Origin of the sequence: Streptomyces sp. NPDC001902 (genome assembly GCF_042891295.1) — a bacterium.
Taxonomy (GTDB): domain Bacteria; phylum Actinomycetota; class Actinomycetes; order Streptomycetales; family Streptomycetaceae; genus Actinacidiphila.
In genome coordinates this window covers 1-53842 of the sequence record NZ_JBIATA010000027.1, presented here as the reverse complement: position 1 = coordinate 53842, position 53842 = coordinate 1, and the positions used below count along the sequence as shown (strand labels likewise).

The 53842-nt window shown below is 73.2% G+C and carries 61 protein-coding genes and 1 tRNA gene (1 of these 62 cut by a window edge); 39 read left to right on the top strand and 23 right to left on the bottom strand.

Annotated features, from left to right (window positions below; genetic code table 11):
* The 4 genes in view from ACFYYN_RS33815 to ACFYYN_RS33800 are tightly spaced (at most 11 nt apart) and all read left to right on the top strand, a layout consistent with a single transcriptional unit that may run on beyond the window.
* Window positions 1–80, top strand: partial view of a methylated-DNA--[protein]-cysteine S-methyltransferase gene (locus ACFYYN_RS33815; protein ID WP_500548752.1) — the 3' portion only. The gene continues 436 nt to the left of window position 1, outside the view; the window shows 80 of its 516 coding nt (coding positions 437–516); its start codon lies off the left edge, out of view; its stop codon occupies window positions 78–80.
* A gap of 11 nt (window positions 81–91) precedes the next feature.
* Window positions 92–829, top strand: a complete 738-nt coding sequence (locus tag ACFYYN_RS33810; protein ID WP_500548751.1) for a 2OG-Fe(II) oxygenase — start codon at window positions 92–94, stop codon at window positions 827–829.
* Entirely contained in the window at window positions 826–1662 is an 837-nt protein-coding gene (locus tag ACFYYN_RS33805) for a hypothetical protein (protein WP_500548750.1), read from the top strand. Before ACFYYN_RS33810 ends, ACFYYN_RS33805 begins: the two co-directional genes overlap by 4 nt.
* Entirely contained in the window at window positions 1659–2345 is a 687-nt protein-coding gene (locus ACFYYN_RS33800) for an alpha-ketoglutarate-dependent dioxygenase AlkB family protein (protein ID WP_500329607.1), read from the top strand. The genes ACFYYN_RS33805 and ACFYYN_RS33800 overlap by 4 nt, the downstream gene beginning before the upstream one ends.
* Here the strand turns inward: ACFYYN_RS33800 and ACFYYN_RS33795 are convergent.
* Window positions 2299–3513 carry an MFS transporter gene (locus ACFYYN_RS33795; protein WP_500548749.1) on the bottom strand — a complete coding sequence of 405 codons (1215 nt, stop codon included), beginning with the start codon at window positions 3511–3513 and terminating at the stop codon, window positions 2299–2301. The two genes, ACFYYN_RS33800 and ACFYYN_RS33795, sit on opposite strands and share 47 nt — an antisense overlap.
* A 74-nt stretch (window positions 3514–3587) precedes the next feature.
* On the opposite strand from ACFYYN_RS33795, the gene ACFYYN_RS33790 reads away from it, so the two are divergent.
* The 3 genes from ACFYYN_RS33790 to ddaH all read left to right on the top strand — a co-directional run bounded on the left by ACFYYN_RS33790 (window position 3588) and on the right by ddaH (window position 6039).
* Entirely contained in the window at window positions 3588–4559 is a 972-nt protein-coding gene (locus ACFYYN_RS33790) for a transcriptional regulator (protein WP_500548748.1), read from the top strand.
* 17 nt (window positions 4560–4576) lie between these two features.
* Entirely contained in the window at window positions 4577–5080 is a 504-nt protein-coding gene (locus tag ACFYYN_RS33785; protein ID WP_500548747.1) for an Lrp/AsnC family transcriptional regulator, read from the top strand.
* 122 nt (window positions 5081–5202) lie between these two features.
* Window positions 5203–6039: a dimethylargininase gene (ddaH, locus tag ACFYYN_RS33780; protein WP_500548746.1), complete on the top strand. Its 837-nt coding sequence runs from the start codon at window positions 5203–5205 to the stop codon at window positions 6037–6039.
* 22 nt (window positions 6040–6061) lie between these two features.
* On the opposite strand, the gene ACFYYN_RS33775 is transcribed toward ddaH, so the two are convergent.
* Window positions 6062–6481 carry a PaaI family thioesterase gene (locus ACFYYN_RS33775; protein WP_500548745.1) on the bottom strand — a complete coding sequence of 140 codons (420 nt, stop codon included), beginning with the start codon at window positions 6479–6481 and terminating at the stop codon, window positions 6062–6064.
* Window positions 6482–6516: 35 nt separating this feature from the next.
* Window positions 6517–8106 (bottom strand): MFS transporter, encoded by a 1590-nt coding sequence (locus tag ACFYYN_RS33770; RefSeq protein ID WP_500359295.1) that lies wholly within the window; start codon window positions 8104–8106, stop codon window positions 6517–6519.
* A 101-nt stretch (window positions 8107–8207) separates the two neighbouring features.
* Between ACFYYN_RS33770 and ACFYYN_RS33765 the strand changes: the two genes are divergently transcribed.
* Window positions 8208–8693, top strand: a complete 486-nt coding sequence (locus ACFYYN_RS33765) for a winged helix-turn-helix transcriptional regulator (protein ID WP_500439565.1) — start codon at window positions 8208–8210, stop codon at window positions 8691–8693.
* Window positions 8694–8732: 39 nt separating this feature from the next.
* On the opposite strand, the gene ACFYYN_RS33760 is transcribed toward ACFYYN_RS33765, so the two are convergent.
* The gene (locus ACFYYN_RS33760; RefSeq protein ID WP_500548744.1) at window positions 8733–9701 is read right to left on the bottom strand and encodes an SDR family NAD(P)-dependent oxidoreductase; all 969 of its coding nucleotides are present in this window, start codon (window positions 9699–9701) and stop codon (window positions 8733–8735) included.
* 46 nt (window positions 9702–9747) lie between these two features.
* Window positions 9748–10776: a LacI family DNA-binding transcriptional regulator gene (locus ACFYYN_RS33755; protein WP_500548743.1), complete on the bottom strand. Its 1029-nt coding sequence runs from the start codon at window positions 10774–10776 to the stop codon at window positions 9748–9750.
* Window positions 10777–11221: 445 nt separating this feature from the next.
* Between ACFYYN_RS33755 and ACFYYN_RS33750 the strand changes: the two genes are divergently transcribed.
* The 3 genes from ACFYYN_RS33750 (at window position 11222) to ACFYYN_RS33740 (ending at window position 14929) form a co-directional block, all read left to right on the top strand.
* Window positions 11222–12466, top strand: a complete 1245-nt coding sequence (locus ACFYYN_RS33750) for a glycoside hydrolase 5 family protein (RefSeq protein WP_500548742.1) — start codon at window positions 11222–11224, stop codon at window positions 12464–12466.
* 133 nt (window positions 12467–12599) lie between these two features.
* Window positions 12600–14003, top strand: a complete 1404-nt coding sequence (sthA, locus tag ACFYYN_RS33745; protein WP_499509511.1) for a Si-specific NAD(P)(+) transhydrogenase — start codon at window positions 12600–12602, stop codon at window positions 14001–14003.
* Window positions 14004–14152: 149 nt separating this feature from the next.
* Window positions 14153–14929, top strand: a complete 777-nt coding sequence (locus ACFYYN_RS33740; protein WP_500548741.1) for a class I SAM-dependent DNA methyltransferase — start codon at window positions 14153–14155, stop codon at window positions 14927–14929.
* Window positions 14930–15317: 388 nt separating this feature from the next.
* Here the strand turns inward: ACFYYN_RS33740 and ACFYYN_RS33735 are convergent, their stop codons facing one another.
* Window positions 15318–15578, bottom strand: coding sequence for an acyl carrier protein (locus ACFYYN_RS33735; protein ID WP_500548740.1), 261 nt, complete (start codon window positions 15576–15578; stop codon window positions 15318–15320).
* A 372-nt stretch (window positions 15579–15950) separates the two neighbouring features.
* Between ACFYYN_RS33735 and ACFYYN_RS33730 the strand changes: the two genes are divergently transcribed.
* Together ACFYYN_RS33730 and ACFYYN_RS33725 are read left to right on the top strand one after the other, a co-directional pair.
* Window positions 15951–16808, top strand: a complete 858-nt coding sequence (locus ACFYYN_RS33730; RefSeq protein ID WP_500548739.1) for an alpha/beta hydrolase family protein — start codon at window positions 15951–15953, stop codon at window positions 16806–16808.
* The gene (locus ACFYYN_RS33725) at window positions 16706–17167 is read left to right on the top strand and encodes a hypothetical protein (protein ID WP_500548738.1); all 462 of its coding nucleotides are present in this window, start codon (window positions 16706–16708) and stop codon (window positions 17165–17167) included. Before ACFYYN_RS33730 ends, ACFYYN_RS33725 begins: the two co-directional genes overlap by 103 nt.
* 45 nt (window positions 17168–17212) lie before the next feature.
* On the opposite strand, the gene ACFYYN_RS33720 is transcribed toward ACFYYN_RS33725, so the two are convergent.
* A complete protein-coding gene (locus tag ACFYYN_RS33720; RefSeq protein WP_500548737.1) occupies window positions 17213–18145 on the bottom strand; it encodes a 2-dehydropantoate 2-reductase in 933 nt (310 codons plus the stop codon).
* Window positions 18146–18213: 68 nt separating this feature from the next.
* On the opposite strand from ACFYYN_RS33720, the gene ACFYYN_RS33715 reads away from it, so the two are divergent.
* Window positions 18214–18846 carry a CGNR zinc finger domain-containing protein gene (locus ACFYYN_RS33715; protein ID WP_500548736.1) on the top strand — a complete coding sequence of 211 codons (633 nt, stop codon included), beginning with the start codon at window positions 18214–18216 and terminating at the stop codon, window positions 18844–18846.
* A 9-nt stretch (window positions 18847–18855) separates the two neighbouring features.
* Here the strand turns inward: ACFYYN_RS33715 and ACFYYN_RS33710 are convergent, their stop codons facing one another.
* The 3 genes from ACFYYN_RS33710 to ACFYYN_RS33700 all read right to left on the bottom strand — a co-directional run bounded on the left by ACFYYN_RS33710 (window position 18856) and on the right by ACFYYN_RS33700 (window position 21746).
* Window positions 18856–19755, bottom strand: a complete 900-nt coding sequence (locus ACFYYN_RS33710; RefSeq protein ID WP_500548735.1) for a LysR family transcriptional regulator — start codon at window positions 19753–19755, stop codon at window positions 18856–18858.
* Window positions 19756–19893: 138 nt separating this feature from the next.
* Complete coding sequence (locus ACFYYN_RS33705) at window positions 19894–20853, bottom strand: NAD(P)-dependent oxidoreductase (protein ID WP_500548734.1); 960 nt, start codon at window positions 20851–20853, stop codon at window positions 19894–19896.
* Window positions 20854–21284: 431 nt separating this feature from the next.
* On the bottom strand, window positions 21285–21746 hold the full coding sequence (locus ACFYYN_RS33700; RefSeq protein ID WP_499509520.1) for an ATP-binding protein: 462 nt from the start codon (window positions 21744–21746) through the stop codon (window positions 21285–21287).
* A 174-nt stretch (window positions 21747–21920) separates the two neighbouring features.
* On the opposite strand from ACFYYN_RS33700, the gene ACFYYN_RS33695 reads away from it, so the two are divergent.
* The gene (locus tag ACFYYN_RS33695) at window positions 21921–22157 is read left to right on the top strand and encodes a DUF397 domain-containing protein (RefSeq protein WP_500329635.1); all 237 of its coding nucleotides are present in this window, start codon (window positions 21921–21923) and stop codon (window positions 22155–22157) included.
* Window positions 22158–22246: 89 nt separating this feature from the next.
* Window positions 22247–23155 (top strand): Sco1979 family transcriptional regulator, encoded by a 909-nt coding sequence (locus ACFYYN_RS33690; protein ID WP_499509522.1) that lies wholly within the window; start codon window positions 22247–22249, stop codon window positions 23153–23155.
* Between the two features lie 53 nt (window positions 23156–23208).
* On the opposite strand, the gene ACFYYN_RS33685 is transcribed toward ACFYYN_RS33690, so the two are convergent.
* Window positions 23209–24024 (bottom strand): SAM-dependent methyltransferase, encoded by an 816-nt coding sequence (locus ACFYYN_RS33685; protein WP_500329637.1) that lies wholly within the window; start codon window positions 24022–24024, stop codon window positions 23209–23211.
* A gap of 239 nt (window positions 24025–24263) precedes the next feature.
* On the opposite strand from ACFYYN_RS33685, the gene ACFYYN_RS33680 reads away from it, so the two are divergent.
* Complete coding sequence (locus tag ACFYYN_RS33680) at window positions 24264–24551, top strand: DUF1905 domain-containing protein (protein WP_500548733.1); 288 nt, start codon at window positions 24264–24266, stop codon at window positions 24549–24551.
* A gap of 140 nt (window positions 24552–24691) precedes the next feature.
* On the top strand, window positions 24692–25075 hold the full coding sequence (locus tag ACFYYN_RS33675) for a VOC family protein (RefSeq protein ID WP_500329641.1): 384 nt from the start codon (window positions 24692–24694) through the stop codon (window positions 25073–25075).
* A gap of 388 nt (window positions 25076–25463) precedes the next feature.
* On the opposite strand, the gene ACFYYN_RS33670 is transcribed toward ACFYYN_RS33675, so the two are convergent.
* A tRNA-Trp gene (locus ACFYYN_RS33670) sits at window positions 25464–25538 on the bottom strand.
* Window positions 25539–25606: 68 nt separating this feature from the next.
* A complete protein-coding gene (locus tag ACFYYN_RS33665) occupies window positions 25607–25819 on the bottom strand; it encodes a nuclear transport factor 2 family protein (RefSeq protein WP_500548806.1) in 213 nt (70 codons plus the stop codon).
* A gap of 270 nt (window positions 25820–26089) precedes the next feature.
* Between ACFYYN_RS33665 and ACFYYN_RS33660 the strand changes: the two genes are divergently transcribed.
* Window positions 26090–26848: a DUF6928 family protein gene (locus ACFYYN_RS33660; RefSeq protein WP_500548732.1), complete on the top strand. Its 759-nt coding sequence runs from the start codon at window positions 26090–26092 to the stop codon at window positions 26846–26848.
* Window positions 26849–27022: 174 nt separating this feature from the next.
* The gene (locus tag ACFYYN_RS33655; RefSeq protein WP_500548731.1) at window positions 27023–27274 is read left to right on the top strand and encodes a hypothetical protein; all 252 of its coding nucleotides are present in this window, start codon (window positions 27023–27025) and stop codon (window positions 27272–27274) included.
* Window positions 27275–27588: 314 nt separating this feature from the next.
* Here the strand turns inward: ACFYYN_RS33655 and ACFYYN_RS33650 are convergent, their stop codons facing one another.
* Window positions 27589–27894: a hypothetical protein gene (locus tag ACFYYN_RS33650; RefSeq protein ID WP_500548730.1), complete on the bottom strand. Its 306-nt coding sequence runs from the start codon at window positions 27892–27894 to the stop codon at window positions 27589–27591.
* Window positions 27895–28247: 353 nt separating this feature from the next.
* Window positions 28248–28772, bottom strand: a complete 525-nt coding sequence (locus tag ACFYYN_RS33645) for a hypothetical protein (RefSeq protein ID WP_500548729.1) — start codon at window positions 28770–28772, stop codon at window positions 28248–28250.
* Window positions 28773–29158: 386 nt separating this feature from the next.
* On the opposite strand from ACFYYN_RS33645, the gene ACFYYN_RS33640 reads away from it, so the two are divergent.
* From ACFYYN_RS33640 to ACFYYN_RS33605, 8 genes are all read left to right on the top strand, one after another.
* Window positions 29159–29806: a hypothetical protein gene (locus tag ACFYYN_RS33640; protein WP_500548728.1), complete on the top strand. Its 648-nt coding sequence runs from the start codon at window positions 29159–29161 to the stop codon at window positions 29804–29806.
* A 753-nt stretch (window positions 29807–30559) separates the two neighbouring features.
* Window positions 30560–30838, top strand: coding sequence for a DUF6510 family protein (locus ACFYYN_RS33635; protein ID WP_499509531.1), 279 nt, complete (start codon window positions 30560–30562; stop codon window positions 30836–30838).
* Window positions 30839–30917: 79 nt separating this feature from the next.
* Window positions 30918–31352: a nuclear transport factor 2 family protein gene (locus ACFYYN_RS33630; RefSeq protein ID WP_500548727.1), complete on the top strand. Its 435-nt coding sequence runs from the start codon at window positions 30918–30920 to the stop codon at window positions 31350–31352.
* Window positions 31353–31428: 76 nt separating this feature from the next.
* Entirely contained in the window at window positions 31429–32625 is a 1197-nt protein-coding gene (locus ACFYYN_RS33625) for a PP2C family protein-serine/threonine phosphatase (protein WP_500548726.1), read from the top strand.
* A 207-nt stretch (window positions 32626–32832) separates the two neighbouring features.
* Window positions 32833–33486 carry a VanZ family protein gene (locus tag ACFYYN_RS33620; RefSeq protein WP_500548725.1) on the top strand — a complete coding sequence of 218 codons (654 nt, stop codon included), beginning with the start codon at window positions 32833–32835 and terminating at the stop codon, window positions 33484–33486.
* A 172-nt stretch (window positions 33487–33658) separates the two neighbouring features.
* Window positions 33659–33925 (top strand): DUF6400 family protein, encoded by a 267-nt coding sequence (locus ACFYYN_RS33615; RefSeq protein ID WP_500548724.1) that lies wholly within the window; start codon window positions 33659–33661, stop codon window positions 33923–33925.
* Complete coding sequence (locus ACFYYN_RS33610; protein WP_500324247.1) at window positions 33912–34142, top strand: hypothetical protein; 231 nt, start codon at window positions 33912–33914, stop codon at window positions 34140–34142. Before ACFYYN_RS33615 ends, ACFYYN_RS33610 begins: the two co-directional genes overlap by 14 nt.
* Before the next feature lie 115 nt (window positions 34143–34257).
* Entirely contained in the window at window positions 34258–35379 is a 1122-nt protein-coding gene (locus ACFYYN_RS33605) for a baeRF3 domain-containing protein (protein ID WP_500548723.1), read from the top strand.
* Between the two features lie 85 nt (window positions 35380–35464).
* Here the strand turns inward: ACFYYN_RS33605 and ACFYYN_RS33600 are convergent, their stop codons facing one another.
* A complete protein-coding gene (locus ACFYYN_RS33600; protein WP_500324103.1) occupies window positions 35465–35908 on the bottom strand; it encodes an SRPBCC family protein in 444 nt (147 codons plus the stop codon).
* 214 nt (window positions 35909–36122) lie between these two features.
* On the opposite strand from ACFYYN_RS33600, the gene ACFYYN_RS33595 reads away from it, so the two are divergent.
* A complete protein-coding gene (locus ACFYYN_RS33595; RefSeq protein WP_500548722.1) occupies window positions 36123–37631 on the top strand; it encodes a S1 family peptidase in 1509 nt (502 codons plus the stop codon).
* Between the two features lie 40 nt (window positions 37632–37671).
* Window positions 37672–38403: a class I SAM-dependent methyltransferase gene (locus ACFYYN_RS33590; protein ID WP_500548721.1), complete on the top strand. Its 732-nt coding sequence runs from the start codon at window positions 37672–37674 to the stop codon at window positions 38401–38403.
* Here the strand turns inward: ACFYYN_RS33590 and ACFYYN_RS33585 are convergent.
* Entirely contained in the window at window positions 38370–39296 is a 927-nt protein-coding gene (locus tag ACFYYN_RS33585) for a DMT family transporter (protein ID WP_500548720.1), read from the bottom strand. The genes ACFYYN_RS33590 and ACFYYN_RS33585 overlap by 34 nt on opposite strands.
* Window positions 39297–39368: 72 nt before the next feature.
* On the opposite strand from ACFYYN_RS33585, the gene ACFYYN_RS33580 reads away from it, so the two are divergent.
* Window positions 39369–40289 carry a LysR family transcriptional regulator gene (locus ACFYYN_RS33580; RefSeq protein WP_500548719.1) on the top strand — a complete coding sequence of 307 codons (921 nt, stop codon included), beginning with the start codon at window positions 39369–39371 and terminating at the stop codon, window positions 40287–40289.
* Window positions 40290–40342: 53 nt separating this feature from the next.
* Window positions 40343–40858, top strand: a complete 516-nt coding sequence (locus ACFYYN_RS33575) for a mycothiol transferase (protein ID WP_500324098.1) — start codon at window positions 40343–40345, stop codon at window positions 40856–40858.
* An 18-nt stretch (window positions 40859–40876) separates the two neighbouring features.
* Here the strand turns inward: ACFYYN_RS33575 and ACFYYN_RS33570 are convergent, their stop codons facing one another.
* The 3 genes from ACFYYN_RS33570 to ACFYYN_RS33560 form a co-directional block, all read right to left on the bottom strand.
* Window positions 40877–41455, bottom strand: a complete 579-nt coding sequence (locus tag ACFYYN_RS33570; RefSeq protein WP_500548718.1) for a dihydrofolate reductase family protein — start codon at window positions 41453–41455, stop codon at window positions 40877–40879.
* A 68-nt stretch (window positions 41456–41523) separates the two neighbouring features.
* On the bottom strand, window positions 41524–43026 hold the full coding sequence (locus ACFYYN_RS33565; protein ID WP_500548717.1) for an MFS transporter: 1503 nt from the start codon (window positions 43024–43026) through the stop codon (window positions 41524–41526).
* 74 nt (window positions 43027–43100) lie between these two features.
* Window positions 43101–44072 carry an aldo/keto reductase gene (locus ACFYYN_RS33560; protein ID WP_500548716.1) on the bottom strand — a complete coding sequence of 324 codons (972 nt, stop codon included), beginning with the start codon at window positions 44070–44072 and terminating at the stop codon, window positions 43101–43103.
* A gap of 275 nt (window positions 44073–44347) precedes the next feature.
* Here ACFYYN_RS33560 and ACFYYN_RS33555 point away from each other — a divergent pair, with 275 nt between their 5' ends.
* From ACFYYN_RS33555 to ACFYYN_RS33545, 3 genes are all read left to right on the top strand, one after another.
* Window positions 44348–45007, top strand: a complete 660-nt coding sequence (locus tag ACFYYN_RS33555) for a peptidoglycan-binding domain-containing protein (RefSeq protein WP_500548715.1) — start codon at window positions 44348–44350, stop codon at window positions 45005–45007.
* A gap of 76 nt (window positions 45008–45083) precedes the next feature.
* Window positions 45084–46367, top strand: coding sequence for a PP2C family protein-serine/threonine phosphatase (locus ACFYYN_RS33550; protein WP_500548714.1), 1284 nt, complete (start codon window positions 45084–45086; stop codon window positions 46365–46367).
* Window positions 46368–46473: 106 nt separating this feature from the next.
* Entirely contained in the window at window positions 46474–48669 is a 2196-nt protein-coding gene (locus ACFYYN_RS33545; protein ID WP_500548713.1) for an FUSC family protein, read from the top strand.
* Here ACFYYN_RS33545 and ACFYYN_RS33540 read toward each other — a convergent pair.
* Complete coding sequence (locus ACFYYN_RS33540; protein WP_500548712.1) at window positions 48629–49141, bottom strand: HD domain-containing protein; 513 nt, start codon at window positions 49139–49141, stop codon at window positions 48629–48631. The genes ACFYYN_RS33545 and ACFYYN_RS33540 overlap by 41 nt on opposite strands.
* 41 nt (window positions 49142–49182) lie before the next feature.
* Window positions 49183–49878 carry a type 1 glutamine amidotransferase domain-containing protein gene (locus tag ACFYYN_RS33535; protein ID WP_500548711.1) on the bottom strand — a complete coding sequence of 232 codons (696 nt, stop codon included), beginning with the start codon at window positions 49876–49878 and terminating at the stop codon, window positions 49183–49185.
* A gap of 106 nt (window positions 49879–49984) precedes the next feature.
* Between ACFYYN_RS33535 and ACFYYN_RS33530 the strand changes: the two genes are divergently transcribed.
* Window positions 49985–50947, top strand: coding sequence for a LysR family transcriptional regulator (locus ACFYYN_RS33530; RefSeq protein WP_500548710.1), 963 nt, complete (start codon window positions 49985–49987; stop codon window positions 50945–50947).
* A 64-nt stretch (window positions 50948–51011) separates the two neighbouring features.
* A complete protein-coding gene (locus tag ACFYYN_RS33525) occupies window positions 51012–51947 on the top strand; it encodes a MerR family transcriptional regulator (protein ID WP_500548709.1) in 936 nt (311 codons plus the stop codon).
* 19 nt (window positions 51948–51966) lie between these two features.
* On the opposite strand, the gene ACFYYN_RS33520 is transcribed toward ACFYYN_RS33525, so the two are convergent.
* Window positions 51967–52536: a PadR family transcriptional regulator gene (locus ACFYYN_RS33520; protein ID WP_500548708.1), complete on the bottom strand. Its 570-nt coding sequence runs from the start codon at window positions 52534–52536 to the stop codon at window positions 51967–51969.
* A gap of 140 nt (window positions 52537–52676) precedes the next feature.
* On the opposite strand from ACFYYN_RS33520, the gene ACFYYN_RS33515 reads away from it, so the two are divergent.
* On the top strand, window positions 52677–53099 hold the full coding sequence (locus ACFYYN_RS33515; protein ID WP_500324086.1) for a nuclear transport factor 2 family protein: 423 nt from the start codon (window positions 52677–52679) through the stop codon (window positions 53097–53099).
* Window positions 53100–53237: 138 nt separating this feature from the next.
* Entirely contained in the window at window positions 53238–53774 is a 537-nt protein-coding gene (locus tag ACFYYN_RS33510) for a TetR-like C-terminal domain-containing protein (protein WP_500548707.1), read from the top strand.
* Window positions 53775–53842: the final 68 nt, after the last annotated feature.

Below are 53842 nucleotides of genomic sequence, written 5' to 3'. Positions count from 1 at the left end.
GCGCGATCACCGGCTACGCGGGCGGGGTGGAGCGCAAGCGGCTGCTGCTGGACCTCGAGGCCGGACGCGGTACGGCGTGAGGACGACGGCCATGACCACCACCGCCGCACCGCCCACGACACCCCTGCCCGAGCGGGTCGACGCCATGGACTGGCTCGCGCTCGCCGCCGGACTCGACGCCCACGGGAGCGCCCTGACGGCCCGTCCGGTCCTCTCCCCCGCAGAGTGCCGGGCCGTCGCCGCGCTCTACGACGAGACCGGGCGGTTCCGCTCGACCGTCGACATGGCACGGCACCGCTTCGGCTCGGGCCAGTACCGCTACTTCGCGTACCCCGTCCCGGAGCCGGTGCGGGCCTTGAGGGCGGCCTTCTACCCGCGGCTGCTGCCGATCGCCCGCGACTGGGCGGCCCGGCTCGGGCAGCCCGCGCCCTGGCCGGACACCCTCGACGCGCGGCTGGCCGTGTGCCACGCCGCCGGCCAGACGCGGCCGACCCCGATCCTGCTGCGCTACGGCGCGGGCGACTGGAACGCGCTCCACCGCGACCTGTACGGGGACCTCGTCTTCCGGCTCCAGGTCGTGATCGGGCTCGACGCCCCCGGCGAGGACTACACCGGCGGCGAGTTCCTGATGACGGAGCAGCGGCCGCGGGCACAGACCCGGGGCTCGTCCACCACCCTCCCCCAGGGCCACGCGCTGGTCTTCACCACCCGTGACCGGCCCGTACGCTCGGCCCGCGGCTGGTCCGCCGGCCCGATGCGGCACGGGGTGAGCACCGTACGCGCCGGCCGCCGCCACACCCTGGGCCTGGTCTTCCACGACGCGGCGTGACCACGTACGTGCTGACCGGCCCGGACGGGCTGCCGTACCGCAGCGCTGTCCCGGGGACGCTCAGCGGGCTCCGGCGCGGCCGGCTGTACGGCCGCCTCGACTGCCCGGCCGCCCTGCGAGCGACCGCCCGCGGCGGATACGTGCGGGAGCGGGTGTTCTTCGCGGACGAGGCGACGGCGGTCGCCGCGGGCCACCGGCCCTGCGCCCGCTGCCTGCCCGGACGGTACCGACAATGGAAGGCGACACCGACGGAGCGGAACGCCATGACCTACCCCGATGCACCCGCCTCGGCACCGGCCTCCCCGCTGGTCACGCCCGAGGGGCTCGCCGTGCTCGACGGCGTGCCGGTGCCGCGGCCGCACACCGGCTCGGAGCTCACCGCCCTGCTCGGCCTGCTCGGTGACGCCCGCCCCCGCCCGTGCGCCGTCGCCGTCGGTCACAGCCGGGACGCCGCCTCCCGTACCGCCGCAGGGGCCTTCGCCGCGGCGTGGCGCGCGTCGGGCGGCACCGTGGTGACCGTCGTGGACTGGCCCGAACGGGCCGCGTCCTGGTTGCGGGCCGCCGGGCGGCTGACCGCGCCGGCGCCGGACGCCTGGGTGGTGGCCGCGGCGCCCGCCGGGTGGGCGCAGCTGGCCCGGCGTCTGCGGCACAGCACACCGTGGGACCCGGCCCGTACCTACGGCTTCGCCTCCCTCGGCGACGCGCGCGTGGTGGCCGCCGCGGGCGCGGAGACCCTCCAGGGCCTGCGCGGCGCGGCCGCCGACGGCGGGACCTGGCGCGTGGACCGGGGCTGGGTGACCGCGGCCGCCCCGGGGACGGGCGGCGCCCGGTGAGCGCGCTCATCCCGCGCCCCCGGCTGCAGGTGGCACCGGGCGCGGTGCACGTGCCGGGCTGGCTCACCCTGGACCAGCAGCGGGAGCTGGTCGTCGCGTGCCGTGCCTGGGCCATGGGCCCGGTCCCGATCCGGCACACCCGCCTCCCCCGCGGCGGGGTGATGTCGGTGCGCACGGTGTGCATCGGCTGGCACTGGCAGCCCTACCGCTACACCCGTACCGCGGACGACGTGAACGGCGCCCGGGTGGCCCCCTTCCCCGACTGGCTGGTGGACCTCGGCCGCCGCGCCCTGGTCGAGGCGTACGAGGACCCCGCGGCGGGTGACGGCTACACCCCGGACACCGCGCTGATCAACTTCTACGACGGCGACGCCAAGCTCGGCATGCACCAGGACAAGGACGAGCGCAGCGCCGCCCCCGTCGTATCGCTGACCATCGGCGACACCTGTGTGTTCCGCTTCGGCAACACCGAGAACCGCAACCGCCCCTACACGGACCTGGAGCTGGCCTCCGGCGACCTGTTCGTCTTCGGCGGCCCGTCCCGCTTCGCCTACCACGCCGTGCCGAAGGTCCACCCGGGCACGGGTGACCCGGCCACCGGTCTCGCCTCCGGCCGGCTGAACATCACGATGCGGGTCACGGGACTGGACGACGGGACGCAGGGGCGGGCGCGGCGGCGGTGACGGCGTCCGCGGGGCCCGGGCGCAGGCCCGGGGCCAGCGCCAAGGTGACGGCGACGGAGACCGCGGCCATGACCGTCATCGCGGTGGCCGGGGAGGTGTGCTGGGCGACCGCACCGGCGAGCGCGGCGCCGAGGCCCTGGCAGGCGAGCATGCCCGAGGAGTGCAGTCCGAGGGCGTGACCGCTCAGTTCGTCCGGGGTGAGGGCCATCAGACGCTCCTGCAGCAGCAGGCTCGCCGCGTAGCCGACGGAGGCGACGGCGACGACGGCCGCCGCCAGGGGCAGGCCCGGGTGCAGCGCGAAGAGCAGGTAGGGGGCCGCGAGCAGCAGTCGCAGCGCGGCGCCCGCACGTTCGCGCCACCACGGCGGGACGAACCGGCCGGCCGTCGTGTCGCCGGCGAGCATGCCGCAGGCCGCGGCGGCCAGCAGCAGCCCGGCGTGGTCGGGCGCGTAGGGCACGAAGAGCGACTCGCAGCCGACGATCAGGCCGTTGGGCACCCAGAGCGCGAGGTACACGTAGCGGCGGGGCCGGGCGGACCACAGCAGTACGTTGGTCCGCCAGGTCTCGGCCGCCGAGGGGCGGCCGCCCGCGCGCGGGGGCCTGGGGCGCAGTCCGGTCAGGGCGGCGGCCGCGGCCGCGAGGTAGAGCGCCGCGCCGGCGAGCAAGACCCCGCGGGGGGAGAGTGCGGCCAGCAGCAGGCCGCCGGCGGCGAAGCCGCAGATCTGCATGGTGCCGGTCGCCATGTTCAGCACGGAACGGCCCAGCAGGAAGCCGCCCTTGGGCAGGATCTCGTGGAGCAGTCCGTAGCGCACTCCGCCGCCCAGTGACGCCACCAGGCCCTCGACGGGCAGGATGACGAAGACGGCCCACATCGGCAGACCTGGGACGGCCAGAACGGCGGTGCCCAGGGCGAAGAACAGGGCGACCGCCGTGAGCGCGGCACGCGGCGGCAGCCGGTCGGCCGCCGACAGCAGCGTCGTCGCGCCCACCACCTGCGCGAGGGACGGGCCGAACATGGCGACGGCGGACAGCAGCGGCGAGCCCGTGGCGTCGTAGACCAGGGTGCTCAGGGCCAGCCCGCTCACCGTCTGCGCCGCGACCTGTCCGGTGGAGACCACGAACAACGGGGTGAACTCCCGTGTGCGGAAGAGTTCTTGGTAAGTGCGCATGGACCTGAGTCTCGGCGGCGGCGCACAGGGCGGTTAATGTTTCGCGCAGACGCGAAAGGTGAGGAGGGCGGCGCATGGGCTGGTGGCTGGTCGACGCGGAGACGCTGGTGGCGAGCCGTTTCGTCGTCTCCCCACTGGCCGAGACCATCGCGGCCCTGAAGCTGCTCGACCGGGGCACGGCCGCGCACCCCGGGGAGCGCGCCTGGCTCGACGTTCATTTGGCGGCGTACCGCGAGCGGCTGGCCGCCGACCCGGTGACCGGGCTGCTGGTGCGCGCCGCCCTGGGGCGCACCTGGAACGCGGACTTCCTGACGCCCACGCCCAGCGGCGAGGGCAGTCCGGGATTCGAGGAGGAGCTGAGGCGGATCCGGGAGACCTCGCCGGAGGCCGCCCGTGAGCATCTGGCGGTGTCGCTGGGCGGACCGCTCCCCGAACGGCTGCGCCGCGCGGACCTGCCGGAGCGTGCGGCGGACGTCGTCGCCTGGGTGTGGACGCACACGGTGCTGCCGGACTGGCCGCGCCGCCGGCGGGTCATCGAGGCCGACATCGTGGCGCGTACCGCCCAGTTGGGCCGCGGCGGCTGGGCGGAGGCGCTGGACGACATGCGCCGGGGGATGCGCTGGCTCGGTGAAGGCCGGTTGCAGATCAACACGCGGGAGTACCCGCCGCGCGACCTGTCGGGCGCCCGGCTGATGTTCGTGCCCGTCACCCCGCGCACCGGGTGGGTGTCCTGGGACGAGCACGTACGGTACGCGGTGGTGTACCCGTGCTCGGGGGCGCTGGCCGAGGCGGGGCGGCAGCGGGTCCCCGAGGCGCTGGGCGCGCTGCTCGGTCCGGCGCGGGCCGCGGTCCTGGTGCTGCTCGCGACGCCGATGAGCACGACGCAGCTGGTGGCCCTGACCGGTCAGGGACTGGGCTCGGTGGGGCGTCATCTGAGAGTGCTGCTCGACGCCCGTCTGGTGCGGCGGCGGCGCGCGGGGCGTTCCGTGCTCTACTACCGGACGGAGACCGGCGACGCCCTGGTCGCGGCCCAGCAGGACGGCTGAGGGAAGGAGCACCGGGCATGGTCCACAGACCCGTGCCGTTCGACGAGCTCGACCGCAAGATCGTCGCGGCCCTGATCCTGAACGCCAGGACGAGCTTCGCGGAGATCGGCGCGGACATCGGCCTGTCGGCGACGGCCGTCAAGCGGCGGGTGGACCGGCTGCGCGAGTCCGGGATCATCACGGGTTTCACCGCCACCGTCCGGCCCGCCGCGCTGGGCTGGCGCACGGAGGCGTACGTGGAGGTGTACTGCGAGGGCGCGGCGCCGCCCCGGCGGCTGGCCGAGGTGGTCAGGAACCACCCGGAGATCACGGCGGCCACGACGGTGACGGGCGGCGCGGACGCCCTGCTGCACGTCCGGGCCACCGACGTCGAGCACTTCGAGGAGGTCCTGGAGCGGATCAGGACCGAGCCCTTCATCCGGAAGACGATCAGCTACATGGTGCTGTCGCACCTGCTGCCGGAGAGCCCGGAGGCGGGGGCGGGGCGGTCCGCCGCGGAAAGCGCAACGGACCTGCGCTGACGGGCCCTTCGACGCAGCATCGCTGCGCCTGTGCGCAGCGTCCCGATCTTGTCGCCCGCGGGCTGCGCTTCCTACCGTTGAGCCATCCCCTGGCCGTCCCGCAGGAAGCGGAGGAGTTCGCCGTGCCCGAGAACCGTGTGGCCCGCCCCCGGCGTTACCTGGTCTGCCCGCCCGACCACTTCGACGTGCGCTACGCGATCAACCCCTGGATGCGGGAGGGCGTGCGGGTCGACACCGCGCTCGCCCGGGAGCAGTGGGCCGCGCTGGTGCGGGCCTACCGGGAGCACGGCCACACGGTGGAGTGCGTCGGGCCGGTCGCGGGGCTGCCCGACATGGTGTTCGCCGCCAACTCGGCGCTGGTGGTGGAGGGGCGGGTGTTCGGCTCCTCCTTCCACGCGCCCGAGCGGCGCCCGGAGGCCGACGAGTACGCGGCCTGGTTCAAGGCGGCGGGTTTCGAGGTGCACCGCCCGGAGTCGGTCTGCGAGGGCGAGGGCGACCTGGTGCCGGTCGGCGGGTTCGTCCTGGCGGGTACGGGCTTCCGCACGGTCCGGGCGGCGCACCACGAGGTGCAGGAGTTCTTCGGCGTGCCGACGATCGGCCTGCAGTTGACGGACCCGCGCTTCTACCACCTGGACACCGCGCTGTTCGTCCTGGACGACGGGGCGGGCGGCGGCGAGGCGAACATCGCGTACTACCCGGAGGCCTTCTCCCCGGGCAGCCGTGAGGTGCTGCGCCGGATGTTCCCGGACGCGGTCGTCGCCACCGCGGACGACGCGCTGGCGTTCGGCCTCAACTCGGTGTCGGACGGGCGGCACGTGTTCGTGGCGCCCGCGGCGGCGGGGCTGGTCGAGCAGCTCGCCGGGCGGGGCTACGTGCCCGTCCCCGTCGACCTCACGGAGTTCCACAAGGCCGGCGGGGGCATCAAGTGCTGCACGCAGGAGCTCCGCCCGGCGGTCTGACGTCGCCGGTCCCTGCCCGGGGTCACTGACCGGGCAGGGACCGGTTGAACAGCCGCACCTGCCCACGGGCGACGGTCCGGCCCTCGGCGTCCGTGATCACCACCAGCCACAGCTGCAGGCTCCGGCCCTGCTGCAGGGGTGTGCCGCGGACCTCGAGGCGGCCCTTGACGTACGGGAGCAGGAAGTCGGTCTGGTTGCTCACGCCGACGGCGAACCGGCCCTCGGGGCGCACCGCGTGGGAGGCGCCGACGCTCGCCACGCTCTCGATGACGGTGGTGTGGAGGCCGCCGTGGGTGATCCCCCACGGGGTGTGGTGGTCCTCGGTGACCTCCAGGTGGGCGGTGACCTCCTGCGCACTGATCGCGTCGAAGCGCAGCCCTACGGCGCGCAGGAAGGCTCCGGCGGCCTCCGGGTCGAGGGCGGGGTCGGTCGTCTCCGTCATCGTGGCTCTCCTGTTCGTCCTGGACGTGCGCGGGGTCAGTGGGCCTGCGGAGCGGGACGGTTGGCGATGAGCACGAGGGCCGCGACGGCGGCGACCGCCAGGCCGACGCCCGGGATGAGCACGGCCAGGTGCAGGGCTCCGGTGAAGGCGTCGCCGACGGCCGAGGTGACGGTGTCGCGGAGCGCCGCCGGCAGCGTGGAGCCCTGGTCTCCGGTGCCGACGGCCTGGGTCACCTGGTCGGCGATGCCGGACGGGACGCCCCGGTCGGCGAGTTCGCCGGGCAGCCGGGAGGCGAGGCCGCTGGTCAGCACGGTGCCCGTGACGGTCGCCCCGAGCGTGCCGCCGACCTGGCGGAAGAGGTTGACGGTACCGCTGGCCATGCCGCCGTCGGTGTGCGGCACGCTGATGACGGCCACGGCCGTGCTCGGCGGCAGGACCAGGCCCGCACCGGCCCCGAACATCGCCATCAGCACCGCGAGCACGGGTATGGACGCGGTGGGGGTCTGGGCGGTCATCAGCAGCGCGCCGGCCGCGGCGAGCGCCGCGCCCGCGCCGAGGGTGGCCTTGAAGCCGATCCGGCGTGCGATCCCCGCGGCGACGTAGCTGACCAGCACGTAGGAACCCATGATCGGCAGCAGCAGGAGTCCGGCGTCGAGGATGGACTCGTGCCGGATCCGCTCGAAGTACAGCACCTGGGCGAAGGCGGTGGCCACGAAGGCGTACTGGGCGATCATCGCGACGACGTTGGCCGTGGCGAAGGAGCGGCCGCGGAAGAGCCCGAGCTTCAGCATGGGCGTACGGGTGCGCGCCTCGTGCACGACGAAGACGACGAGCGCCGCGGCCGCGACGGCGAAGGCCGTGATCGCCTTGGCCGTGCCGAAGCCGGTGTGGCCGCCCTCGATCAGGCCGTAGTTCAGCGCGCCGATGGACGCGACCGCGAGCACCAGGCCCGGCGGGTCGAGGTGGCGTCCGGCCTGCCGGCTCTCGGTGACGAAACGGGGCGTGAGGACCAGCACCAGGACGGCGAGGACCACGTTGACCAGGAACACCGCGTGCCAGGACCAGTGCTCCAGGATCAGCCCGGCGGCCACGGGGCCGAAGGCGAGGCCGATGCCGGACACGGCGACCCAGATGCCGACGGCCCGGGTGCGAGCGTGCGGCTCGGCGAACATGTGCGTCACCAGGGACAGGCTGTTCGGCAGGATCGCGGCGCCGCCGAGGCCCATGAGGGCCTGGCCGGCGATAACGCCCGCGGCGCCGGAGGCCAGCGAGGTGACCAGGCTGCCCGCGCCGAGCAGCAGCATGCCGAGGGCGAACACGCGACGACGGCCGAAGCGGTCGCCGACGGTGCCGGCGGCGAGCACGAAGCTGGCGACCATCATCGAGTAGATGCCGGCGATCCACACGAACGCCGCACCCGACACCCGGAGGTCCTGTTGGAGCGGGGCGAGGACCGCGACGGTCTGGGTGATGTTCACGAACATCGCCATCTGGCCGAGGCTCGCGACGACGAAGCCGATCCAGCGCTTCCTCGACTCCCCCGCGTCCGGTGTCCTCGCGGTGGTCCTTGCTGTGGTCGCACCCACGGTCACGGCCTTGGCCGCGGCGGCGCTCGTGCTCGTCATGAACGGTTCCCTCCTGAGCTGAGTCCGCATTTCGAACCTAGCTGCGCAGCGAACGCTACCAGCCCTGAGTTCTTTCTGCGAACTCAGGTAGGATCCAGACCATGGAATACCTCGACCAGGACGTCTCCAACTGCTCCGTCGGCCGCGCCATCGGCCTCGTGGGCGACTCCTGGGTGCTGCTGGTCCTTCGCGAGGTCACCCGCGGGGTCAGGCGTTTCAGCGACATCCAGGAGCACCTGGGCGTGTCCCGCTCGGTGCTGACCGACCGGCTGAACGGCCTGGTCACCCAGGGGCTGCTCGAGCAGCGCGCGTACCGGGAGCCCGGCGCCCGGAGCCGCTCCGAGTACGTGCTCACCGAGAAGGGCCGCGACCTGTACCCGCTGATCACCGCCCTGCGGCAATGGGGCGACAAGTACCTCGCCGACCCCGAGGGGCCCTCCCTCCTGACCACCCACCACGGCTGCGGCGCGCCCGTCCGGGCCCGGCTGGTCTGCGACGAGGGCCATGTGGTCGACGCCCCGGAAGAGGTCGACCGCCGCCCCGGCCCCAGCGCCCGGCCCCGCCCCACCGCGGGCGCGACGGCCTGAGACCGGCCGCGCGGCGCCCGGGGCGGGGGGCGGGGGCGTTCAGGCGCCCGCGGCGAACGCGTCGACGCCGGTCAGCTCCGCGGACAGCCGCCACAGGCGCGCGGCCTGCTCGGGGTCGGTGGCGTGGTCGCGCACCCCTCCGGTGAGCCCGTCCGCGTCCTCGGTCAGGCGTTCCGCCACGTCGCAGTCCTCGCAGTAGAGACCGCCCCTGCCGGCGAGCATCGGTGACGTGGCGGCCCAGACCTGGGTCGCCGCGCCCTGCTGCGGTGTCTTGAGCGCCGGATCGGCGGGGTTGCCCTCCGCGTCGATCCAGCCCGCGGCGACCCTCTCCTCCAGCGGGACGTGACGCGCCAGGTCCGTGAGGATCACGCCCGGGTGCACCGAGAACGCCCGTACACCCCGCTCCCGGCCCAGCCGGTCCAGCTCGACGGCGAACAGCGCGTTCGCCGTCTTCGCCTGCCCGTACGCCGCCCACTTGTCGTAACCGCGCTCGAACATGACGTCGTCCCAGCGGATGCCCGAAAGCTGATGGCCCTGCGAGGACACCGAGACCACGCGCCCACCGCGCCTGGCGAGCGCCGGCCACAGCCGGTTGACCAGGGCGTGGTGCCCGAGGTGGTTGGTGGCGAACTGCGCCTCCCAACCCGGGCCCACCCGCGTCTCCGGGCAGGCCATGATCCCGGCGTTGCCGATCAGCAGGTCGATGCCGCGGCCGGAGGCGAGGAAGCGCTCGGAGAAGTCGCGGACGCTGTCGAGGTCGGCGAGGTCGAGCGCGTCGGCCTCCGTCCCGCCGATCCCCGCGAGGGCCTTCCCGGCCGCTTCGGGACGCCGGGCGGCCACCACGACGTGGGCGCCCGCGCCGGCGAGGGCGCGTGTGGTCTCCCGTCCGAGGCCCGCATGCCCACCGGTGACGACGGCGAGCTTCCCGGTGAGGTCGATCCCGTGCAGCACCTCCCGCGCGGTCGTGCGGGCACCGAATCCGGTTCCGATCCTGGTCTGAGCTGTCATGCCCCCCATGCTGGGAGCTGGAGTGCGCTCCAGGGCAAGTGCCCGCTCAGCCGCGCGGCGGCGCCGTGCTGTCGCGGACGACGAGTGCCGGTGTCGGCTGGGCCACGTCGCGGGCCGGGCGGCCGCCGAGCAGGCAGACCAGTTCCTGCGCCGCACGCCGCCCGAAGGCCGTCGCGTCGCGGTCCAGGGCGGTCAGGCGCGGATGCGTGGCCCGGCAGAGCGCCGAGTCCTCCCAGGCGACCACCGACAGGTCGCGCGGTACGGACAGGCCCATGCCGAGCGCCACCCCGGCGCCCGCGACCGCCATCACGTCGTTGTCGTAGATGATCGCCGTGGGCGGCTCGGGTCCGGCCAGCGCGAGGCGGGTGGCCTCGGCGCCCTGGCCCTCGGAGTAGTCGGTGGTGACCGAGCGGACATCGGACATCCCCCGGCGCGCGGCCCCGGCCCGCAGCGAGCCGATGCGGCGCGTGGTGTGCGCCAGGCCGGCCAGGCCCGCGACGTGGACGACGCGGTGGTGTCCCAGCCCCGCCAAGTGGTCGACGATCGCGCCCATGGCGGCCGCGTCGTCCACCCGGACGGTGGAGATCACCGGGTACGGGACCGGCTCGTGCGGTTCACGGTCGACGTCGCGGCCGCCGACCACCACGGCGGGCAGGCCCAGGGCGTCCAGGAGGGCCGGCCGGGGATCGCCGATCCGCGGGTCCACGACGATGACCCCGTCGACCCGCTGCTCGGCCCACCACCTGCGGTAGACCGCGCACTCCTCCTCGGCGTCCGCCACCACCCGGAAGAGCAGGCCGAGGTGGCGTTCCGACAGCACCTCCTGGATGCCCGAGACGAGCTGGAGGAAGAACGACTCGATGCCCAGCGAGCTCGCCGGGCGGGCGAGCACCAGGCCCACGGTGGCGGCGCCCTCCCCCGACAGGGCCCGCGCGGCGGTGCTGGCCCGCCAGCCGAGCTGGTCGGCGACCCGGCGCACACGCCTGCGGGTGGTCTCGGAGACCCCGGGGCGGTCGTTGAGGGCGAAGGACACGGCGCTCTCGGAGACGCCCGCCCGCCGGGCGATGTCCTTCATCGTGGGGCGTCGGGCGGGGACGCGCCGGCCGGTCCGGGCAGCGGGCGGCGGCTCCACCGGTGGCTCGTGCGCCGCGATCGTGGGCCCCCTCGGATCGTCCGCCTGACGTCGTACACGCCGGGCCCCGGGCGGCGCGACGCGGGGACCAGTATCCCCCAGCCTGGGAGGGTTGGGCACTAAAGCGCTTGAGCGGCACGGCCCTAAAGCGCATTAGCGCTGACGCCCGAATGCCTCTCGCATTCCGTTGACCTGCGGCTTCACGGCCCCAAGACGTAGGCGAAAGAGCCGAGTTGACTTTCCCGGAGCGCGGTGTCACCTTGTCGTGGGCGCCGGCGGCGACTCCCCCAGCCGCGCCGATCACGGGACGGACATCCCCCGACCGCCCCGCGACCACCGGTTCCGCCGCCGCGCGCCCACCCCAGCTCGTACGATCACGGGAACCGCCATGACACCGCGCTTCGGCGTCAACTACACGCCCAGCCAGGGCTGGTTCCACCACTGGCTCGACTTCGACCTCGACGCCGTCCGCGCCGATCTGGACTCCATCGCCCGCCTCGGCCTGGACCACATCCGGGTCTTCCCGCTGTGGCCGCTGTTCCAGCCCAACCGCACCCTGATCCGGCCGCGCGCCGTGGAGCAGTTGGTCGCGCTGGTCGACGCCGCAGCCGAGCACGGCCTGGACGTCAACGTGGACGGGCTGCAGGGCCACCTGTCCAGCTTCGACTTCCTGCCCTCCTGGACGGCCACCTGGCACCGCAGGAACATCTTCACCGACCCGGACGTCGTCGCCGCCGAGGCCGAGTACCTGCGCGCGCTCGCCGCAGCGCTCGCCGACCGGCCCAACTTCCTCGGCATGACCGTGGGCAACGAGATCAACCAGTTCTCCGGCCCGCCGCACCCGGACCCGGATCCCATCGGCCCGGCCGAAGCGGAGGCCTGGCTGCGCCTGATGCTCGACGCGTGCGAGCGCGGCGCCCCCGGCAAGCTCCACCTGCACGCCGAGTACGATGCCGCCTGGTACCAGGACGACCACGCCTTCACCCCCGCGCAGGCCGCCCGCCTCGGCTTCGCCACCGCCGTCCACTCCTGGGTCTTCAACGGAACGGCCCAGCGCCACGGCTACGCGGGCGTGGCCACCGAGCACCACGCCGCGTACCTGATCGAGCTGTCGAAGGCCTGGGCCACCGATCCCCACCGCCCGGTCTGGCTCCAGGAGGTCGGCGCCCCCGCGCCGGTGGTGCCGCCCGAGCACGCGGCGGCCTTCGCCACCGCCACCGTCGCGGGCGCCCTGGACTGCGAGGACGTGTGGGGGGTGACCTGGTGGTGCTCGCACGACGTCGCCCGGTCCCTCGCCGACTTCCCCGAACTCGAGTACACCCTCGGGCTCCTCACCAACGACCGCGAGGTCAAGCCGGCGGGCACCGCCGTTGCCCGCGCCGTGGCGGAGCTGCGCGACCGCGGGTACGCGCCGCGGCCGCGGACGACCGCGCTCGTCGTCGACGTGGGCGACGCCCTGACGGCGCCCCACCGGTCCGGATGCGCCCCCGGCGGCGAGGTGTTCGAGGCGTGGGCCGCGCTGACCGCCCGGGGCGTACGGCCCGCCCTGGTGCTCGCCGACCGGGCAGCGGACGCGGCGCACCTGGCCGCCCGCGGCATCACCGAGGTCGTCACGCCCGCCCAGGCTCGCTGAGCCCCCCGTGCCCCGTCCCCCGGCGGGCCCCCGGGCACGGGTCCCGCACCCGTGCCCGGGGACCCGGGGACGCCACCGGCCGCATCGCCGACAGCCCTTTCCCGGGGACGCCGTGGCCTGACAGACTCGTCCGGTGACCGAATTCGACCTGCTCGTCATCGGATCCGGCCCGGGTGGCCAGAAGGCCGCCATCGCCGCGGCCAAGCTGGGCCGCCGGGTCGCCGTCGTCGACCGCCCCGACATGGTCGGCGGGGTCTCCATCCACTCCGGCACCATCCCGTCGAAGACGCTACGCGAGGCCGTGCTCTACCTGACCGGGCTCACCCAGCGGGACCTGTACGGCCAGAGCTACCGCCTCAAGGAGGACATCACCATCGCGGACCTCACCGCGCGCACCCAGCACGTGGTGAGCCGCGAGGTGGACGTGATCCGCAGTCAGCTCTCCCGCAACCGCGTCACCATGCTCACCGGGACCGGCCGCTTCATGGACGACCACACGGTCGCCGTGGAGGACCCCTCCGGCCGCGAGGTGCTGGTCACCGCCGGGAACATCGTCATCGCCACCGGGACGCGCCCGGCCCGCCCGTCGACCGTGGAGTTCGACGACCGCACGGTGATGGACTCCGACAGCGTGCTCAACCTGGACCGGGTGCCGCGCTCCATGGTCATCGTCGGCGCCGGCGTCATCGGCATCGAGTACGCCTCGATGTTCGCCGCGCTGGGCAGCAAGGTGACGGTGGTCGAACAGCGCGACGGGATGCTGGACTTCTGCGACGTCGAGGTGGTCGAGGCGCTCAAGTACCACCTGCGGGACCTCGCCGTCACCTTCCGCTTCGGCGAGACGGTGGCGGCCGTGGAGCGGCATGCGACGGGCGCGCTGACCGTCCTGCAGAGCGGGAAGAAGATCCCCGCGGACGCCGTCATGTACTCGGCCGGGCGGCAGGGCCTCACCGACGCCCTCGACCTCGGCAAGGCGGGCCTGACCGCCGACAAGCGGGGCCGGATATCGGTGGACGAGCACTACCGCACCTCCGTGCCGCACATCTACGCCGTCGGCGACGTCATCGGCTTCCCGGCGCTCGCGGCCACCTCCATGGAGCAGGGCAGGCTCGCCGCGTACCACGCCTGCGGCGAACCGGTGAACGCGATGCACGGCCTGCAGCCCATCGGCATCTACACGATCCCGGAGATCAGCTTCGTCGGCCGTACGGAGGACCAGCTCACCGACGACAACGTGCCCTTCGAGGTGGGCATCTCGCGCTACCGAGAGCTGGCCCGCGGCCAGATCATCGGCGACTCGCACGGCATGCTGAAGCTGCTGGTGTCCACGGAGGACCGCACGCTGCTCGGCGTCCACTGCTTCGGCACCGGCGCCACCGAGCTGCTGCACATCGGCCAGGCGGTGATGGGCTGCGGCGGCACGGTCGACTACCTGGTCGACGCCGTGTTCAACTACCCGACCCTCGCCGAGTCGTACAAGGTGGCCGCCCTCGACGCCACCAACAAGCTCCGCCAGATCAACCGCCTCACCGGCTGACGCCGGGCCGTCGCGTGCGGGGTGCCCCGGCCGGGGCGCCCCGCACACCGGTACCACCCGTTCGGAGGGGGAACGGCGGGGGCGCTGCGTGGCAGCCTCCCGAGAGGACGAAGAACGCGTCCCCCGTGACCCCCGAGGGAGTACCCGCCATGGCCACCAGGAAGAACCTCCGGGCCGACCGGACGAGCCTCACCCACAAGGTCGGCTACGCCCTCCGGCACCCCACGCGGGTCGCCGGGTACGCGCGCCGGGCCGCGCGGGACCGCTGGCTCGCGCACCGGCACCGCGACCACGTGGCGTACTACCGGGCCGTCATGGCCAGCGACACCGCGCGGGACCCCGAGGCCGCCGTCGGCAGCGGCAGCCACGACCGCTGGCTGGCGCTTGGCGCGATGCAGTTCGACTACCTCCGTGAGCACGGCCTGTCGCCCCGGCACCGGCTGCTGGACATCGGGTGCGGCAACCTGCGCGCGGGCTGGCGCCTCATCGAGCACCTCGACGCCGGCCACTACTACGGCATCGACATCTCCCCCGACATCCTGATCGCCGCCAAGCGCACCGTGACCGCGCAGGGCCTGCAGCGCAAGCTGCCGTACCTCACGCTCACCCACGACCTGACCTTCGACTTCCTGCCGGACCGCCACTTCGACGTGGTCCACGCCCACAGCGTCTTCTCCCACTCGCCCCTGGAGGTCGTCGACGAGTGCCTGGCCCACGTGGCGCGGATCCTGGCCCCGGGCGGGTGGTTCGACTTCACGTTCGACCGCACCGAGGGGAAGGAACACCACGTGCTGCGCGAGGACTTCTACTACCGCACCGAGACGCTGATGGACCTGGCCGCCCGGCACGGGCTGCGCGCCCGCTTCATGGACGACTGGGAGCTGCGCGGCCACGGGCAGTCGAAGATCCGCGTCCACGCGGGCTGAGCCGTGCCGGACGTCCCGGCACGCCGGGGGCGGACCCCGGCGTGCGGCCGGAAGGGTCCTGCCGTCCGTGACGGCCCCCCGCGCGTACGACGGCGACGTGTTCAGAAGGCGCGTAGGCACGCAGGCTCCCGGCATCGAGGGGCCGTCACCCGCAAGGCCGACGTCGGCCACGAGCCCGTGCGCGCGCTTACGGTCCCGGCTCCGCCACCGCGGCCGGGCGGCCGGTGTCGATGCCGCGGTGCCGCGGTGCGGCGTCCCCGGTGCCGGCCCCGCCCGCACCCGCGTCCCGGACCTGCCGCGGGACACGGCCTTCCCGGTCCTCGGCGAGAGCTACGTGGTGCCGTGCGCGGTGTGGGACGACCACGCCGCCGACGAGGCGTGGCCGTCGTCAGGGGGCCTCCGCGGCCTCCTGTTCGGCGCGCTTGCCGGCCACGTGCTCGACGAGGTCGCGCACGGTGCCCATCCGTTCGACCTCGTCGGCCAGCAGCATCACGCCGACCTCGCGTTCGACGGCGTCGGCGGCACGCTGCTTGGCCCGGTCGCCCAGGCGCAACCGGGCGAAGGTCGTGTCCGGCCCGATGTCCTCCGGCGCCACGTCCGCACATCCGGCGACCACCCTGCGCACGATGCCGGCGACGTCTTTGGTCATGTTCCCTCTCCCCTCCGGTGACTGCCCGATACGCCTACCCCGCCCGGCGGCGGAGGACCGCACCGGTACGCCGGGCCGTTCGGGGGAACGGCCGGTGTCGTGGGCCGGCGTGCCGGGGCGGGGCTCGTACGTTCGGCCGGTATGACGCACCTTCCGCACGGCCCCGCCCCCGCGCCCACCCGTCGCACCGCGCTGGCCGGGCTCGCGGCAGGGGCCGGGGCCCTGGCGGCCGCCGGGTGCACGCCCTCGGGCGCCTCCCCCGCGGGCCCGTCTTCGCCCGGCGGTCCGGGAACGGGGACCGGGTCCGGGTCCGGGTCCGGGCGGACGTCGGCCTCCGCTGCGGGTCCCGCGGGCGGCGCCACCCCCGGGGTGATGACCCTCTTCGACGACCCCGCCTACGACTTCAACGCGTTCCTGGCCCTCGGCGCCTGCGGCTACGGCTCCGCCGAGGTCGGTGAGGTGCTCACCGCCGTGAACGCCGTCACCACGGCGGGGGTGTCGGCGCAGTCGTACACCCGCACCTTCAGAGAGCTGGGCGACCGGCTGCTCACGACGCCGAGGGGCAGCATGCCCGGGCGCCAGACCACACGGTTCCGGACGCTGCGGGCGGCCCAGTACTACGGCCAGGCGCTGCTCTTCGTCCTCGGCTCCGAGGACCCGGGCAGCGAGGAGCAGCTCTACCGTGCCGGGCGCCGCGCCTGGGACGCCTACTGCGAGCGCTGCGATCCGGCCCCGGTGACGGCGGGCGTGGCCTACGGGAGGACGCGGATGCCGGTGTGGTTCTTCCGCCCGGAAGGGACGCAACGGCGCAGGCCCACCGTGATCCTGACCAACGGCAGCGACGGCCAGAACGTCGACATGTGGACCTACGGCGTATCGGCGGCCCTGGACCGCGGCTGGAACGCACTCGTCTACGACGGCCCGGGGCAGGGCCATGTGCTCTTCGTGGAAGAAGTCGTCTTCACCCCGCGCTGGGAGAAGGTCGTCACCCCGCTGGTGGACTGGCTGACCGCCCGCTCCGACGTGAACCCCGGCCGGATCGCCCTCACCGGGCTGAGCATGGCCTGGCGCCCCGGGCGGCCGCCTTCGAGCACCGGATCGCCGCCCTGGTGGCGATGCCCGGCTGTGTGTCCCCCTGGCTGGCCTTCCCTCAGGAGGTCCGGGAGACCCTCACCGCCGACAAGGAGCGGACCAATGCCGTCTGGAACAAGGAGGTCGTCCCGGCGCTGAGCCCGTCCGAGGCGGCGACGCTCAAGAAGCGCTTCGAACCCTTCTCCGCCCCGGCGATGACCGAGGCGCGGGAGGGCAGGATGTTCACCGACTTCTTCACCCCCGCCCGCCTCATCGCCTCACTGGACGTCAGCGACGTGCTGGACCGGATCAAGGCGCCCACCCTGGTGCTGGACTACGAGTTCGAGCAGTTCTACCCGGGGCAGCCGCGCCGGATGTACGACGGGCTCACCGCCCCGAAGGACTACGTGAAGCTCACCGCGGCCACCGGGGCGCAGCTGCACTGCTCCCCGATGGCCCCCCAGCAGCATTGCGAGGTCGTCTTCGACTGGCTGCAGGACACGCTCTCGGTGCGCTGACCGGGGGCGGGACCGGCCGCCCCTTACGGCGGACAACTACGGCGGTCACGGCACGCGCGGCCGGCCCGGCACATAGGGCGCGAGGATGTCGGCCACGGTGCGGTTGCGGGGCGTGGGGACGCCCAGTTCGCGGCCGAGGTCGGCGACGCCTCCGCTGAGCCACGGCAGTTCCAGGCGGTTGCCCTGCTCCAGGTCGTTGTGCATGGAGGAGGTCATCGTGGCGGGCAGCGTGTCGCAGAAGGCCAGTTGCTCGTCGACGAAGGACTCGTCGAGGCGCACGCCCGAGGCCCGGCCGACGGCGACGACCTCCGCCATGACGTCGCGCAGCAGCGACCGCGTCGCGGGATCGGCGCGGACGACGCCGATCGGCTGGCGCACGGCCGAGGTGGTGCCCGACAGGCCCGTGAGGAACACGAACTTCTGCCACACGACCCGCGCGATGTCGGCGCTGACCTCCGCGTCGACGCCGGCCTTCTCGCACACCTCGCGGAACTCCTCCGCCCGGGCCGCCCCCTCCCCGTCGTACGGGCCGAAGACCAGCTTCTGCATCGTCCCGCGGTGGGAGACGACGCCGGGTTCCTCGATGACGGCGGAGATGTAGCAGACCCCGCCCCACACGGCCTCGGGCGGCAGGTGCCGGCGCAGGACCCGGTCCTTCTGGACGCCGTTCTGAAGGGAGATCACCCGCGCGCCCGCCTCGGCGAGGCCGCGCAGCCGGGTGGCGACGTCCTCGGTGTCCCACAGCTTGACCGCGACCAGCACGACGTCGGCGGGACCGACGTCACCGATGTCCGGCACGAACCGGTCGGCCGGTGCCCGGAACTCCCCCAGCGGGCTGCGGACGGCCAGCCCGCCGTTGGCCCGGATCGCCTCCAGGTGCCGACCACGGGCGACGAAGGTGACCTCGTTGCCCGCCTCCGCGAGGCGGGTGCCGAAGTAGCCCCCCACTCCGCCCGCTCCCACGACCGCTATGCGCATGGCGTGCTCCCTTCCCGGTCCGGTCTGGCCGATGGCTTGGTAACCGTCTTCAAGGTTACTATGGACACATGAGCGAGCGCGCACCGGCCACGGGGACCCCGGCCACTCCCCGCACCCGCGTCACGGCCAAGGTCCGTGCGCTGCGCTTCGACGCGGGCTCCCTCTCGCTCGACCTCGTCGCCACCGTCGGCCGCCGTCCCAGCACCCCCGTCGAGCGGCTCGGCGATCACGACCGCCTCCGCGCCTGGTGCGGCGGCGTCGGAGTGATGCTGCGGGACGGGGAGGACGGGACGGCCCTGCTCGACGCCCTCCACGAGCTGCGCGCCGCCGCCACCGACGTCGCCACCGCGGTCGTCGACGGCCGCACGCCGCGAGCGGAGTGCGTGGACCTCCTCAACGACCTGGCCCGCGTCGAGCCGCCCGCGCCCCTCCTCCGCGTCGACGCCCACGGGCGCCCGAGCGCCGGGACGGAACCGCTGTCGGCCGCCCAGTTGCTCTCCGCCGTGGCCCGGGACCTGATCGCGCTGGTCACCGAGCCGCGCCTGCGGGACCGGCTGCGCACCTGCGCCGCGGAGATCTGCGGCATGCTCTACCTCGACACCGGCAACGGGAAGCCGCGCAAGTGGTGCTCCATGGAGCGCTGCGGCAACAACGCGAAGGCCGCCCGGCACCGGCACCGCGCCTCCGCGCCCACCTCGTAGCCCCACCGCCTACGGCGACACCGGCTGGGCGAAGGCCGCGATGAAATGCCCGAGGTCACGCCGGTGCGAACTGGACGGCCACACCGCCCAGGTCCTGCGGACCAGGGGATCTCCCACCAGGGGCGACCACACGACCGTTTCGGGGATCGGCTGCGCCCAGTTCGGCGGGGCCAGCGCGAACGCCCGCCCGGTGATCACGGCCGCCAGCTTCACCTCCGCGATCAGCGGCTCCCCCGCACCCGCCTCGGAACCCACGTCCAGCCCGTGGCTGCGCAGCACCGAGGTCAGCTCGTCCCACCAGGCCGGACTCCCGGCGCGGGGGAAGCCCACCCACTCCAACCCCGCCAGGCACTCCAGGCGGACGCCGTGCGGTCCGGCGAGTTCGGCCGCCTGGTCCGCCGCGAGCAGCACCCCGAGGTTCTCCCGGACCACCAGCATCGCGTCGAACTCGGGCCCGGCCGGGCGCTCACGCGTCAGACCGACGTCGAGCTCGTCCGCGTGCAGCGCCTCCAGTTGGGCCGCCGTGGACAGATGACGGGCCTGCACCCTCGTGTCGGGGTAGGCCCGGGACAACTCGGTGAGCACGGGGGTCAGCAGGTCGGGCGGCAGCTCCAGCGGGATGCCCAGCCGCAGGGTGCCCCCGCCCTGCGCCGTCAGGGCCGCCATCGTCCGCACGGCCTGGTCGTGGCGCGCGAGCACGGCGCGCGCCTCGGAGAGCAGGACCGCCCCGGCCTCCGTGGTCCGTACGCCGGAACTGGACCGCACCAGGAGTTTGACGCCGAGTTGACGCTCCAGCGCGGTGACGGTCTGCGACAGCGCCGACTGGCTCACGTGCAGCCGCCGCGCCGCGGCGGACATCCCGCCCTCCTCCGCCACGGCGACGAAGACACGCAGCTCCCGCAGTTCCATCCGGCCATCCCACCACGCGGCACCGGAAGGACGTCCCGACGGGCCAGGCGATTTCCCGATCGGGGAACACGCCGACCCCTGGGGGTGATTCGCCCGGGCCGACCGGCCCCCGGGATGTTTCCCGGGGGCCGCCACCGCTCAGCGCGCGGCGGCCATCTGCGGCAGGACGTTCACCAGGGACTCGCCGCCCGCGTAGCGGGCCAGCTGCTGCGCGATGAAGGCGAGGGAGGTGGGCGTGAAGGCGTCGGTGAAGGCCCCGACGTGCGGGGTGATGAGGACACCGGGCAGGTACCACAGCGGGTGACCGCTGGGCAGCGGCTCGGGCGCGGTGACGTCCAGGGCGGCACGCAGCCGCCCGCGTCCGGCTTCGCGCACCAGCGCCCGCGTGTCGACCAGTTCCCCCCTGGCCACGTTGACCAGGACGGCCCCGTCCTTCATCAGGGCCAGACGGGAGCCGTCCATCAGGTCGCGGGTCTCGTCCGTCAGGGGCGCGCACAGCACGACGGCGTCGGCGGAGGGGAGCAGCCCGGGCAGGTCGGCGAACCCGTGCACGTGGCCGTCCGCGGTGTCGCGCGCGGTACGTGCCAGCCGGACCACCCGGCAGCCGAACGGGGCGAGCCTGGCGGCCACGGCCCTTCCGACCGCGCCCTGGCCGACGATCAGGACCTCCTTGCCGGACAACGTGGGGAAGACACGCGGTTGCCACTGACCCAGGGCGTGCCGGCGGGAGAAGTCGTCCAGACCGCGACCCGCGGCCAGCAGCAGCGTCACCGCCAGCTCGGCCGTGGCCTCGCCGTGCACGCCGTTGGCCGTGGCGACGCGGGTGCCCGGGGGAAGCAGCCCCAGGAAGGGTGCGAGGTAGTCGTGCCCGGAGCTGAGGACCTGGAGGACCTCCAGCCGCTCGGCGTCGTGCAGCAGCCGGTCGAGGATCTGGTGCTGCTTGGCCGGGACGGGCGGGACGACGACGAACCGTACGTCCCGGGGATCGGAGGGGAAGGCCGAAAGACCGTCCCAGAAGTGGTACGACAGGCCGTCGGGCAGCGGTCCGGCGAATTCGCCGGACCGATAGGGCAGCCAGACCGCGCGGCATTCTTGCATGATTCGCTGTGCTTTTCTGTGGAGCTCGGAGAACGGGCGTGCCACGCCGGGTGCGCCGGGGCTCCGTCCTTCAGAGCAGGGGCCCTTCCGTCGCGGACGGACGCGTCCGCAGGCCCGGAGAATCTGACATCGTTGTCAAACCGTGAACCTCACGAACGCTAGCACATCTGACGAAAGGGCCATTGACGGCGAGCGGCAGGAAACAGCGGCGCGTCAACAAAAGGTGAATTCCTTTCCCGGGAAAGGCAAAGACACAGTCATCGACCGCCCCCGGAGAGCGCCGGCGTCCTCCCGGCCACGCGGAGCGGCCAAGCGGAGCGGCGAACCGTCAGGCCGCGGCGAGGCATCCCCCCGGTGCCCCGCCGCGGCGCTTCTGGCCCCCGTTCCCCCGCCCCACGGCGTCCGGTCTGCGGGACACCGTGGGGCGGAAGTCACATGGGCGCGGAGATCAGCGCCCAGACGGACTTGCCCGCCTCGTCGGGCGGTGTCCACCCCCAGGACTCGCTGAGCGAGTCGATGATGTGCAGCCCACGCCCGGTCTCGGCGAACCAGTCCGGTTCCTTCACCACCGGGACGCCCGTGCCGGGGTCGGCGACCGTACAGAGCACGGACTCGTCACGGCGGAGCAGGCCCAGCCAGACCGGCCGGCTCGACAACGGCGCGTACGCCGGGTCGTCGAGGCCGTAGCGCACGGCGTTGGTCAGCATCTCCGACACCACGATCGACGCGGTGTCGACGATCGCGAGCATCCCCCAGTTGCTCAGGGTGGCACGCGTGAACTGCCGTGCGGAACCTGCGGCGTGGAGGTCACCGCTCAGGCCGCAGGCGGCAAAGCGTGACCCTGAGTCCTCGGTCAGGCCGTAGTCGAGGGGGATCGCCGGATGCGTGGTCATCGGGAACTCCGCAGAGCTGTCGGGCGGGGGGGCGCGGTGCTGTCTGCGTCCACCACTATCCCCGCCGGATCCCTACCCGTGCAAGCACATCTGCAATTACAGTCGTAAGTGCAAGGGTAAGTACATCTGCACGTGCATCTGCACGTGCAGATGGCCCGTCAAGGAGGCGTAGCCATGCGGGAGTTCGACAACGGCGTACCGGCCACCGACATCGAGGGCGCGGACTGGAGGAAGAGCGGCCGGAGCAACCCCAGCGGCAACTGCGTCGAGCTGGCGGCGCTGCCCGGTGGAGGCTTCGCGATGCGCAACTCCCGCCACCCGGGCGGACCTGCGCTCATCTACACGCGCGCGGAGATCGAGGCCTTCCTCGGCGGCGTGAAGGACGGCGACTTCGATGACATGACGGGCTGACAAAACGTCGGCATGCCATAAGATGCGGCTGTATTCGGGCACCACTCAGTGAGACACTGACGGTCCGCCCAGTCACCACGGGAGCCGGCATGACCGCGACGCGGCCGAGCAACGAACCGTCGATAAGGCAGTACCTGGAGCACCCGCGCGGTGGTCCGACGGTGCTGCGCATCGTGCTCGGCACCCAGCTGCGGAGGCTGAGGGAGTCCCGGGGCATCACCCGCGAAGCGGCGGGTGACGCGATCCGCGGCTCCCACGCCAAGATCAGCCGCCTCGAACTGGGCCGCGTCGGCTACAAGGAGCGTGACGTCGCCGACCTCCTCACCCTCTACGGCGTGACCGACGAGACCGAGCGCGCGGACTGCCTCAAGCTCGCCCACCAGGCCAACACCCCCGGCTGGTGGCACCGGTACGCCGATGTGCTCCCCGGCTGGTTCGAGACGCTCGTGGGCCTCGAGGAGGCCGCCTCCGTCATCCGTACGTACGAGGTGCAGTTCATCCCCGGTCTGCTGCAGACCGAGGAGTACGCCCGCGCCGTCATCCGGCTGGGGCACCCCAGGGCGTCCGGGGTCGAGGTCGAGCGCCGGGTCGCGCTGCGCATGGAGCGCCAGCACCTGCTGAACGGGCCCAACGCGCCCCGGCTGTGGGCGGTCGTCGATGAGGCGGCGCTGCGCCGTCCGATGGGCGGCGCCGAGGCGATGGCGCGCCAGCTGGAGCGGCTCATCGAGGCGGCCGCGATGCCGAACGTGACGCTGCAGGTGGCGCCGTTCAGCGTCGGCGGCCTCGCGACCGCGGGCGGACCGGTCACGATCCTGCGTTTCCTGGAGCCGGACCTGCCCGACATCGTCTACCTGGAGCAGCTCACCAGCTCGCTGTACCTGGACAAGCAGGACGACGTCGACAACTACCTGGCCGTGATGGACCGGCTCAGCGCCGAGGCCGAGCCCCCGGTCCGGACGCCGGACTTCCTGCGCGACTTCCTCAAGCAGCTGTCGTGAGCTGATGCGGTTCCCCGGGGCCGGCCCTTCCGGCCCCGGGACCCCTGACGTCCTCAGGCCTTGTGGCCGACCCCGCCGAACTCGATCCACTCCTGGGTGGCCTGCCGGGGCGCAAGGTCGGTGTCGGGGCGCCAGGTGGACACCTCGACCAGTCCCGGCTCCAGGATCCGCAGACCGTCGAGGAAGCCCTCGACGTCGCTCTCCTGACGGACCCGGCCCCAGTTGCCCTGGGTGCTGGCGTCCATGAACTCGGTGACGAAGTCGCGCACCGCCTTGTCCTCGCTGACCAGCTGGCACACCACGAGGAAGCTGCCCGGCGCCAGCCGCTCCGCGACGCGCCTGACCAGGCCCGCCGGGTCGTCCTCGTCGGGGATGCAGTGCAGGACCGAGACGAAGAGGGCGGCGACCGGCTGGCTGAAGTCGATCAGCCGCTCCACCTCGGAGTGGCCGAAGATGCCGTCGGTGTCACGGAAGTCGGCCTGGATGACGGCCGTGTTCTCGTTCTCCTCCAGCAGCGCACGGCCGTGCGCCAGCACGATCGGGTCGTTGTCGACGTAGACGACGCGCGCGGCCGGGTCGACGCGCTGGGCGACCTGGTGGACGTTGTCCTGCGTCGGCAGGCCTGACCCGTGGTCCAGGAACTGGCGTATCCCGTACTCGCGGGCGAGCACGCCCACGACGCGCTGCAGGAACCTGCGGTTGTTGACCGCCAGTTCCTTGGTGCTCGGGACGACCTTGAGCAGCTCCTCGGAGGCCTCACGGTCGACGGCGTAGTTGTCCTTGCCGCCGAGCAGGAAGTCGTACATCCGGGCGACGCTGGGAATCCCGGTGTCGATCGCGGTCGGCAGCGGCTCTCGCTCCTGGCTCATCCGGCCCCTCACAGTCCTGCCCACGCCCTGAACGCGGGGTGATCGCGGAAGTCCCATTCTAGGCTCAAGTCACCCTGCCGCCCTGCGGTTTCACCCATGGGAAGTGAATTGATCGCCAACATGTTTGACTCCTGAAACACCATCAGTCACCGCGCTACCGGACGTATCCCCCTCGCTACCGGGGCGCCGCCTGTACGCTGAGGCGGTCCGGGCTACCCTGCAGGAACGGGACCGACCCCATGGAGCTCGTCTTCGCCGGCCGTGTGATCGAGTGGCGCGGACCATCGCCGTACTACTTCGCGACCGTGCCGGAGGAGGAGTCCGAGCGCATCCGCGAGGTGGCCGCGATGGCCACCTACGGCTGGGGCGTCATCCCCGTCGAGGCCCGCATCGGGGACACCGCCTTCACGACGTCGCTCTTCCCCAGGGACGGCGGTTACCTGCTGCCGCTGAAGGTCGCCGTGCGCAGACCCCAGGGCATCGCGGCCGGGGACGAGGTGACCGTGGAGATGACGGTCCGCCTCTGACGTGACGGCGACGCCCCGGGCGGTTCGGTCCCGTCGGGGGCGGCGCGCGCCCAACCGACCCCGCCACCGGTCGTCGCAGGCCGAACGCCCTTCTGCGCGAAGGCGTGGACAACGCCCCGGCGCCGCGACAGACTACGGCCGTGCGATCACGAACGCTGGGCATGTGGTGGGGCACCGCCATGGAAGCACCGGATCCCGCCGCCCTCGCGGCGTTCTACGCCGAGCTGCTCGGGTGGCCCGTCGTGCACGAGGAACCGGGCACCTCCGTCGTCGCCGCGCCCGAAGGTCCGGCCTACCTCGTGTTCCAGCAGGCGACCGGCTACCGGGCCCCCACGTGGCCGCCCGCCGACGGCGATCAGCGGCCCATGATGCACTTCGACTTCCAGGTCGGCGACCTCGACGGCGCCGTCGCGGACGCGGTCGCGCTGGGCGCCTCGCTCGCCGGCCACCAACCCCGGGAGAACGTCCGCGTCCTCCTGGACCCGGCCGGCCACCCCTTCTGCCTCTGCCTGGACGAGGAGTAGGCGCGGCGCGAGCGGTGCGGTGGACGCGTGCTCCCGGCCGCGTCACGCTCGGCGCCTCATGCGATCCCACATCGCAAGACAGCATGTCCTGGAATGCGAGACCGAGTTCAGGGTCGGCCGGGCGGGGACGAGGCCAATCGGGCGCTAGGACGAGTTGATCCCCGACGACGACGTCGTGGGCACGTGCGTCAACGCCGCCCGCACAGACGGGGTGGAGTCCGAACTCGTACGCCGCGGCCTCGCCTTGCGCGTTGCCCGCGACGAGTTCCTGCGCTTCACGCTGGAAGGCACCACTGTGACCACCTTCTGGCGTCACGACCCTGGCGCATGGGCCTCCTTCGCGGTGCGAAGGGGGTCCATGTGCGGCCGGGGCCGTGTCGGTTGCTTGCAGGGGCGGCAGGATTCGAACCTGCGGCGTGCGGGTTTGGAGTCCGCTGCTCTGGCCGGGCTGAGCTACGCCCCTTCGGTGGCTCCACCTTGACATGTGCGGCAACGGGCCGGCCACGCAATTTCCGGGGCGGCGAAGGCTGCTCAGCCGCCCGGGCGCTCGTAGCAGTCGCAGTTGCGCTGGGCGGTGATCCTGCCGTCGCGGAACTCCAGGAACGGCGCGATGTGAGCGCGCGCGACGTGGCCGGCAGGGAGGGTGCCGAAGGGGCGGGCGAGCGTGCCGGTCCAGACGACCTCCAGGGCCACCTGGTCGCCCGCGGCGACCGCGTTGACGACCTCGAAGTGCTGACCGCTCAGCCCTGAGCGCTGCGGGGCGGACTGGCTGGCAGAGGTGCGCGACCTGCTCGCAACCCTGCTCGACGACCTCGGCGGCGGCGCGGCAGTACGGCGCCGCGACGTGCGGCCACCCCGGTGACGGGTGGAGCGCGCACAAGGGTCACGGTGCCGCGATGTTCAATGCGGCGCGTGCACGACGGACGTCCTCCCGTAGGCGGCATCGCTTCCGATGTCGGAGCGGGCGGATACGGTGCTTCCGGAGTTGTGAGCCGTGCGGTGCGGGGAGGGGCCTTGGGAGCCAAGACGGGTCTGCTGATGTATGCGGACGGCGATGTGCCGGAGTTGCTGCGACAGGTGGGTGGAGCCGACCTGTCGCGCACGTCCGCCATGATGCGGCGTCTCTATCCGGGGTGGGAGATCGAGGAGACCTCGGGCTCCCCTCTCCGGGACGGCGTGTATCCCCCGGATGGCACGGCCTACGCCGCGAGTCGGCCGGGCGTGGAGATCGTCTGCGATCAAGGCGTGATGATCGATTTCCCGTCCCGGCTCCCCGGGCATCTCGTCGCGGCAAGTGCCGGCCGCCGGCTCGTTCTGCACGCCATGCACAGTGTGGTCGACTGGCTCGCGTTCGCCGTCTGGGAGGACGGACGCCTTGTGCGTTCCCTGAGCCTTTCACCGGACAGCGGGATCGTCGAGAACATCGGCGAGCCGCTGCCCTTCGAACTTCCCTACTGGGCCGGGGAGCGTCCGGCCGACGTCATTCCGTGGCCGGGTGAAGAGGAGGAGCCGTACGCGCTGCCCTTCCACCCCCTGGAGCTCGGGGAAGACGCGCTGCGCGTACTCTGCGGGTTCGTCCTGGAGGGGCGCCCACAGCCCGACGATGTCGACGCCGACGCCATTGAGCTGTACGGCTTCTCCATACGGGACCCGAACGGACCCGATCCCAAGGAGCAGGAAGCGGAACTGAGAAGGGCCATGGAGGCGATGGGGACGCCGCGCATTTACACGATGGGGCCTGACGGCTCGCTGATGGAACGCGACGGTCTCTAGCGGGGCAAGGCCTTCGAACGGGCTCTGGCACAACTTCTGCGAAGCGGCCGCGCTGAAGGAGCGAGGGATGCCTGAGGGGGCGCTGTCCGTCCCTGAGCAGAACGGTGGGTCTTCGGAGTAACCGGCTGTCCCGTGGGCCGCGGACCACGCATCACGCTTCGCCTTGCGACGGGCGTGACGCTCGCGGGCCGCGATGTCGTCCGCGTTCGCCAGGGCACTGATGTCGTGACCCCATGCCTTCATGGCGTCCAGGACGCGGTCTCGATTGTGGCGGTCGGTGCTGGTGGCCAGCAAACGGACGGCGTGGTCGACCAGATCGGCCCGGTGCGCGGTGAGGACGGGGTGCTCGGCGAGAGGGATCGCAGCGACGAGGGCCGCGTCGCGTACGTCCGCGTTGTCGTGGCTGAGAAGGGGACGGACAGCTGAGAAGATCGCCGGGCGCAGGTCCCGGAACGCGACCTGCCCGGAGTGTGCACAGCGCTTCTCGGTCGCCGGGCAGGTCGTCGCCCGTTCCAGCTGAAAACCGCCTCGGGGGCGGTGAGGTGTGAACCCACGGCCTCGTCGTCCCGAGGCAACGCACGCAACCGCGTCACCTGGGGTGGAACAATGTGTGACCTGCGAGAGCCGTTCGCGAACGTCGGCGGTTGTCCGTCTCGGTTCGCGTCCGTCGTAGCGCAGTTGGACACTCAGTCAATTGGTGCCGAAGCAGTACGCTGGTCAGCAACCAGCGGTGCCACCTGTCACCGTTCCCGGATGCGCCACCACCACCAGCGGCCCGCCGTCCACTCGCTCATCCGGCCTGGATCCGGCAGGGTCCGGCGTTCGTACTCGTCATCGATTCGCTTCACCAGTGGGCCCAGATCGGCACGGGCGCCGCGGGGGAGGTGTCGCATGACCTCCTCCAGATCATCGCGAGCATCCTCGACTTCCAGTCCTGGTGCGTAGACGTGAGAGGCGTTCAAATAGCGTCCCGGCTGCTTGAAGGTCCATTCGAAGCGGGACAGGGCGTCAGCGACCGCATTGGGCCACAGCCGCTCATCCTCCACACGGCGAATCGCCGCCCGCGTCCGGGCAGAAACACCACGGACACGACGCACCACAACGTGCTTGCTCGGCCGCCACCGCCCATCGCGGACGACCTTCGGGCGCCTACGAGGCATGGCCCTTTCGGTGGTAATTCATGGGAGCAACCTACATCCACACGCGCGAAGCACCCACGGCCGCGGCCGGCAAGCGGAAGGCCGGGGATTGGGAAGCTGAGGGCTTCTGGAGCCGGTTCGGATCTTCACCTGGGCAGACGGCCGAACTCTGTGTTCCTCCGACTCGTTGCCCTTCACCGTGACTCCTCGCTGTCCCTCGCTCGATCCGGTGCGCTTGTGGTGCAGCTTTCTCGTGTACGTCAGAACCTCGCCCATTCTGAGCCGGGGATGCAGTCCCAAGTGTTCTCTGCCCACTCGCGGATGAGGAAGAGAGGCCGGGTGAGGGCGATGTCTCCCGCGCGTTGAGCACGCAGGATGAGCCCGAGACTTCCGGAGCCTGGATCTGCAGCGTGTGTGTAGATCAGGTCCAACTCATGGGCCTCTGTGTGGTTGCACAACCAGTCCTCGGCCTCGGACGGCACGCGGGCGACGAGAGCCGTGCCGTCCAGCGTGACCTGGGGGCCCGCAAGCGCATCGACGGCTACGCAGGCCAGGGTCTGCCCCATCGCGTAGTAAGCGGTCACCCCCACCGCGGTGGACTGCGCCTCGACGAGTTCGTAACTGCCCGACGAACTCTGGACGAGGCGGCGGGCCGAGGCATCGCTTCCAAGAGCCGTACTCACCTCGTCGGGGGTCATGCCAAAGCGGAGCGGTCCCACACCGATCTGCGGCGTGAAGACCCACTGTGCACGCTCGCTGTCGCTCTTCACGTCCCAGATACCCACTGATGCCCCTGAACCTCGCCGACCGCCGCTCGACTCTGGGCTGGTCCAGGTGCCGGGTGGCAGCGTAGTTGGCGTCCCGCCCACCTTTCCCAGTCTGTTGATGCCGCACGGGCCTGTCTTCGAGGCTGTTCATCTGCGTTCGCGCGGGGTCGGCGGCCCAGGCGGCCGCTCCGGTCCCGCCCTGAACCCTCGTGGACGGTGCTGAATGAGGCGGAAACCGGGACGGGGGGCCAATTCCGGCCCGTACAAGGACGCTACTGGGAGTCAGGGGTTGCCGTGGTTGCCGTACTGCGCATCCTGTACTGAGACCGCTCGGCAGCCTCCGTGTCAGCCGCGGCCCCTAGCATCCGGAGCAGCAGCATGACCACGTGAACGCAAGGAGAGAAATGATCTCGCTCAATGCTCTCCTCCGGCAGCACGTGACTCCGGTGCTGAAGGGGGAAGGTCTGGCGAAGAAGGGAAAGGCCTATCGGCTCCGGGCCGACAACGGTGACCACGCCGTGCTGGAGATCCGCCGTCATCCCATGGCGTGTGCAATGGAGGTCTTCTTCGTCAGGGTCGCCATCGTCCCCACCCCGGAATGGGCCTGGAATTACCGGGGGTGTTGGGAGCAAGAGAAGACCAGACTGCCGACTTCCGCCGCCGAGATGGTCGGCTGGGAGGTCATCCCGCCCGCCCAGGTCGCCTACGAACCGACGGAGGACGGACCGTCCCGGGGCCTGTGGGCCTACGGTCAGCACATCGACCCCGCCTCCTGCGGCCGCGCACTGACCGAACTGCTGATCAAGAACACGATCCCGCAGATGTACAGGCTGCTGGACCGGGAGGTACTCCTTGAGGAAATCAAGGAACCCACACTGGACATACGCCGAACGCGGCCCCTGGGTTGGGCAGAAGTACTCCTCAACGTCGACCGAGTCTCCTCGGCCGAACTGGAACCGCTCCTCACTCGCGTCGAGCGCGACTACCCCGTCGCTGACGAATTCATCGCCTGGGCACGCCAGCAGGTGGCAGAGCGAGTCACCCGCGGATAACTGCAGATGATGCTGCCCCGTGCGGCAGACCACCGCTTTGGGAGTGAGATTGGGAGATGCGGGGCGTGAGGCTCGCTGGCCGTGGCGCTGAGGCACTCGGCCAGCGTGGGTCGCCGCCCCCACCGCCCAAGCAGTCGGGCCCTCCGGCATGTGGCCGGCACTCGCGGCCCACCATGGAGAGGCCCTACTGGCCGCGCCGCTGGAGACCGTCTACCGGCGGCGCCGCAAACGCATCGCCGGGTCTTGGAAGAACTGGGTTCGTCGTAGTTGGCGATGCTGAGCGCGAGGTCCAGCGAAGTGCGGCCGTGGGCGTTCGGCTTGTGGGGATCGACTCCGTGGGCACGGAGCACGGCGATCGCATCGCCGCGCCCTCGGCTTCGGCTTCGGCTGGTCCACGGGTGCACCGTGGGCGAGCAGCACCTTCATCGCCTCGATGCTGAACTCCTGCCGGCAAAATGCAGCAGAGTGAATCCCCGGTCGTCCTGGGCTCAGGGGTCCGTGCCCCGTGCCAGTAGCTGTTCGATCGCGTCGGCGTCCTTCACCAGAGCGGCGTGATGCAGAGGCGTCCTGCCGTGAGGATCCGGCTGGACGGTGGGCAGGCGACACGATCCCATGGTGCGGAGGAGTGGATGACCCGGGGGGGGTTGCGGGCCGTAGCTTCGGGTGGCCCGGGCCGCAGCGATGGGCGCGCGGGGCGGGCTGCGCGTGCATAGGGTGGGTGGCGATGGGGCGGCCGGGCGACGGGAGGCTGGGATGAGCGCACAGGGCACGGACGCGTACACCGACGGCAACGCGCTGGCCGGGCCGCTCCGGGAGATCTTCGCGGTGGACATGACGGCTGCCGAGGGCCGCTGCGTGGGCTGCGGGCGTACCGGGCCGGTGGCCACGCTGCGGGTGTACGACCACTCCCCCGGGCTGGTGGCCCGCTGTCCCGGGTGCGACACCGTGATCCTGCGGGTGGTGCGCGGGCCGTCCGCCGCGTGGCTGGACCTGCGGGGCTCGGTGAGCATGCGCATCCCGCTCCCCGAGTGACGTCGCCGGGCTGACAACCGGCCCGGTCGACCGCCGCACGGGTCTTGGCTCTTCGTGCCGTGTGCCCAACACTGTGCCGATGACGACGCGAGCGGAGTGGGAGATCCTGCTGGACCGGCTGGCCGTCGACGAGCTGATCAGCGGCTACGCGGCGGCCGTCGACGACGGCGACTGGGCGGCGTACGTCGCGCTCTTCGCCCCGGACGGCCGGGCCGATTACTCGTCCGCGGGCGGCATCGCCGGACCCGCCACCGAGGTCGCCGACTGGCTCTCCTCGACGATGCGCCTGTTCCCCGTGCGCCAGCACCTGGTCGTCAACCGCCGGATCGCCCTCGACCCGCCGTCCGCGGTGGCGCACGCCGACTACGTCAACCCCATGCGGCTCGGCGAAGCGGGGGCGGGCCCGACCGCCCCCAACTTCGTGTGCGGCGGCCGCTACACCTTCGGTCTGCGGCACACCGGGACGGGCTGGCGGATCGCGGAGGTGCTCGTCCGGGAGAAGTGGCGCTCCTGAGGCGGGGCGGAGCGGGTAAAGGGGGCGGAGGGCGTACGAGCGGGCAGGGCCACGGACGCGGGTGTATCCAAGAGTCATGGATGTTGCACGACGCCTGGAACAGTGGGGGCGGTCGTGGCGGCCCGGGCATCTGCTGGTCGCCGCCATGCTCACGCTGATCCTGATGGTCACCGTCGTGGACATCATGTCACCGCCCGACGTCCATCTGGGGCCGTTCCTGGTCGCCGCCCCCGCGATCACCGCGTCGTTCGCGGGGGCCAGGACGACCGCGGTCGTCGGCGGCGTCGCGGTGGTCGCGCAGGTCCTCGTGGCGGCGGTGCGCACGACACCCCTGGACCTCAACCACTCGGCGCAGATCGCCACCCTGGCCCTGATGTCGGTGCTGGCGACCTTCTTCGCCCATCTGCGCGTGAAGCACGAGCGGCAGGTGACCCGGCTGCGCTCGGTCGCGGAGACCGCGCAGCGGGTGCTGCTGCGGCCCATCCCCCGGCGCATCGGGCCGCTGCGCATCGCCTCGGTCTACCTCGCCGCGGAGGAGGAGGCACAGATCGGAGGGGACCTGTACGCGGCCGTGCGCACGGACACCGGGACCCGGGTGATCGTGGGGGACGTCCGCGGCAAGGGCATGGAGGCGGTGAACGAGGCCGCGCTGACCCTGGGCGCCTTCCGCGCCGTGGCGCACCGGCAGGCGGAATTGCCGGCGCTGGTCCTGTGGCTGGAACAGGCGATCTCCTCCGACCTCACCGACCCCGCGGCGCAGGCCGGGCAGACCGAGGACGAGGCGGAGTCCTTCGTCACCGCGGTCGTCGCCGACATCCCGGACGACGAGCCGGTGGTCCACCTCGTCACCTGCGGTCATCCCCCGCCGCTGCGGCTCCACGAAGGCCGCGTGACCCCGCTCGACATGCCGGCGCCCGCGCCGCCGCTGGGGCTGACGCAGTTCGCCGGCGGGGAGCCCTCGGTGCGTACGTTCGCCTTCGAGCCGGGCGACACCCTGCTGCTGTACACCGACGGGGTCGTCGAGGCGCGCGACGTGGCCGGGTCGTTCTACCCGCTGACCGGACGGCTCGCCGGGCAGCCGGCCGGTGATCCCGAGGTGCTGGTGGAACGGCTGTGCACGGACCTGCTGGCCTACGCGGGAGGCTGCCTCGGCGACGACGCGGCCGTGCTGGCGATCAGCCGGTCCCCGGCCCTGGTGGCGGCGACCGGCCGCGCGGGCGGTCGCCCGCCCTCGGCGCCGCCGCCTCCCCATCAGGCGGCGCCCCCGGGGTGAACGCCGTTGCCCGCCGCGGAGAGCGCGGTCACCCGGCATCCCGGAGGGCGCTCGGGGTATCCGGTCTGTGACACGGGGAGACCACGACCGGAACAGACCAGAAGAGGGGGGAAGTCCGTGGCTCGGTTGGCGTTGCGCGGGCATTCGTCGGAGACAAGGCAAGAGGGGCGGCGGTCGCCACTGGCCTCGCTGGCCCGGTGGGCGGCGATGGCGCTGGCGTTCGTGGCGATGGTCGCGTTCGGGGCGGTGCTGGCCCGCGCGACGCTGGCGCCGTCGTACGCCTCTGAGGGCCTCGCGCACGCGAACATGCACCCGGGCGCCTCGCTGCGCCAGTACTACGAGCGGTACACGGTGGCGGGCGCCGTACGGCAGGTCGGTGGGAACGTGCTGCTGGGCATGCCCTTCGGCGTGCTGCTCCCGGTGCTGGCACCGAAGGCGCGCGGGGCGCTGCGCGTGGTGGTGACGACGGGCCTGGTGATGATCCTCGTGGAGCTGGCGCAGGGGGCGGTGGTGCAGGGCCGCGCCTTCGACATCGATGACGTGATCATGAACACCACCGGTGCCCTGCTGGGTTACCTGCTCTTCGGGCGCCGCCTCGGCCGGGCCGTGCACGCCGTCCCCCCGGCGGCCCCCGCCCAGGCCCCGGCCCCGGCGGCGAAGCCCGCGGGCGGCACGAGGACGTCGAGGATCACGAAGGTTTTCGGGACCCGCGGGAGCGGCACGGCCGGGACGTCGGGGAAGCCCGGGAGGTCCGGTAGGACGACGAAGGCCGGCAAGGGCGCCAAGGCCGCGCAGGCGGCGCCCCGCAAGTCCTTCCTGTCCTTCGGGACGGTGCGCCGCAAGGCCGCCCGGCGCTCCTGAACAGGGCCCGGAAACCCTCCCGGGCCACCTGGCGCTCCGCCGCTGGTACGTCCCTGACCAGCGGCGGAGCCGCATGGAGTGCGTCACATCCGAGCCGGAAAGGCTTTCCCCCGAGCACGACCCTTTGTTAGACAGGGTGGATTCATCCCCGATTGCCCCGGGAGCGAGCGACATGAACGACGACGACGTCCCGGTGCGCCTCCACGCGTTCGAGCTGGACTTCACCGACCACGAGACCCGCCGCCGGGCCGAGGTCCTCGCCGCCCTCGGCGACGACTGGGACCCGGTCGCCGTGCTGCGCGAGGAGGACGCGGCGTACCGGCTGCTCTACTCCGGCCTCGACGACGAGCAGGAGGCGGTGTACCGCACGCTCGTGGCGGCCGGCGTGCTGCCGCCCCGTGAGGGGTCCGAGGAGGACGACGGTGCTGCTTCCGATTGATCCCACGGCCGACCCCGGCCGCCGGGCGTGGGTCCCCTGCCCGCGCTGCGAGGACCACCGGGAGTGCGCCACCTGCGCCGCGGGCCGCAACTGCCCCGACCACTGGCGCTACTTGCTGTCGAACAAGGGGCCCGTGGTGCATCTGCAGTGCCCCGGCTGCACCCACATGTGGGCCTGGGACTCCGGTTTCGGCGCGCACCACCGCAACGGGGCCTGAACACCGCGCGGCCGGGCCGTCCCCGGCAGGCGGCGGCCCGCCTGGTGTGCGAGGCTCGGGGTGTGGGCTGCCCCCGTCCGCGGGGAGCAACCGCGGACCCCTCAGGGAGGCGATCATGGAAACCGATGCCCTGACGGCCGGCACCCTGCGAGCACTGCGCGCGACCAGGCCGTATCCGGCGGTGTCGCTGACCATGCCGACGCATCGGCGCGAACCGGACAACGCCCAGGACGCCGTACGGCTGCGCAATCTGCTCGCCGAGGCCGAGCGCCGGATCGAGCACGATCCGGAGGCGTCCCGCCGTTCGCGGATGGCCATCAAGACGCAGCTGAAGGCCGCCGCCGCCGAAGTGGACCTGCGCTACTCGCTGGACGGGCTCGTCATGTACGCCACGGAGCGGGACCACCAGATCTGGACGCTGCCCCGGGCCGTCCCCGAGCGGGTGGTGCTCAGCGACAGCTTCCTGACCCGCAACCTGGTCGCCGCGAAGGCCAGGGCCCTCCCGTACTGGGTGCTCACGGTGGCGGCCGACCGGGCGACCCTGTGGAGCGGCAGCGGCCAGTCGCTGCACCCCCAGGACGCGCAGGGCTTCCCCATGGAGCCGGACCCCGTGCAATGGGACCCGGAGCGGCAGGAGCAGGTCGGGGACCACCCGAGCACCTTCCGGGACGAGGAGACGCGGCGCTTCCTGCGGTCCGTCGACGGCGCCCTCGCCTCCCTCCTGGCCGCCGACGGCCGGCCGCTGTACCTGGTGGGCCTGCCGGACGCGGTCGCCCTGCTCAAGGAAGTCGGCACCGCCGCGGACGCCGCGGTGGCCGTCGTGCACAAGGGCGGCCTGGCGAACGGCCCCGCGCAGACGCTCCTCCAGGAACTCGCCCCGGCGCAGCGGCAGTTCGCCGAGCGGGAGACGGAAAGGACCGGCCGCAGGCTGGTGGACGCCCGTAGCCGCAGGACCTTCGCGGCGGGGCTCGACGAGGTGTGGGAGTCCGTGTCCGAGGGCCGTGCCGAACTCGTCGTGGTCGAGGAGGACTTCCAGCGCACGGTACGCCTGAGCGACGGTCACCTCACTCCGGTGGACGGTGACGGCCCGGAGGCGGGCGGCTTCGAGGACGGCATCCGCGAGGACATCGTGGACGAGTTGGTCGAGGCGGCGCTCGACAAGGGCGCCGAGGTCCGCTTCGTGGCGCCGGACAGCCTCGCCGAGCACGACCGGATCGCGGCGGTGCTGCGCTACTGAGCCCCCGCCAGGACGCCACCCGGGTCCGCTGTCGGTGGCGCGGCCCGGGTGACGCGTGCCAGGGTGCCAGGGGGTCGGTGAGCGGTCAGGACGCCTCGGCGGCGGCCTTGATCCGCTGCCCGAACGCCGGGGCGTCCTTGCGTGCGGCGCTCAGGGCCAGACCCACCAGCAGCTTCCCGAGACCGTGCCCCTCCAGGTGGTTGAAGATCCGCACCCGGGTGGTGGTCTCGGACACCGGCTGCAGGTCGTAACCGCCCTCGGCGGTGACCAGGTTCTTCGACTGCTCGGTCCAGCGGATCCGGTTGGGCGGGTCGAACTCGGTGATCCGGAACTCCCGGTGGGACTTCATCCCGGCGTCCTTCACGACGCTGGTGAACACCGTGCCGACCGCCGTCGGGGCGTCGGGCGTACGCAGGATCTCCTGCACCCGGGGGCTGAACTTGGGGTCGTTGCGCCCGTCGGCGAGGAAGGCGAAGACCTCCGCCACAGGACGGTCGACCTCGACGACCGCCTCGAATTGACCGCCCATGTCGCTCCTTGATGGCTCGTTGGATCGTCGGCTGCGCCGACCCGGCCACGATAGAGCGCCTCGCCACCCCGGGCACCTCCGCGCGTTCCGGATCGGCGCCGCACGCGGTGAGCGCTGCGGCTCCCCCGCACGTATGGAAGGCCGGGTCCCCTCTCGGGCCCGCGGCAGTCAATGCCGGTGACCTGCAGGTACGGAAGCGGATGTAGGGGGCACGTTGAGGCGCACACGGCGTCAGGTGCAGCGCGCGCTGCGGCTCGTGGCCGTCGCGGGAGTGGTCTGCGGCGGAGTGATGATGTCGCAGGCCTTCGGGGCGGCCCCCGACGGCACGCGGACCGGGAGCGGCAGCCAGGTGCTGGACGCCCCGGACGGCGCGCAGGGCGGGCAGGGCACGGCGGACGCCGCGGGCCTGGCCAGGGACCTGGCGGCGCGCCTCGGCGACGCCCGGACCGGCGGGAGCTGGGTGGACGCCGAGGGCCGCCCGGTGGTCGCCGTGACGGACCGGGACACCGCGGCCGAGGTCGCCAGGGCGGGCGCCCGGGCGGAGGTCGTCCGCTACAGCATGCGCGACCTGAAGGACGCGGCCGGCGAACTGCGCGAGGCCCCCCGCGTGCCCGGAACCGCCTGGTCGGTCGATCCGGTCTCCAACGAGGTCCTGGTGCTGGCCGACAGCACGGTCTCCGCCGACGAGTGGGCGCGCCTGCAGTCCGTCGCGGACGGCATCGGCGGGCAGGTCCGCATGGAGCGCACCGCGGCCGACTTCACGACCAGGACCGCGGGGGCCGCGCCGATCCTGACCCGGGGCAGCCGCTGTTCCGCGGGCTTCAACGTCACCAACGGGACGACCGACTTCATCCTGACGGCCGGTCACTGCGGCCCGCCGGGCACCGCCTGGTTCGCCGACAACCAGGGGACCAGGCCCGTCGGCACCACCGTCTCGACCTCCTTCCCCGGCGGCGACTTCTCGCTCGTGCAGTACCAGAACGACGGATCGGACCACAGCAGCGTCGTCGGGGTCGGCGCGGGCCGCGTGGTCCGGATCACCGGCGCGGCCGACCCGTTCGTGGGGCAGGAGGTTTTCCGCAGCGGCAGCACCTCGGGGCTGCACTCCGGTCAGGTGACCGGGCTGAACGCGACGGTCAACTACCCCGAGGGGACGGTCAGCGGTCTCATACAGACCTCCGTGTGCGCCGAGCCCGGCGACAGCGGCGGCCCGTTGTTCGCGCAGGGCTTCGCGCTCGGGATCACCTCGGGCGGCAGCGGCGACTGCACGGCGGGCGGCATCACGTTCTTCCAGCCGGTGAACTCGGCGATGGCGGCGCTCGGCGTGAGCCTGCCGCGCGCCACGGACAGCGGTGACGCCCCGGCGCCGGCCGCCGGTGGCGACGCGCCGGGCGCGGCGCCGGCCGCCTCCGCCGGTGCGCCCACCCGTGAGGCGGGCGGGGGCGCGGGGGGCGGCTCCGGCGGCACGGGCGGCTCCGGCAACGGTCAGGGCGGGCAGCAGGCGGCCCCGGGGGTCCCTGCCGCCCCGACGGCGCCGGGTGGTGCGCCGGTCTACCCGGGCACCGCGAGCGATCAGACGTCGCTGGGCGCGATCGGCAGCGGGGGTGGCATCGGCCCCGGTCTGCTGATCGTCGCCGTCAGCTGCCTCGCGTTCCTGGCCACTCGGTGGATCCGTCCCGCCGCGGGAGCCGGCGGGGGCTACGGCCCAGGAGGCTGGGACTGACCGGGCGCAACGAGCGGGCCGGGCGGAGGATCATGGAGGTATGACCAGCTCACCTCGCGCCCGCGCCTTCGACCGGGCCGCCGGACGGTACGCCGCGAACCGTCCCTCGTACCCGCCGGCCCTCCTCGACGCCGTGGAGGAGCTGGCGGGGCACCGGCTGCACGGTGCCCTGGTCGCCGACGTGGGCGCGGGGACCGGCATCGCCACCGCGCTGCTGCACCGGCGCGGCGCCCGGGTGGTGGCCGTGGAGCCGGGCGACGGCATGGCCGCGGAGCTGCGCCGCAACCTGCCGGACGTCGCCCTGGTGCGCGGGGACGGCGACCGGCTGCCACTGGCCTCCGGCGCCTTCGACTTCGTGACGTACGCGCAGGCCTGGCACTGGACCGATCCGCGGCGGTCGGTGCCGGAGGCGCTGCGGGTGCTGCGGCCGGGCGGCGCGTTCGCGCTGTGGCGCAACGACCCCGACGTGTCGGTGCCGTGGATCGCCGGCGAGCAGGACCGGCTGGGCGGCTTCTTCGGGAAGTTGTCCCATCCCCGCTCGGGGCGGCTGCCGGCCGGGCCGGGTTTCGCCGAGCAGCGGCTGCCGTGGTCCCGGCGGGTGCCCGTCGAGGTGCACCTGGCGAACCTCGGCACCCAGTCGGCCTTCCTGGTGCTCGGCGAGGAACGCGCCGGCGCCTTCCTCGCCGCCGAACGGGAGCGCCTGCTGCGGCACTTCCCGGACGGCGTGGTCGAGGAGCACTACGTCGTGACCTTGGTCCTCGCGGTCCGCTGACGCGCGGCCCGGACGGCCCCGGACGCCCCGGGCCGCCCGCGGTTGATCAGGACGACGCCCGCGATGCCGATCGCCCCGCCCGCCAGTTCGGTGGGCCGGGGGATCTCGCCGAGCCACACGAAGGCGACGAGGAGGGCCACCGGCGGTACGAGGTACAGCGCCGCCGTCGAGGTCGCGAGGCTGAGCCGGGCGACCGCGTACCCCCAGATCACGAAGCCCAGCGCGGACGGCAGCAGGCCGAGGTAGACCGCCGAGGCGAGGGCCGGGCCGGGGGCGTGGGCCGCCGCCCGCACGGTGCCGGGGGCGAGCGGCAGCAGCATCAGAGTGCCGGCCCACATGGCGTAGCAGGCCACCTCCAGTCCGGTGTGGCGGCGCAGCAGCGGTTTGGTGGCGGCGTGGTAGACGCCCTGGACGACGGCGGCGCCGAGGACGACGAGCGCGCCCGCGGTGAAGTGCGCGCCGCCGCGGGCGAGGGCGATGACGGCGGCCCCGCCGATCGCCACGAGGCTGCCCGCGACGACGGTGCGGGTCAGCGGTTCGCCGAGGAAGGCGGTCGCGAGGAGCACGCTGAAGGCGGGGGCGATGGCGACCAGCAGGCTGGCGGTGCCCGCGGGGACGTGGACCTCGCCCCAGTTGAGCAGCAGTTGGTACGCGGCCATGCCGGTCAGGCCGCACAACGCGATGCGCGGCAGGTCGCGCCGCCGTGGCCGGCGGACGCCGAGCAGGGGTGCGGCCACGGCGAGCGCGGCGGACGCCAGGGCCAGCCGCAGGAAGGACAGACCGGCGACCCCCAGCCCCTCCAGGCCGACGCGGATGGCGGGGAACGCCGAGGCCCACAGCACGACGGTGCCGGCGAGGGCGAGGACACGGGGCGAGGGGGCGGGAGGCTTCACGTGTCCCACTGTCCCGACTAGGATGGAAAAGATCCAGTTACTCTTTCTTCCGAAAACGAGAAGGTGGACTTTATGCTCGACGTCCGCCGGCTGAGCCTGCTGCGGGCCTTCTCGGTGCACGGCACGGTCGCCGCGACCGCCGAGGCACTGCATCTGACCGGCCCCGCCGTCTCCCAGCAACTCGCCGCGCTGGAGCGGGAGACCGGGGTCCCGGTCCTGGAGAAGCGGGGCCGCACGCTGCGGCTGACCCCGGCCGGGCGACTGCTGGTGGAGCACGCGGAGGTGATCCTCGGCGATCTCGCCTCCGCCGAGGCCGCGTTGGACAGGCTCCGCGGGGGCGCCGGCGGCCCCGTCCGCGTCGCCGCCTTCCCGTCCGCGGCGCGCACCCTGATGCCGGAGGTGTGGCGGCTGCTCGCCGGCGGGGATGCCGGTGCGCCGACCGGGCTGAGGATCGCCGAGCACGAACCCGCCGCGGCGGTGGAGCTGCTGCGGCGCCGTGAGGCCGACATCGCCGTCGTCCACGCGTACAGCCTGCTGCCGCGCGAGGTGCCCGCCGGCTGCGAGCAGCACCATCTGGTGGAGGACCCGGTGCTGCTCGCCGTTCCTCCCGCGCTCGCCGCCGAACACGGCCTGGGCCCGGGCGAGGCCCTCGACCTGGCGCTCCTCGCCGGGCAGGAATGGCTCATGCCCGGGCCGGACACCTCCTGCCACGAACTGACCCGGCGGGCCTGCGGCGCGGCCGGATTCGTGCCCCGGCCGGTGGCACTGGCCAGCGACTTCTCGGTGCTCACCGCCCTCGTCGCGGCCGGTGCGGGTGTCGCGCTCGTCCCGCGGCTGGCACTGCCCGCCGCCCTGGACGGCGTCAGCCTGCACCCGCCCGCGCACCCGGTGACCCGTACGGTCTCGGCGCTGCTGGCCGCCGGCACCGCCGGGCAGCCGCCGTTGCGCCGCGTGCTGGAGTGTCTGGTGGCCGCGGCGGGGCGGCACGCCTAGCGTGGGCGGAGCGGCAGCGGGGACCGCCCGGCACAGGAACCGAGGGAGCACGCATGAAGAGCGCAGATCTGCTCGCCGACGCCTTCGGCAGGATCCAGGAGACCGTGCACGAGGCCGTCGACGGCATGCCCCTGGACGGCCTGCACGCGCGGCCCGACGAGGGGGCGAACTCGATCGCCTGGCTGATCTGGCACCTGACGCGCATTCAGGACGACCATGTGGCCGGCGTCGCGGGCACCGGGCAGCTGTGGACCGACGGCGGCTGGGCCGACCGCTTCGGCCTGCCCTTCGCGCCGTACGACACCGGGTACGGCCACCGCCCCAAGGACGTCGCCGCGCTGCGCGTCGCGTCGGGCGAGCTGCTGACCGGCTATCACGACGCGGTGTACGAGCACACCCTGGGCTACCTGCGGACGCTGCGCGAGACGGACTTCCCACGCGTCGTCGACACCAGCTGGGATCCGCCGGTGACGCTGGCGGTACGGCTGGTCAGCGTGGTGTCGGACGACCTGCAGCACGCCGGGCAGGCCGCGTTCCTGCGCGGCTGCGTGGAGCGCGGCGCGCTCTAGCGGCGGTCAGACGCCCGGTCAGGCGCCCGGTCCGGCGTCGGCCCGGTCGTACTGCAGCAGCACGACCCCGTTGCCGAAGGTCTGGGTCCCGGCGAGCCGGAGGGCGGTGAGCGTGCCGGCGTCGGGGAAGACCGGCCTGCCCCGGCCCAGCACGACCGGGTGGACGTAGATCCGGTACTCGTCGACCAGTCCCAGCCGCAGGAACGAGGCGGCGAGGTCGGCACCGCCGAGCACCAGGTCGCCGCCCGGCCGCGCCTTGAGCTCCAGGACCTCCTCGGCGACGACGTCGCGCACGATCGTGGTGTTCCACTCGGCCCGCTCCAGCGTCCGCGAGTACACGAACTTCGGCATGTCGCGCCAGATCCCGGCGAACTCCGCCTCGGCGGGGCTGCTCTGCGGGTCGGCGTCGGCCGTGGGCCAGTAGGCGGCCATGAGCTCGTGGGTGACGCGGCCGCTCAGGAAGGCGCCCATCGTCTTCAGCCGCTCGTTCATGTGGAGGTGCAGTTCCTCGTCCACGCGGTGCCAGTCGATCTCACGGTCGGGCCCCTCGAAGTAGCCGTCGAGGGACACCGCCATCTGCAGGATGATCTTTCGCACGGGGGTCCTCCCCTGGGTTGCCTACGACCCACCGGACGATACGCCCCCGGGGTCGCCGGGGACGCCCTTCACGGGCGCGCTCCGGAGGCGCCGGAGGTGGTCCCCGCCGGTTCCTCGACGGCGCTGAGCGGGGCGGCCAGGGACTCCAGGCTGCGCCGCTCGGCGCGTACCCCGATGGCCGCCTCGACCAGGCCCGCGAGGGTCATCAGGGCGGCGCCTAGGCAGAAGGCGAGGGTGGTGTCGCCGGGCTCGCCGCTGCCGACCAGGCCGTTGAAGAGCAGGGGGCCGGTGATGCCGCCGAGGGCGGTGCCGACGGCGTAGAAGAAGGCGATGCACAGCGCACGGGTCTCCAGCGGGAAGATCTCGCTGACCGTCAGGTAGGCCGCGCTGGCTCCCGCGGAGGCGAGGAACAGCACCGCGGTCCAGCAGGCCGTCATGGTGACCGCGCTGAGGGCACCCTGCTGGAACAGCCAGGCGGTGCCGAACAGGAGCAGGCCGGAGCCGACGTAGCTGCCGGTGATCATCGGCTTGCGGCCCACGGAGTCGAAGAGGTGACCGAGCAGCAGCGGGCCGAGGAAGTTGCCGACCGCGATGACGGCGAAGTAGTAGCCGGTGTCGCCGTTCGGCACGTCGAAGAAGGTGGTGAGGATGACCGCGTAGCCGAAGGTGACGGCGTTGTAGAGGAAGGCCTGGCCGGAGAAGAGCGCGAGACCGAGCAGCGTGCGGCGCGGGTACTCGCGGGTGACGGTGCGGGCGATGGTGAGGAAGCCCAGTTCACCGCGGGGGCGGATGAGGATGCTCTCGCCCGGCTCCGGCAGGGGCTTGCCGCTCTCCTCGGCCACCGTGCGCTCGACGTCGGCGACCAGGCGCTCGGCCTCCTCCGCTCGTCCGTGGGTGAACAACCAGCGCGGGCTCTCCGGCACGTGACGGCGCACCAGCAGGATGACCAGGCCCAGGACGACGCCGATGCCGAAGGCGAGCCGCCAGCCGACGTCACCGGCGAACAGTGAGGTGTCCAGCAGGGCGATGGACGCGAACGCGCCCACGGCGGCGCCGATCCAGAAGCTGCCGTTGATGATCAGGTCGATCCGGCCGCGCACCCGGGCGGGGATCAGTTCGTCGATCGCCGAGTTGATGGCGGCGTACTCGCCGCCGATGCCGAAGCCGGTGAAGAAGCGGCACAGGATGAAGAACCAGGCGGTCCACGACACCGCGGTGACCGCCGTGGCCGCGAGGTAGACGGCCAGGGTCACCATGAACAGCTTCTTGCGGCCGAGCCGGTCGGTCAGCCTGCCGAAGAACAGCGCGCCCAGGCAGGCCCCCGCGACGTACACCGCGGCCGCCAGCGTGGTGACCTGGGCGGTGCTGATGTCGATGCCGCTGCCCTGCTCGGCCAGCCGGCCCGCCATGTTGCCGACGATGGTGACCTCGAGGCCGTCGAGGATCCACACGGTGCCCAGGCCGATGACGATGCGCCAGTGCCAGCGGGTCCACGGCAACCGGTCCAACCGGGCCGGCACATCGGTCCGCAACGCTCCCGGCGGGTCGGCGTGAGCCGTCGACGCTGACATGGTCACCTCCGTGAACGAGCCGTTCTGTCCGGAAGCGCGCCTTCCCCCGCCGGGGGCGTTCATGCTGCGGGCGGTCAGCCGTAGAAGTTGCGCTCCCAGCGGTGCCGGGCCAGGACCGCGAGTTGTTCCGGCGTCAGGGGCCGGCCGTCGCTCAGCGCGGTGTTCCGCTCGACGTTGCGCACCGACCGCATGCCGGGGATGACGGTGGAGACCGCGGGGGCGCTCAGCACGAACCGCAGGGCGGTCTCCGCGATGTCGTCGGGGTCGATGCCGAGGTCGGCGACGATGGCGTCCACGCGGCGCTCCACCTGCGCGGTGCGGTCGTCACGGAAGTAGCGGTTGCGGAAGTCCCCTTCGGGGAAGGTGGTCCCGGCGGTGATCCGGCCGGTCAGGCCGCCCTCGTCGAGGGCCACCCGGACGATGACGCCGACGCCCTGCTCCTGGCAGGCGGGGAGCAGCGCGTCCGCCGGTGCCTGGTCGAAGACGTTGTAGATCACCTGCACCGTGTCCACGAGCCCGCTGCGGACCAGGGCGAGGGCGTTGTCCGGCTCGTGGTCGTTGACCGACACCCCGAAGAGCCGGATCTTGCCCTCCTTCTTCAGGTCGGCGACGGTCTCCGCCCAGTCCCCGCGGCCCACCCACTCGTCGCTCCAGACGTGGAACTGGAGCACGTCGAAGTGGTCGAGCCCGGCGGCCCGCAGGCTGGTCTCGAGGCTCTCGCGGATGTGGTCGCCGGGGAACGCCTCCGCCGGGTCCACGCCGTCGGGGGCGGGCCACAGGCGGTTCTTCGGCGGCACCTTGGTGGCCACGAGGATCTCGTCACCGGCCCGGGCGCGGTCGCGGACGACCCGTCCGACGATGCGCTCGCTCTCGCCGTAGCCGCGGGCGGTGTCGATGAGGTTCACCCCGAGGTCGACGGCCCGGTTCAGGGCGCGCAGCGACTCGTCCTCGGTCGCGCCCACCCACGCGGACTCGCCGATCCCCCAGGCTCCGTAGCCGATCTCCGACACCCGCAGCCCGCTGCGTCCCAGGTCCCGGTAGCGCACAGTCGTCCTCCACTCGTGCCGTCACCCGCGGAGTGGTCTCCGCAGCCACGACGATAGGCGACCGGCCGGCACAAGGTCGTCAGGGTTCCTTCGCGGCGCCCTCGGCGGTGACCGCGCGCATACCCCAACGGGGCCCGGGGCGCGGCGCGTTCGGCGATTCCGGGCCTTCGGCCCACCCGCGGGTCCTAGCGTGGTCGGCCCAGTACGGATGACGGGGGGAGAACAGGGGGACCGCTGTGCCGAACCCGTCCGGCGGAGGACCGCCGCGGCGCCGCATGATCGAGCCGACGCGCATCATCACCGCGCGGGAGACGCCCGGAGGGCCGGACGAGCCGTGGGAGGAGTCCCTCGGCCTCTTCCGCCCCGCCGGCGGCGCCGCCCCGCCCCGGGAGGGCGGCCCTGACACCCAGCCGCTGCCCCGCACCGGACCGCCTCCGCGACGGGCCGCGCCCCGGGCCGCGGATCCCCGGGCTGCGGACCCCCGGGCCGGGACCAGGGCGGCACCGCCCCGGCGCTCCCCCGGCACCCGGCGCGCGCTGCGCGTCGCGCTGCTCACCGGCACCGGCGGCGCCGCCGGATTCGCGCTCGCCCTCGCCCTGTTCTCCCCCGGCGTCCTCCACCCCGGTACCCCGCAGGGCGCCGCCCCCGCCTCCCCCTCCGCACCCGGCTCGCCCGGCTCGCCCGGTGCGGGCGCGATCAGCGGGGTGCTCCGGCAGGGCGACGCCGGACCGGCCGTCAGCGAGCTCCAGGCCCGGCTGCTGCGGATCCCGGACGTCTACGCGGACGGTGCCGTCGACGGCCGCTTCGACGGGCGCCTCGCTGCGGCCGTCGCCCGTTTCCAGGTCTGGTACGGCGTCCGCGGCGACGAGAGCGGTGAGTACGGCGACGCCACGCGCCGCGACCTGGAGTCCCGTACGTCGCTCGCCTCGGGCTGAAGGCGCCGCCGGGCGGGCCCGCCTGGCGGCGCCTTCGCGACAGGTGAGGCGGCCGAACGCCTTATAGATTGGTTGCGTGGCCCTGCCGGACACGGGGGACGACGAGCACGCCGTGGCGACACCGCAGATCGACTACGCGGCGCTGTTCGCGGCGACCCCGAGCCCGTACCTGGTACTGGACGCGGCGCTGGTGATCGTGGGCGTCAACCAGGCGTACCTGGCGGCGACCAAACGCACCCGGGACGACCTGATCGGCCAGTACATCTTCGACGCGTTCCCCGACAACCCGGACGACCCGCTGGCCGACGGGGTGCGCAACCTCAGCGCCTCCCTGCAGCGGGCCCTGACCTGCCGCGAGCCCGACACGATGGCGCTGCAGAAGTACGACATCCCGGTGATGGACGATCCCGGGAGGTTCGAGGAGCGCTGGTGGAGCCCGATCAACACCCCCGTCCTCGGGCCGGACGGCACCGTCGCATGGATCATCCACCGGGTGGAGGACGTGACCTCGTTCGTCCAGGCCCGCCGCCACCGGCACGGGCTGCAGGGCTCGGACCTGAGCGAGCGGGAGCAGGCGATGGAGGCCGAGCTGTACGCGCGGGCCCGGGAGCTGCAGCGCCTCAACGACCAGCTGCGCGAGGCCCACGCCCGCGAACGGCAGGTCGCCCTCACGTTGCAGGAGGCCATGCTCCACTCGCCGGACCTGCACCAGCACGAGGACATCGCGGTGCGCTACCTGCCGGCCGCGGGCTCGCTCAACGTGTGCGGCGACTGGTACGACGTGGTCAACCTCTCGCCGAACCGCTACGCGGTGGCGGTCGGCGACGTCGTGGGCCACGGCCTGGAGGCCGCCAGCGTCATGGGGATGCTGCGCAGCGCGCTGAGCGCGGCCATGCGCACCGTCGACGGTCCCGCCAAGGCCCTGGAGGTCGTCGGCCTCTACGCCCGCTGCGTCGAGGGCGCCGTGGCCACCACCGCCGTCAGCGCGCTGATCGACAAGGAGCGGCGCACGATCAGCTACAGCAGCGCCGGGCATCCGCCGCCCGTGCTGCTCCACGGCGACGGCACCTGCGAACTGCTGGACCAGGCCACCGACCCGCCCCTGGGTGCCCGCCCCGCCCACGTCGCCCGGCCGCAAGCGGCCTTGACGTACCGCCCGGGGGACACGCTGGTGCTCTACACCGACGGCCTGATCGAGCGCCGCAGGGAGGACATCTACACGGGCCTGGCCCGGCTGACCTCCGCGCTCGCCGATACCCCCGGCCTCGGCGCCGAGCGGCTCGCGGACGCCCTGCTGGCCCGGCTCGGCGTCACCGGAGGCGCGGCCGACGACATCGCGCTGGTCACCGTGCGCCTGTGAGGCGCGGGCGGGGCAGGACCGCGCGGTGGCCGGGCGGTCCTGCCCGGCCTACCGTGATCTGAAGGGGTCCGGCGTGTCGTGGACCTGAGGAACGAGGAGGCCGCGGGTGCCCGGTCGCGGTGCGCGGGAGTGGCTGCGGGTCCGTGATCCGGGCCTCCGGGCGGTGCGCCGTTCGGTGCGGGTGACCCTCGTGGCGTGCCTGAGCTTCTACGTCGCGCGCTACGGCTTCGGCCAGCCGGTCGTCGCGATCTACGCCCTCTTCGGCGCCGTGGCCTCCGGTGGCCTGTCCTACGTGCCTGGTACGCCGGTCGAGCGCGCCCGCACCCTGCTGGCCGCGCTGCCGGTGGCCGCGCTGCTCATCGCCCTGGGCACGGCACTGGCCGTCAGCGACTGGACGGCGGCGCTGGGGATGCTCGGGGTCGGGTTCGCGGTGACGTACGCGGGGGTGGGCGGGCCCAAGCTGGTGGGGCTCGCCAACGGGCTGCAGCTGTTCTACATCCTGCCGTGCTTCCCCCCGTACCAGCCGGAGTCGCTGGGCCTGCGCCTGTGCGGTCTGGTGGTCGGCGTGCTGCTGATGGCCGCCGCCGAGGTGTGGGTGTGGCCGGATCCGTCACCGGGCCGCTACCAGGACCGGCTCGCCCACGCGTGCGAGACCGCGGCGAAGGCCCTGCGGTCACTGGCGCTCGAGCCGCCGGTGGTGACCGAGCGGCTGGGAAGCCTGCTGGGGACGGCGCAGCAGCTGCGCATGAGCCACGTGCCGAAGGACGAGCGCCCGGCGTCGGCGGGGGCACGCGACCGGGCCCTGTGCCAGGGGGCCGCGTACCTGCGGCACCTGCTGGCGCAGACCGGGCAGTTGGCCGAGGACGCGGCGGAGCGCACACCGGCCCCCGACCCCGCCCGGTCGCGGATGCTGCTGGCCTCGGCCACCGCCTGCCACAGTGCCGCCCGGGCGCTGAAGGGCGAGACCCCGGCGCCCCTGGTCGCCCCGTGCGCGGCCGCCGCGGCGGCCTTCGAGGAGCACCGGGCCCGCCGGCCGGTGTCCGGGGGGACCTCCGCCACGACGGTGCGGGACGGGGCGATCGCGCTCGACATCGCGTACACCGCGGCCTTCCTGGTCACCTCCGTGCGGATCGCGCTCGGCGCGCCGGTGCCGCCCGACACGACACGGCCCGAGGAGCGGCTGGGGCCGTTCTGGTACGCGGGGCAGTCGCCCGTCGCCCTGTACGGGCACCGGATGCGGGCTCATCTCACGCCGCGCTCGGTCTACTTCCAGAACGCCGTGCGCATCGCACTGGCCCTCGCCGCGGCGCGCCTGATCGCGGGCGGGCTCGACCTGTCGCACGGCTTCTGGGCGCTCCTGACCACGCTGACGGTGATGCGCACCAGCGCCGCCGGCACCCGTACGACCGTGGTCCCCGCGGTGCGGGGCACGCTGGTGGGGGCCGGGGTGGCCGCGCTGCTGCTGTTGCTCGTGGGCGACCACACGCCGGTGTACGCGGTCATGATGGCGCCCGTGTTCTTCCTCGCGTTCACGGCGGGGCCGGTGCTCGGTCTCGGCTGGGGCCAGGCGTTCTTCACGGTCGCGGTGGCCTCGGCCTTCACACAGATCGCCCCCTCGGGTCCTGAACTCGCCGCGTTCCGGATCGCTGACGTGGTGACGGGTGCGCTGACCGGCATCGTCGTCGGGCTGCTGGCCTGGCCGCGGGGCGGCACGGGCGAGCTGGGGCGGGCCTGTTCGCGGCTGCTGGACCAGGGCACCCTGGCGGTCACGCGGATCACCGAGTGCATCACCGGGACCGGGACGGTGGGCGACGCGCTGTCCAGGGCCCGGCTCGCCCAGCTGATCGCGGAGGCCAGCTACGCGCAGTTCGCCACCGAACGCGACGCCCCTGGTGCGGGACCCGCGCTGCCGACGGACTTCCAGGCGATCATGCTGGCCGGGAACCGCGTCCTCACCATGGGGCAGACCCTCGTCGACCACTGCCCGCCGGGCGCACTGGCCGCGTGGCCGCTCAGCGCCGCGCACCTGCGGGACGCGGCCCACCATCTGCGGCTGACCACACTGCCGCTGACGTACGACCTGCGCTCGGGCACGATGCGTCCGGCGCCCGCCGAGTCCCCGCGACGGAGCGTGCCGACGGACCGCACGGTCATCGCGGACGTCTGCGCCGCCTCGGGCGGCCGGGCACCGGACCCGCTGCTGTACTACGCCGTCGACGCCGCGATCTGGCTGGCCAGCCTGCAGCGGGTGGTCACCGCGATCACCAGGCCGGCGGAAGATCCGGCAGCAGTGCCGGGTTGACGACCGCGAGGATCGTGGCCACGTCCTCACGGGGCACCGCCGGCCACAGGATCGCCCGGGCCCCCCGGTACTTGGCGGCCAGCCGCAGCCGCTGCGCCTCGTCGAGGCGCGCGGCCCGGTCCGGGTGGCTGTTGTGGGCGTTGTCGGCGATCTTCACCAGGGCCGCGTCCCGGTTGGCGGCGATCCGGCGCAGTTTGTCCTCGTAGGGCACGCCCGGCTGGTTGGTGACCTGCTCGACGATGCCGACGACCCGCTCCGGGACGCCGGCGGCGCGCAGCCGGCCGGCGGTCCAGGGGGTGTCCTCGATGGCGTCGTGCAGGAGTCCGGCCATCTGCAGGTCCGGCCCGAAGGCGGCGAGGCCCGCCGCGACCGCCCGGACGTGCTCGATGTAGGGCACGCCGATGCGGTCGGTCTGGCCCTCGTGCGCCAGGCGGGCCAGGGCCTCGGCGTCGGCCACGCTGTTCACCTTCATGGCAGCCCATCCTCGGGCGCGCCGGGCGGGCCGGTCCAGCCTCAGGTCAGCGTGGCGAGCAGGCGCTCGGCCAGCGGGCCGGACGAGGCCGGGTTCTGACCGGTGATCAGGTTGCGGTCGGTCACCACGTGGGGCGTCCACGGCTCGCCTTCCTGGAAGTCCGCGCCGAGGGCGACCAGACGGTCCTGCAGGAGCCAGGGGGCACGGCCGGCGAGCCCTCCCTGGGTCTCCTCGGCGTTGGTGAAGCCGGTCAGCCGGTAGCCCGCGAACGGCCAGCCGCCGTCGGCGCGTTCGGCGGCGAGCAGGGCCGCGGGACCGTGGCAGACGACGCCGAGCGGCTTGCCCGAGTCGAGCGCGGCGGTCAGCAGGCGTCCGGAGACCGGGTCGACGGCGAGGTCCTCCATCGGCCCGTGCCCGCCGGGGTAGAACACGGCGGCGTAGTCGTCGAGGTCCGTCTCCTCCAGCTTGACCGGGCGCCGCAGCACCGTCATCGCCTCCAGTTCCCCGGCGAGGGCCCGGGCACCCTCCTCCCCGCCGTTGAACTCGGCGGCCAGGCTCCCCCGGTCCACGGCCGGCACGACGCCGCCCGGGGTGGCCACCACGACCTCGTGGCCCGCGGCGGTGAGGATCCGGTACGGGGTCACGGCCTCCTCGGCCCAGAAGCCGGTGGGGTGCTCGGTGCCGTCGGACAGCGTCCAGGACGAGGCGCCGGTCAGGACGAACAGGATCTTCGCCATGTCAGGTCTCCTTGATGTGCTCGGTTGCCACCGGACCGCGTCGGAGCGGGCCGGACGGCTCGACGGTAGGGCGGACCTCCCATTGGCATCCAATAGGATCGCCATCATGAGCCATACCGTTTCCAATGGGTCGCCGGGAATACGCCCGGGGCACGGGGGCGGGGGCACGGCAGGGGGGTCGCTGGACCTCACGCTGCTGCGCACCTTCCTGGCGGTGCACCGCGCCGGTTCCTTCACCGCGGCCGCGCGGCTCCTGGGGCTCTCCCAGCCGACGGTGACGACCCAGATCCGTACGCTCGAAGGCCAACTGGACCGCGAGCTCTTCGAGCGGCTGCCACGTGGCGTCGCCGCCACGCCCTTCGCCGACGAGCTCGCCGGTCGGGTGGCCGAGCCGCTCGACGCGCTGGCCGCCGTCGCCGACCGCGGGCACGGCGACGCGGGCCTCCCCGCCGAGCCGGTCCGCCTCGGCGGCCCCGCGGAGCTGCTGTGCGAGCGCGTGCTGCCCGCGCTCGCACCGCTCGTCGAGCGCGGCGTACGGCTGCGGATCGGCACCGGGCTCACCGACGTCCTGCTGGAGTCGCTGCGGGCCGGGCAGCACGACCTGGTGATCTCCACGCACCGCCCGCGCGGGCGCCTGCTCAGCGCCGTGCCCCTGATGGACGAGGAGTTCGTGCTGGTGGCCGCCCCGTCCCGGGCCGCCCGGCTGGACGTGGCCTCCGGCGGGCCCGGCGCGCTGAGCGGCGTCCCGCTCGTCTCGTACGCCGAGGACCTGCCGATCGCGCGCCGTTACTGGCGCCATGTGTTCGGCCGCCGTCTCACCGGCCATGCCGCCGTGACCGTCCCGGACCTGCGCGGCGTGCTCGCCACCGTCGCCGCGGGCGCGGGCTTCACCGTCCTCCCCCGCTACCTGTGCGCGGCGGCCCTGGCGGACGGCACCCTGGTCCCGCTGCTCGACCCCGACGACCCGCCCATCAACACCGCCTACCTCGTCCAGCGCCCGGGCGCCGACCACCACCCGCACCTCGGCCTCGTCCGCGACCTGCTGCTGCGCGAGGCCCGCGCCTGGTGAGGCGCGGCGCCGCCCAGGGCGCATGCTTGAGTCTCCCGCGGCGGGAGACCCCAGGATGGCCGACATGGACGACGACACCCTCCACAGCATCGGTGAGCTGGCCCGGCTGACCGGTCTGACGGTGAAGACCATCCGGTACTGGTCGGACACCGGAGTGGTGCCGCCGACCGATCGGACACCCGCCGGCTACCGGCTCTACGACCGGGCCGCGCTGGACCGCCTGGCCCTCGTGCGCACGCTGCGCGACCTCGGCATCGACCTCGCGGCCGTCCACTCCATCCTGGACAGGAAGGTCACCGTCGCCGAGGTCGCCGCTGCCCACGCCGAGGCACTGGAGGTGCAGATCCGCACCCTGCGGGTCCGCCAGGCGGTGCTGCGGACGGTCGCGGGGCGCGGGGCCTCGCCACAGGAGACGGAACTGATGCACCGACTCGCCACTCTCTCGGACCGTGAACGCCGCCGCCTCGTCGACGAGTTCGTCGACGACGTCGTGAGCGGCATCGACGTCGACCCCGGTTTCCCGGCCATGATGCGCGCCGCGATGCCCGAACTCCCCGACGAGGCCTCGCCGGAGCAGGTGAGCGCCTGGGTGGAGCTGGCCGAGCTGATCCAGGACGAGGACTTCAGGGCGGGCGTCCGCCGCGCCGTCGCCGACCAGAGCCGCGCCCTCGCGGAGGGCGGTCAGCCGGACCCGGCGGCGGCCCGCCGGACGGCCGAGTTGCTGCGGGAGCGCGCGGGCGGCGCCGTGGCGGCGGGCATCGGCCCGGCATCACCGGCGGCCCGTCCTGTCGTGGAGGAACTCGTCCGCGCGTACGCGGATTTGTCCGGCCGGGCAGACGGCCCGCAGTTCCGGGGATGGCTGGCCGAGCGGCTGGAGATCTCTCACGACTCCCGTTACGAGCGCTACTGGCAGTTGCTGGCGCGGGTGGGCGGGCAGGAGGCGCCGCCCGCGCTGGCCCCGGCGGTGGCGTGGCTGACGACCGCCCTGCGGGCGGGATGAGGCCGGGCGTCGCGGGGCGTCAGCGTTCCTCGGCGACGCGGGCCCGCTGCCGCAGGACTTCGGCGGCCCGCCGGCACCAGTCCCGGTTGCCCTCCTCGAAGGCCAGGCCCCGTAGGCAGGTGAGGTAGGGGCCGACGCGGCGGCCGCGACCGAGGAACTCCTCCTCGGTGCGGCCGCCGCGCATCCGCGCGAGGAGCCGTTCGAACAGCTCGATCTTGGCGTCGGCGAAGGCGGCCCGCTCGCCGAGCCGGGCGATCAGCTCCCCGGCGTCGACCACGTCCGCGGCCTGCACCGCCACGAGCAGGTCGTCGCGGATGAAGGAGGGTTTGCCGACCGCCGCCGCGAACCGTTCCAGCTCGGCGACCCCGCCCTCGGTGACGTGGAAGAGGCGCTTGTTGGGCCGGCTGTCCTGCACGACCTCACGGCCCGCGATCAGCCTCTCCTTCTCGAGCCTGGTCAGTTCGGCGTAGAGCTGCTGCGGCAGGGCGTGCCAGAAGTTCGCCACCCCGATGTCGAACGCCTTCGTCAGCTCGTAGCCGCTGAGTTCCCCGTCCAGGAGTGCGGCCAGGACCGCGTGCCGCAGGGCCATCCCGGCTCCCCTTCCGTCCGTCGTCACGTCTGTCCCGCCGTGCCGTGCTCTTCCGTGTGACCGCTCCTCATGATACTCAAGAAACTGAGTAATCAATTTTCTGAGTGTCGACGTCCGGAGCCGGACGACCAGGAGGAGCCATGACAGCCGCCGACCGCTTCCGGTCCGCCGTCGAGCGCCGCGATCTCAGCGCGCTGGACGAACTGTTCCACGACGACATCCGCCTCTACAGCCCGGTGAAGTTCACCCCGTTCGAGGGCAAGCCCATGGTGCTGGGGCTCTTCGGCGTCCTGCTGCGCACCTTCGAGGACTTCCACTACGTGGGGACCCTCGACGGCACGGTCGAGACGAGCGCCGACGGCACCGAGGCACCGTCGACGGTGCTGGTGTTCCGTGCCACCGTGGGCGGCAAGAGCATCCACGGCATCGACCTGCTGCAGGTCGACGAGGCGGGCCTGGTCAAGGAGTTCACCGTGATGGTGCGCCCGCAGTCCGCGGTGCACGCGCTCGGGGAGGCCGTCCTGGCCGGCCTCGTCGCCGACGGGCTCGTACCGGCCCCGTAGTGCGAGGGCCCGGCGCCGGGAAGGCGCCGCCGTCACGTGCCCGCGAGCAGCCCGCGGTACCAGGCGACGGTGGCGTCGAGCGCCTCGCCGAGCGGTGCCGGCCCCGCGCCGAAGGCCCGCTCGAAGGCCGAGGAGTCCATGACGGGCGGCTCGGTGTGCGCGCTGGCCGAGGCGTACCGCGCGTGGGCGGTCCGCCGGCCCCACCGCTACCTGCTGGTCCAGCGCACGCCCGTCCCCGGCTGCACCGCCCCGGCCGACACCGTGGAGCGCGCCAGGGCGGCCTTGGGACCCTTCCTGGGGGTCTTCGCCACGGCCTCCCCCACCGCGGCCGTCCTCCCCGTCGTCGAGGAGACGGGCAGCTGGGCACGCCGCGACGCCGTCGCCGCCTGGGTGACCACCCACACCGGGGAGCGCGCCGCGGCGGCCCCCGGTGTGCCCCTGGCGGGCGCCGTGCTCGCGTGGTCCCACCTGCACGGCGCCGTCGGCCTGGAGACGGCCGGCCAGTTCGAGGGCATGGGCCACAGCGGCGCCATGCTCCTGACCGCCCGGATCGACTCCTGGCGGACTCCTTCGGGCGCGCCTGAACCCGGGCCGAAGGGATCCGAACGGCTCCGAAGGGCTCCGAAGGGCTCCGAAGGGCCGCGCGACCTAGGTGCTGTTTCTCGGATCTCCTGACGTGATCATGCGTGTGGATTGACGCTGTTCAGCATGGTTGGCCGTGGAGACCTGACGAATGCGGAGTG

Coding starts and splice junctions, on each gene's coding strand:
- ACFYYN_RS33695 (WP_500329635.1), top strand. CDS start 21,921: ATGCGGGAGTTCGACAACGGCGTACCGGCCACCGACATCGAGGGCGCG.
- ACFYYN_RS33575 (WP_500324098.1), top strand. CDS start 40,343: ATGAAGAGCGCAGATCTGCTCGCCGACGCCTTCGGCAGGATCCAGGAG.
- ACFYYN_RS33510 (WP_500548707.1), top strand. CDS start 53,238: ATGACGGGCGGCTCGGTGTGCGCGCTGGCCGAGGCGTACCGCGCGTGG.
- ACFYYN_RS33765 (WP_500439565.1), top strand. CDS start 8,208: ATGGAATACCTCGACCAGGACGTCTCCAACTGCTCCGTCGGCCGCGCC.
- ACFYYN_RS33705 (WP_500548734.1), bottom strand. CDS start 20,853: ATGCAAGAATGCCGCGCGGTCTGGCTGCCCTATCGGTCCGGCGAATTC.
- ACFYYN_RS33735 (WP_500548740.1), bottom strand. CDS start 15,578: ATGACCAAAGACGTCGCCGGCATCGTGCGCAGGGTGGTCGCCGGATGT.
- ACFYYN_RS33530 (WP_500548710.1), top strand. CDS start 49,985: ATGAGCCATACCGTTTCCAATGGGTCGCCGGGAATACGCCCGGGGCAC.
- ACFYYN_RS33620 (WP_500548725.1), top strand. CDS start 32,833: ATGGCGCTGGCGTTCGTGGCGATGGTCGCGTTCGGGGCGGTGCTGGCC.
- ACFYYN_RS33540 (WP_500548712.1), bottom strand. CDS start 49,141: ATGAAGGTGAACAGCGTGGCCGACGCCGAGGCCCTGGCCCGCCTGGCG.
- ACFYYN_RS33515 (WP_500324086.1), top strand. CDS start 52,677: ATGACAGCCGCCGACCGCTTCCGGTCCGCCGTCGAGCGCCGCGATCTC.
- ACFYYN_RS33740 (WP_500548741.1), top strand. CDS start 14,153: ATGGCCACCAGGAAGAACCTCCGGGCCGACCGGACGAGCCTCACCCAC.
- ACFYYN_RS33680 (WP_500548733.1), top strand. CDS start 24,264: ATGGAGCTCGTCTTCGCCGGCCGTGTGATCGAGTGGCGCGGACCATCG.
- ACFYYN_RS33770 (WP_500359295.1), bottom strand. CDS start 8,106: ATGACGAGCACGAGCGCCGCCGCGGCCAAGGCCGTGACCGTGGGTGCG.
- ACFYYN_RS33715 (WP_500548736.1), top strand. CDS start 18,214: ATGAGCGAGCGCGCACCGGCCACGGGGACCCCGGCCACTCCCCGCACC.
- ACFYYN_RS33520 (WP_500548708.1), bottom strand. CDS start 52,536: ATGGCCCTGCGGCACGCGGTCCTGGCCGCACTCCTGGACGGGGAACTC.
- ACFYYN_RS33700 (WP_499509520.1), bottom strand. CDS start 21,746: ATGACCACGCATCCGGCGATCCCCCTCGACTACGGCCTGACCGAGGAC.
- ACFYYN_RS33640 (WP_500548728.1), top strand. CDS start 29,159: ATGATCTCGCTCAATGCTCTCCTCCGGCAGCACGTGACTCCGGTGCTG.
- ACFYYN_RS33630 (WP_500548727.1), top strand. CDS start 30,918: ATGACGACGCGAGCGGAGTGGGAGATCCTGCTGGACCGGCTGGCCGTC.
- ACFYYN_RS33600 (WP_500324103.1), bottom strand. CDS start 35,908: ATGGGCGGTCAATTCGAGGCGGTCGTCGAGGTCGACCGTCCTGTGGCG.
- ACFYYN_RS33525 (WP_500548709.1), top strand. CDS start 51,012: ATGGACGACGACACCCTCCACAGCATCGGTGAGCTGGCCCGGCTGACC.
- ACFYYN_RS33605 (WP_500548723.1), top strand. CDS start 34,258: ATGGAAACCGATGCCCTGACGGCCGGCACCCTGCGAGCACTGCGCGCG.
- ACFYYN_RS33590 (WP_500548721.1), top strand. CDS start 37,672: ATGACCAGCTCACCTCGCGCCCGCGCCTTCGACCGGGCCGCCGGACGG.
- ACFYYN_RS33810 (WP_500548751.1), top strand. CDS start 92: ATGACCACCACCGCCGCACCGCCCACGACACCCCTGCCCGAGCGGGTC.
- ACFYYN_RS33755 (WP_500548743.1), bottom strand. CDS start 10,776: ATGAAGGACATCGCCCGGCGGGCGGGCGTCTCCGAGAGCGCCGTGTCC.
- ACFYYN_RS33710 (WP_500548735.1), bottom strand. CDS start 19,755: ATGGAACTGCGGGAGCTGCGTGTCTTCGTCGCCGTGGCGGAGGAGGGC.
- ACFYYN_RS33750 (WP_500548742.1), top strand. CDS start 11,222: ATGACACCGCGCTTCGGCGTCAACTACACGCCCAGCCAGGGCTGGTTC.
- ACFYYN_RS33555 (WP_500548715.1), top strand. CDS start 44,348: ATGATCGAGCCGACGCGCATCATCACCGCGCGGGAGACGCCCGGAGGG.
- ACFYYN_RS33795 (WP_500548749.1), bottom strand. CDS start 3,513: ATGCGCACTTACCAAGAACTCTTCCGCACACGGGAGTTCACCCCGTTG.
- ACFYYN_RS33730 (WP_500548739.1), top strand. CDS start 15,951: ATGACCCTCTTCGACGACCCCGCCTACGACTTCAACGCGTTCCTGGCC.
- ACFYYN_RS33535 (WP_500548711.1), bottom strand. CDS start 49,878: ATGGCGAAGATCCTGTTCGTCCTGACCGGCGCCTCGTCCTGGACGCTG.
- ACFYYN_RS33580 (WP_500548719.1), top strand. CDS start 39,369: ATGCTCGACGTCCGCCGGCTGAGCCTGCTGCGGGCCTTCTCGGTGCAC.
- ACFYYN_RS33615 (WP_500548724.1), top strand. CDS start 33,659: ATGAACGACGACGACGTCCCGGTGCGCCTCCACGCGTTCGAGCTGGAC.
- ACFYYN_RS33690 (WP_499509522.1), top strand. CDS start 22,247: ATGACCGCGACGCGGCCGAGCAACGAACCGTCGATAAGGCAGTACCTG.
- ACFYYN_RS33790 (WP_500548748.1), top strand. CDS start 3,588: ATGGGCTGGTGGCTGGTCGACGCGGAGACGCTGGTGGCGAGCCGTTTC.
- ACFYYN_RS33625 (WP_500548726.1), top strand. CDS start 31,429: ATGGATGTTGCACGACGCCTGGAACAGTGGGGGCGGTCGTGGCGGCCC.
- ACFYYN_RS33685 (WP_500329637.1), bottom strand. CDS start 24,024: ATGAGCCAGGAGCGAGAGCCGCTGCCGACCGCGATCGACACCGGGATT.
- ACFYYN_RS33785 (WP_500548747.1), top strand. CDS start 4,577: ATGGTCCACAGACCCGTGCCGTTCGACGAGCTCGACCGCAAGATCGTC.
- ACFYYN_RS33760 (WP_500548744.1), bottom strand. CDS start 9,701: ATGACAGCTCAGACCAGGATCGGAACCGGATTCGGTGCCCGCACGACC.
- ACFYYN_RS33775 (WP_500548745.1), bottom strand. CDS start 6,481: ATGACGGAGACGACCGACCCCGCCCTCGACCCGGAGGCCGCCGGAGCC.
- ACFYYN_RS33720 (WP_500548737.1), bottom strand. CDS start 18,145: ATGCGCATAGCGGTCGTGGGAGCGGGCGGAGTGGGGGGCTACTTCGGC.
- ACFYYN_RS33635 (WP_499509531.1), top strand. CDS start 30,560: ATGAGCGCACAGGGCACGGACGCGTACACCGACGGCAACGCGCTGGCC.
- ACFYYN_RS33565 (WP_500548717.1), bottom strand. CDS start 43,026: ATGTCAGCGTCGACGGCTCACGCCGACCCGCCGGGAGCGTTGCGGACC.